53 protein-coding genes and 1 tRNA gene (2 of these 54 cut by a window edge) are annotated in these 57,671 nt (G+C 39.1%); 28 read left to right on the forward strand and 26 right to left on the reverse strand.

All coding sequences use genetic code 11. The annotated features are described in order from the left end of the window. Positions 1-1,435: the 5' portion of an NADH-quinone oxidoreductase subunit M gene (locus tag VB715_RS17525; protein WP_323302568.1), read on the reverse strand. 44 nt of this gene lie to the left of the window's left edge; the window shows 1,435 of its 1,479 coding nt (coding positions 1-1,435); it begins with the start codon at positions 1,433-1,435; its stop codon lies beyond the left edge, outside the window. Between the two features lie 282 nt (positions 1,436-1,717). Between VB715_RS17525 and VB715_RS17530 the strand changes: the two genes are divergently transcribed. The 7 genes from VB715_RS17530 (at position 1,718) to VB715_RS17560 (ending at position 10,365) form a co-directional block, all read left to right on the forward strand. Further along, positions 1,718-2,176, forward strand: a complete 459-nt coding sequence (locus VB715_RS17530) for a hypothetical protein (protein ID WP_323302512.1) — start codon at positions 1,718-1,720, stop codon at positions 2,174-2,176. A gap of 99 nt (positions 2,177-2,275) precedes the next feature. Continuing rightward, entirely contained in the window at positions 2,276-2,683 is a 408-nt protein-coding gene (locus VB715_RS17535; protein ID WP_323302513.1) for a hypothetical protein, read from the forward strand. Between the two features lie 45 nt (positions 2,684-2,728). After that, complete coding sequence (locus VB715_RS17540) at positions 2,729-3,136, forward strand: hypothetical protein (protein ID WP_323302514.1); 408 nt, start codon at positions 2,729-2,731, stop codon at positions 3,134-3,136. 145 nt (positions 3,137-3,281) lie between these two features. Then, positions 3,282-4,682: a hypothetical protein gene (locus VB715_RS17545; RefSeq protein ID WP_323302515.1), complete on the forward strand. Its 1,401-nt coding sequence runs from the start codon at positions 3,282-3,284 to the stop codon at positions 4,680-4,682. Between the two features lie 43 nt (positions 4,683-4,725). Continuing rightward, positions 4,726-5,745, forward strand: a complete 1,020-nt coding sequence (locus tag VB715_RS17550; protein WP_323302516.1) for a DUF1822 family protein — start codon at positions 4,726-4,728, stop codon at positions 5,743-5,745. Next, complete coding sequence (locus tag VB715_RS17555; protein WP_323302517.1) at positions 5,708-8,983, forward strand: CHAT domain-containing protein; 3,276 nt, start codon at positions 5,708-5,710, stop codon at positions 8,981-8,983. Before VB715_RS17550 ends, VB715_RS17555 begins: the two co-directional genes overlap by 38 nt. An 11-nt stretch (positions 8,984-8,994) precedes the next feature. After that, entirely contained in the window at positions 8,995-10,365 is a 1,371-nt protein-coding gene (locus VB715_RS17560; RefSeq protein ID WP_323302518.1) for a hypothetical protein, read from the forward strand. A gap of 43 nt (positions 10,366-10,408) precedes the next feature. On the opposite strand, the gene VB715_RS17565 is transcribed toward VB715_RS17560, so the two are convergent. From VB715_RS17565 to VB715_RS17575, 3 genes are all read right to left on the reverse strand, one after another. Continuing rightward, positions 10,409-11,887 (reverse strand): M48 family metallopeptidase, encoded by a 1,479-nt coding sequence (locus tag VB715_RS17565; RefSeq protein ID WP_323302519.1) that lies wholly within the window; start codon positions 11,885-11,887, stop codon positions 10,409-10,411. 42 nt (positions 11,888-11,929) lie between these two features. Further along, on the reverse strand, positions 11,930-12,568 hold the full coding sequence (locus VB715_RS17570) for a hypothetical protein (protein WP_323302520.1): 639 nt from the start codon (positions 12,566-12,568) through the stop codon (positions 11,930-11,932). A 77-nt stretch (positions 12,569-12,645) separates the two neighbouring features. Next, positions 12,646-13,722 (reverse strand): serine/threonine-protein kinase, encoded by a 1,077-nt coding sequence (locus tag VB715_RS17575; protein ID WP_323302521.1) that lies wholly within the window; start codon positions 13,720-13,722, stop codon positions 12,646-12,648. Positions 13,723-14,054: 332 nt separating this feature from the next. On the opposite strand from VB715_RS17575, the gene VB715_RS17580 reads away from it, so the two are divergent. The 7 genes from VB715_RS17580 (at position 14,055) to VB715_RS17610 (ending at position 18,899) form a co-directional block, all read left to right on the forward strand. Beyond that, positions 14,055-14,342 carry an HU family DNA-binding protein gene (locus VB715_RS17580; protein ID WP_323291200.1) on the forward strand — a complete coding sequence of 96 codons (288 nt, stop codon included), beginning with the start codon at positions 14,055-14,057 and terminating at the stop codon, positions 14,340-14,342. Positions 14,343-14,583: 241 nt separating this feature from the next. Further along, entirely contained in the window at positions 14,584-17,556 is a 2,973-nt protein-coding gene (pruA, locus tag VB715_RS17585; RefSeq protein ID WP_323302522.1) for an L-glutamate gamma-semialdehyde dehydrogenase, read from the forward strand. A 64-nt stretch (positions 17,557-17,620) separates the two neighbouring features. After that, complete coding sequence (locus VB715_RS17590) at positions 17,621-17,809, forward strand: type II toxin-antitoxin system HicA family toxin (protein WP_323302523.1); 189 nt, start codon at positions 17,621-17,623, stop codon at positions 17,807-17,809. Positions 17,810-17,819: 10 nt separating this feature from the next. Then, positions 17,820-18,116 (forward strand): type II toxin-antitoxin system HicB family antitoxin, encoded by a 297-nt coding sequence (locus VB715_RS17595; protein WP_323302524.1) that lies wholly within the window; start codon positions 17,820-17,822, stop codon positions 18,114-18,116. A 70-nt stretch (positions 18,117-18,186) separates the two neighbouring features. Further along, the gene (locus VB715_RS17600; RefSeq protein WP_323302525.1) at positions 18,187-18,429 is read left to right on the forward strand and encodes a hypothetical protein; all 243 of its coding nucleotides are present in this window, start codon (positions 18,187-18,189) and stop codon (positions 18,427-18,429) included. Then, positions 18,422-18,586 (forward strand): hypothetical protein, encoded by a 165-nt coding sequence (locus VB715_RS17605; RefSeq protein ID WP_323302526.1) that lies wholly within the window; start codon positions 18,422-18,424, stop codon positions 18,584-18,586. Before VB715_RS17600 ends, VB715_RS17605 begins: the two co-directional genes overlap by 8 nt. Positions 18,587-18,788: 202 nt before the next feature. Then, positions 18,789-18,899 (forward strand): NAD synthetase, encoded by a 111-nt coding sequence (locus VB715_RS17610; protein ID WP_323302527.1) that lies wholly within the window; start codon positions 18,789-18,791, stop codon positions 18,897-18,899. Between the two features lie 6 nt (positions 18,900-18,905). Here the strand turns inward: VB715_RS17610 and VB715_RS17615 are convergent, their stop codons facing one another. The 3 genes from VB715_RS17615 to VB715_RS17625 all read right to left on the reverse strand — a co-directional run bounded on the left by VB715_RS17615 (position 18,906) and on the right by VB715_RS17625 (position 21,118). Then, complete coding sequence (locus VB715_RS17615; RefSeq protein ID WP_323302528.1) at positions 18,906-19,277, reverse strand: hypothetical protein; 372 nt, start codon at positions 19,275-19,277, stop codon at positions 18,906-18,908. A gap of 21 nt (positions 19,278-19,298) precedes the next feature. After that, positions 19,299-19,865, reverse strand: coding sequence for a hypothetical protein (locus VB715_RS17620; protein WP_323302529.1), 567 nt, complete (start codon positions 19,863-19,865; stop codon positions 19,299-19,301). A 140-nt stretch (positions 19,866-20,005) separates the two neighbouring features. After that, positions 20,006-21,118, reverse strand: coding sequence for a Gfo/Idh/MocA family oxidoreductase (locus VB715_RS17625; RefSeq protein ID WP_323302530.1), 1,113 nt, complete (start codon positions 21,116-21,118; stop codon positions 20,006-20,008). A gap of 216 nt (positions 21,119-21,334) precedes the next feature. Between VB715_RS17625 and VB715_RS17630 the strand changes: the two genes are divergently transcribed. Next, on the forward strand, positions 21,335-23,281 hold the full coding sequence (locus tag VB715_RS17630; protein WP_323302531.1) for a PEP-CTERM sorting domain-containing protein: 1,947 nt from the start codon (positions 21,335-21,337) through the stop codon (positions 23,279-23,281). Positions 23,282-23,587: 306 nt separating this feature from the next. Here the strand turns inward: VB715_RS17630 and VB715_RS17635 are convergent, their stop codons facing one another. The 3 genes from VB715_RS17635 to VB715_RS17645 are packed head-to-tail and all read right to left on the reverse strand — an operon-like array spanning position 23,588 to position 26,310. Continuing rightward, positions 23,588-24,787, reverse strand: a complete 1,200-nt coding sequence (locus VB715_RS17635) for a GNAT family N-acetyltransferase (RefSeq protein ID WP_323302532.1) — start codon at positions 24,785-24,787, stop codon at positions 23,588-23,590. A gap of 27 nt (positions 24,788-24,814) precedes the next feature. Then, the gene (locus VB715_RS17640; protein ID WP_323302569.1) at positions 24,815-25,513 is read right to left on the reverse strand and encodes a RibD family protein; all 699 of its coding nucleotides are present in this window, start codon (positions 25,511-25,513) and stop codon (positions 24,815-24,817) included. A gap of 5 nt (positions 25,514-25,518) precedes the next feature. Then, complete coding sequence (locus VB715_RS17645) at positions 25,519-26,310, reverse strand: HAD family hydrolase (RefSeq protein WP_323302533.1); 792 nt, start codon at positions 26,308-26,310, stop codon at positions 25,519-25,521. Positions 26,311-26,424: 114 nt separating this feature from the next. Here VB715_RS17645 and VB715_RS17650 point away from each other — a divergent pair, with 114 nt between their 5' ends. After that, positions 26,425-29,031 carry a hybrid sensor histidine kinase/response regulator gene (locus VB715_RS17650; protein WP_323302534.1) on the forward strand — a complete coding sequence of 869 codons (2,607 nt, stop codon included), beginning with the start codon at positions 26,425-26,427 and terminating at the stop codon, positions 29,029-29,031. Between the two features lie 23 nt (positions 29,032-29,054). Here the strand turns inward: VB715_RS17650 and glmU are convergent, their stop codons facing one another. The 3 genes from glmU to VB715_RS17665 all read right to left on the reverse strand — a co-directional run bounded on the left by glmU (position 29,055) and on the right by VB715_RS17665 (position 32,819). Then, positions 29,055-30,413 (reverse strand): bifunctional UDP-N-acetylglucosamine diphosphorylase/glucosamine-1-phosphate N-acetyltransferase GlmU, encoded by a 1,359-nt coding sequence (glmU, locus tag VB715_RS17655; protein WP_323302535.1) that lies wholly within the window; start codon positions 30,411-30,413, stop codon positions 29,055-29,057. A gap of 279 nt (positions 30,414-30,692) precedes the next feature. Next, positions 30,693-32,183 (reverse strand): C-3',4' desaturase CrtD, encoded by a 1,491-nt coding sequence (crtD, locus tag VB715_RS17660; protein WP_323302536.1) that lies wholly within the window; start codon positions 32,181-32,183, stop codon positions 30,693-30,695. A 39-nt stretch (positions 32,184-32,222) separates the two neighbouring features. Beyond that, positions 32,223-32,819 (reverse strand): Uma2 family endonuclease, encoded by a 597-nt coding sequence (locus VB715_RS17665; RefSeq protein ID WP_323302537.1) that lies wholly within the window; start codon positions 32,817-32,819, stop codon positions 32,223-32,225. 170 nt (positions 32,820-32,989) lie between these two features. On the opposite strand from VB715_RS17665, the gene VB715_RS17670 reads away from it, so the two are divergent. Next, positions 32,990-34,603, forward strand: coding sequence for a 2-isopropylmalate synthase (locus VB715_RS17670; protein WP_323302538.1), 1,614 nt, complete (start codon positions 32,990-32,992; stop codon positions 34,601-34,603). Between the two features lie 139 nt (positions 34,604-34,742). On the opposite strand, the gene VB715_RS17675 is transcribed toward VB715_RS17670, so the two are convergent. After that, positions 34,743-34,824 (reverse strand) — tRNA-Leu (locus tag VB715_RS17675). Positions 34,825-35,045: 221 nt separating this feature from the next. Here VB715_RS17675 and VB715_RS17680 point away from each other — a divergent pair. Beyond that, complete coding sequence (locus tag VB715_RS17680) at positions 35,046-36,242, forward strand: HhoA/HhoB/HtrA family serine endopeptidase (protein WP_416336953.1); 1,197 nt, start codon at positions 35,046-35,048, stop codon at positions 36,240-36,242. Here the strand turns inward: VB715_RS17680 and VB715_RS17685 are convergent, their stop codons facing one another. After that, positions 36,243-36,929: a M15 family metallopeptidase gene (locus tag VB715_RS17685; protein WP_323302539.1), complete on the reverse strand. Its 687-nt coding sequence runs from the start codon at positions 36,927-36,929 to the stop codon at positions 36,243-36,245. It lies immediately after the preceding gene. Positions 36,930-37,155: 226 nt separating this feature from the next. On the opposite strand from VB715_RS17685, the gene VB715_RS17690 reads away from it, so the two are divergent. Then, a complete protein-coding gene (locus tag VB715_RS17690) occupies positions 37,156-38,145 on the forward strand; it encodes a hypothetical protein (RefSeq protein WP_323302540.1) in 990 nt (329 codons plus the stop codon). Between the two features lie 75 nt (positions 38,146-38,220). On the opposite strand, the gene VB715_RS17695 is transcribed toward VB715_RS17690, so the two are convergent. The 3 genes from VB715_RS17695 to VB715_RS17705 all read right to left on the reverse strand — a co-directional run bounded on the left by VB715_RS17695 (position 38,221) and on the right by VB715_RS17705 (position 39,574). After that, positions 38,221-38,607 (reverse strand): alr0857 family protein, encoded by a 387-nt coding sequence (locus VB715_RS17695; protein WP_323302541.1) that lies wholly within the window; start codon positions 38,605-38,607, stop codon positions 38,221-38,223. 18 nt (positions 38,608-38,625) lie between these two features. After that, the gene (locus VB715_RS17700; protein WP_323302542.1) at positions 38,626-39,141 is read right to left on the reverse strand and encodes an HNH endonuclease; all 516 of its coding nucleotides are present in this window, start codon (positions 39,139-39,141) and stop codon (positions 38,626-38,628) included. Positions 39,142-39,250: 109 nt separating this feature from the next. Then, on the reverse strand, positions 39,251-39,574 hold the full coding sequence (locus VB715_RS17705; RefSeq protein ID WP_323302543.1) for a hypothetical protein: 324 nt from the start codon (positions 39,572-39,574) through the stop codon (positions 39,251-39,253). Positions 39,575-39,658: 84 nt separating this feature from the next. Here VB715_RS17705 and VB715_RS17710 point away from each other — a divergent pair, with 84 nt between their 5' ends. Next, the gene (locus tag VB715_RS17710; RefSeq protein ID WP_323302544.1) at positions 39,659-40,000 is read left to right on the forward strand and encodes a hypothetical protein; all 342 of its coding nucleotides are present in this window, start codon (positions 39,659-39,661) and stop codon (positions 39,998-40,000) included. A 40-nt stretch (positions 40,001-40,040) separates the two neighbouring features. Here VB715_RS17710 and VB715_RS17715 read toward each other — a convergent pair whose 3' ends face one another. Together VB715_RS17715 and VB715_RS17720 are read right to left on the reverse strand one after the other, a co-directional pair. Continuing rightward, positions 40,041-41,318, reverse strand: a complete 1,278-nt coding sequence (locus tag VB715_RS17715) for a VWA domain-containing protein (RefSeq protein ID WP_323302545.1) — start codon at positions 41,316-41,318, stop codon at positions 40,041-40,043. Between the two features lie 550 nt (positions 41,319-41,868). Then, positions 41,869-42,855 (reverse strand): permease, encoded by a 987-nt coding sequence (locus tag VB715_RS17720; protein ID WP_323302546.1) that lies wholly within the window; start codon positions 42,853-42,855, stop codon positions 41,869-41,871. Between the two features lie 218 nt (positions 42,856-43,073). Here VB715_RS17720 and VB715_RS17725 point away from each other — a divergent pair, with 218 nt between their 5' ends. Both VB715_RS17725 and VB715_RS17730 read left to right on the forward strand, forming a co-directional pair. Continuing rightward, on the forward strand, positions 43,074-44,339 hold the full coding sequence (locus VB715_RS17725; RefSeq protein WP_323302547.1) for an efflux RND transporter periplasmic adaptor subunit: 1,266 nt from the start codon (positions 43,074-43,076) through the stop codon (positions 44,337-44,339). A 67-nt stretch (positions 44,340-44,406) separates the two neighbouring features. Beyond that, entirely contained in the window at positions 44,407-44,631 is a 225-nt protein-coding gene (locus VB715_RS17730; RefSeq protein ID WP_416336954.1) for a type II toxin-antitoxin system HicB family antitoxin, read from the forward strand. Positions 44,632-44,923: 292 nt separating this feature from the next. Here VB715_RS17730 and VB715_RS17735 read toward each other — a convergent pair whose 3' ends face one another. Next, positions 44,924-45,703, reverse strand: a complete 780-nt coding sequence (locus VB715_RS17735) for a pentapeptide repeat-containing protein (RefSeq protein WP_323302548.1) — start codon at positions 45,701-45,703, stop codon at positions 44,924-44,926. Positions 45,704-45,784: 81 nt separating this feature from the next. Continuing rightward, the gene (locus VB715_RS17740; RefSeq protein ID WP_323302549.1) at positions 45,785-45,985 is read right to left on the reverse strand and encodes a hypothetical protein; all 201 of its coding nucleotides are present in this window, start codon (positions 45,983-45,985) and stop codon (positions 45,785-45,787) included. Between the two features lie 454 nt (positions 45,986-46,439). On the opposite strand from VB715_RS17740, the gene VB715_RS17745 reads away from it, so the two are divergent. Continuing rightward, positions 46,440-49,706 carry an efflux RND transporter permease subunit gene (locus VB715_RS17745; protein ID WP_323302550.1) on the forward strand — a complete coding sequence of 1,089 codons (3,267 nt, stop codon included), beginning with the start codon at positions 46,440-46,442 and terminating at the stop codon, positions 49,704-49,706. On the opposite strand, the gene VB715_RS17750 is transcribed toward VB715_RS17745, so the two are convergent. Next, a complete protein-coding gene (locus VB715_RS17750) occupies positions 49,703-50,152 on the reverse strand; it encodes a hypothetical protein (RefSeq protein WP_323302551.1) in 450 nt (149 codons plus the stop codon). The genes VB715_RS17745 and VB715_RS17750 overlap by 4 nt on opposite strands. 148 nt (positions 50,153-50,300) lie before the next feature. Between VB715_RS17750 and VB715_RS17755 the strand changes: the two genes are divergently transcribed. Further along, complete coding sequence (locus VB715_RS17755; protein WP_323302552.1) at positions 50,301-50,852, forward strand: hypothetical protein; 552 nt, start codon at positions 50,301-50,303, stop codon at positions 50,850-50,852. Positions 50,853-50,948: 96 nt separating this feature from the next. Next, entirely contained in the window at positions 50,949-52,049 is a 1,101-nt protein-coding gene (gene tgt / locus VB715_RS17760; RefSeq protein WP_323302553.1) for a tRNA guanosine(34) transglycosylase Tgt, read from the forward strand. 6 nt (positions 52,050-52,055) lie between these two features. Here the strand turns inward: tgt and rppA are convergent, their stop codons facing one another. Continuing rightward, positions 52,056-52,727, reverse strand: a complete 672-nt coding sequence (gene rppA / locus VB715_RS17765; protein WP_323302554.1) for a two-component system response regulator RppA — start codon at positions 52,725-52,727, stop codon at positions 52,056-52,058. Between the two features lie 302 nt (positions 52,728-53,029). Between rppA and VB715_RS17770 the strand changes: the two genes are divergently transcribed. Then, the gene (locus VB715_RS17770) at positions 53,030-55,552 is read left to right on the forward strand and encodes a glycogen/starch/alpha-glucan phosphorylase (RefSeq protein WP_323302555.1); all 2,523 of its coding nucleotides are present in this window, start codon (positions 53,030-53,032) and stop codon (positions 55,550-55,552) included. A 54-nt stretch (positions 55,553-55,606) separates the two neighbouring features. On the opposite strand, the gene VB715_RS17775 is transcribed toward VB715_RS17770, so the two are convergent. After that, a complete protein-coding gene (locus VB715_RS17775; protein WP_323302556.1) occupies positions 55,607-56,707 on the reverse strand; it encodes a metallophosphoesterase family protein in 1,101 nt (366 codons plus the stop codon). Positions 56,708-56,822: 115 nt separating this feature from the next. Between VB715_RS17775 and def the strand changes: the two genes are divergently transcribed. Next, positions 56,823-57,386 (forward strand): peptide deformylase, encoded by a 564-nt coding sequence (gene def / locus VB715_RS17780; RefSeq protein WP_323302557.1) that lies wholly within the window; start codon positions 56,823-56,825, stop codon positions 57,384-57,386. 32 nt (positions 57,387-57,418) lie between these two features. Further along, the gene (locus VB715_RS17785) at positions 57,419-57,616 is read left to right on the forward strand and encodes a hypothetical protein (protein ID WP_323302558.1); all 198 of its coding nucleotides are present in this window, start codon (positions 57,419-57,421) and stop codon (positions 57,614-57,616) included. Here the strand turns inward: VB715_RS17785 and VB715_RS17790 are convergent, their stop codons facing one another. Next, positions 57,617-57,671, reverse strand: the end of a protein-coding gene (locus VB715_RS17790) for a DUF2062 domain-containing protein (RefSeq protein ID WP_323302559.1). 518 nt of this gene lie beyond the right edge of the window; only the last 55 of its 573 coding nucleotides appear in the window; its start codon lies off the right edge, out of view; its stop codon occupies positions 57,617-57,619.

The raw sequence follows: 57,671 nt of genomic DNA on the forward strand, positions 1-57,671 counted from the left end.
CTACTTGGGGTTCATTCCACCGCACCATCCAACCTGGTTGGATACCTAATACCAGAATAAAAATGGCTAAGACAAAGGCCGGAAGACGCTCAGACCATAAGACGGGAGGAATTTTCGATAGTTCAGTAGTTAAGCGACCAAAAAAGACACGGTTGACCATTAATAAGAAATAAACTGCCGTTAAACCACTGCCAATTAAACAGAATAAAGTTTGTAGGGGAAAAATAGGAAAACTACCCCGAAAGACCAAAAACTCGGCAATAAATCCCACCATCCCTGGAATTCCTGCACTGGCCATCACCCCCATAATGGTTAAGGTGCCAATAATGGGTAAACCCCGTTGAGGATTTAACAAACCCCGTAAATAGTCCACATCACGGCTTCCTGTCTTCTTATAAACTATTCCCACCAACAGGAATAAAAGGGCCGAGATTAAACCATGACTGACCATTTGAAAGGTTGCGGCGGTGATACTTAAGCGAGTTGTGGCCGCCGCAGCTAATAAAATATAAGCCATGTGAGCAATGGAAGAATAGGCCACCACCTTTTTCATATCCTTCTGGACGATCGCACAGGAAGCCCCATATAAGGCACTAATCGCGGCTAAGGTGGCTAACCAGGGAGCCATATAAGTCCAGGCATCTAGAAACAACCCGACTCCAAACCGCAATAACCCATAAGTGCCTAACTTTAATAAGACCCCGGCTAATAAGACAGAAACTGGGGTAGAGGCTTCCACGTGAGCATCAGGCAACCAAGTATGGAAGGGGAAAATGGGGATTTTAATGGCTAAGCCAATCAACAGGGGAGCGAGTAAAATTAATTGAGTGGATAAGGGTAAGGTATGAGAACGTAAAGGCTCATAGTCAAAGGTTGATGCCCCTGAGAGCCAGACTAAGCCTAAAAATGAAATCAACACCAAAAATCCCGAAGCCGCCGTATAGAGCAGAAATTTCATCGCTGCATAACCCCGTTTTGGGCCGCCCCAGATCGCAATGAGGAAATAGAGGGGAATAATTTCTAACTCATAGAAGAGGAAAAATAACAATAAATCTTGCGCTAAAAATGCCCCGGCGACCCCACTGTTAAGAATTAAAATAAGGGCATAATAAAACCGCGATCGCTCAATGGTTTTACTACTGCTATAAATGGCAATTAAATTCAGCAAACTATTGAGACAAATCAAGGGAAAGGATAATCCATCCACCCCTAAATGGTAATTTAAGCCAATACCGTCAATCCAAGGTAAATACTCAGTAAACTGGATATGGGGATTGGTTGGATCAAATTGTAGCCCAAGGACAATGGTTAATACCAGAAGGATACAAGCAGTCAATATGGCCAAGGTGCGATAGACTCCTTGTTCTAGCTTGCCTGGTAAAAACGCGATCACAATAGCACCAACCAACGGTATCCAAATTAAGGCACTGAGCATCATTAATTTTGTTACTCCCAATCATTGAAAAATTTTGTGAATGAGACTTCTTGGGGAAATCAAGAACGGCGGACAGATAATAGGCTTAATTTTATACTGAAACGACCATTACCGTTACTTTGACCTCCTGCCTCCTTCAATGAGTAGGTGGGAAAGCTGGTTTTTCTTGACTCCTACCCTACAGCATCCATTTTTTTTCCCTGAAAACTGCATAAGGTTTTTTAGGCAGCAACTATAACGAAGCAACAAGTCAATCAAATCATCTTTACGAGGTACAAAATCATGTCTTTACTCAAAACATCCACTGCTGCTGCTGTTGTTTTACTCTCTTCTTTCATGACCTTTTCTACTCCAGTTAAAGCGGATAATACAGCCATTAATGGACAATATTCTGAACAAACTGGCGCGGCAGTTGGTATCGGCAACCAGGTTAATAATAGTATGCGTCAAAGTTCTTTTCAAGGACAAAATGGCTTCTTTGGTTCTGGCAATAATGCCGCTTCTTCTACCATGTTTGGTTCTCAAACTGGAGTCGCTGATGGGGTTGGCAACCGCGTTAATAATAGCCTCGGTCAATTCAATAATCAACGGCAAAGTACCAGCTTTGGTCAAGGCAATAATTTAGGAATTTCTCAGATGGGAAGTGGTCAAACTGGGGCAGCAATCGGCGGTTTTAATAATGTTGGCAATTCAGGCATTCAATCTAATTCTCAAAGTCAAGGTAATCGCTTCGGCTTTTAAAAAAGTATGGCAGAGGCTAAGTTTTTCACCATTACTCTGATTAAATTGTCTCTGCTTTTTTCTCCCTTGATTTATCAATAATGTCCTGAGAATGTCACCATGAAAGTCTATTCAGTTGTCTTACTTACCCTTTCTTCTTTACTGATTATGTCTCCTTTTACAACTCATAAAGCTCAAGCAAGTTGTGCGATGACAGATGTTTCTTTTCAAGTTGCAATTCGGGGTTCTAGAACCCCATCTCAACAGACAAATAATGTAGGAATGGGAACGATGGGAGATTGTTGGGGAAATGCTACAACTAACACTTCAACTCAAGTTTATACAGGAGCAGGAACAGTTCAACAAGGGCGTAATAGTTCCCATTTAGTGGGAGGAAGTCAACCGTTACCCTATGGAGTAACGGGGCCAGTAATTGGGACACAAATTAGCGTTCCTGTTGATATTTACAGCCCTGCTCACGATCCTAATTTTATCAATAATACATTAGGTACAGGCTTTCATCATTAATTTTCTCAAAAATACTCATGTTAGTCAAAAATTAGGAGGTGTTTTATGTTGATTTTTAGACCTTATTTATTGTCCCTTACTTTTCTCTTATCACTAACGGCTTATCAACCGGTTAGGGCTGATCAATATCAATCATGGGTAGGAGAATTTGATGCCAATAAACATTGTAATATTTCTGAGATCCACAATCAAAGACAAGGCGCAGGTTATGATAATCATGCAACAGTAAATGAAACCAACATTACCCATACTGAACATCATAGTAGTCAGGTGACAGGTTCTAATACTGGTTGGGAATCTAGCAATGTTGATTTAATTAGACAACAAGATTGTTCAGCCGTCATTCAATCAGAAGCTTATCGTTATGCAACCTATCAACAAACCCAAACAGCCCGTGAGATTAATGATACTCAACTTCGCCAAAGTTTCTTAGGTAATATGTTGGCTTGGTAAGGTGTAAAAAAACTAAAATAAGTATTTTTTACTTTCTAATTGCTGACTATCAATCAATGGGTTAAGGGTTGTTAACAAGTATCCTTTAACCCTTTTTTTGGATAAAATATACTAAAATAGAGGTAAAAATCTATTGCTCAAAGCTATGAATAATTTACCATCTTATTGGACCTTATGCTGCCTCAGCTTGAATCATCCCAGGGGTTATGAGTTTAAAAAATTAACAACCGCCCAAACTTGGCTAGAAAAACAGACTAATATTTCTGATACTTCCCAGGTAGTTATAGACATCTTAATGACCTTATTTCGTCAAAGACAAAAGAAAAATTTACGACAAAACGCCCTGGCAGGTTTATGTTTAAGGTGTTATGTTTCCTCTCCCATTCTTAAAGCTTGCAAAAGTCTTGCAAATCGCTTTAGTAGCCATCAATTATTTACCCATCAAGACTTATTGTCGTTTGTTTTAGATGATGATGGAGAGTCTTTAATTGTTCTAGATGAAACAGAGGAAAATCAAGTTATTCTTGATGAACAGAATCTAACTAAATCAAGACAATATCAATTATTTACTGTTGAGATTTTACAGAGTTATCAAAGTCAGAAAGCCAATCGATTGAGTTTGTCTAATTGGGCTTATAAAAAAACAGAACAAAATAGTGAGTTAGTCAAATTCCTAGAGGATTTTGGCTTTAAAAACTTGAGTGACTGGGCTTTATTAAATAGAATTAGACAGCATCAACTAGCAGACTTTTCTCCTAAAGATCAAGAAATTATTAAAGCTTTCCACAAAATCTATCGACGCGATCGCCGTCAACAAAAAGCCAAAAGTAAATGTCTTGATCCGTCAATTATTCAACTTCAAGAAATGGGAGAATTATTACCAAAACTAAAAAATCATGAGCCAGATATTTTAGTCAAAGAATTAAGAAGAATTGCCGCCCAACTTCGTACATATAATGTCTGGCAATCTAAGGAATCTTTAGAAATTTTTGATGCTGATGAAGGAGGAACAAGCACTAGAGAAATTGCTTATGAAGGGGTTGATGAAGTAGCGATCGAAGAAAACGAAATTCTGACTAAACTAAATCAAGAATTAGAAAAAATCTTTCATAAAAGTTTAGTACAAAGCCTTGAATATAGATTAAATAAACTCAAAAAAAGTAAGAATTATGCGCCTTATGCTGAGCAATTTCTACCCGTTTTAAATAGTTACTATCAAGAAGCAAAACCCATTAAAGAAATTGCAGAAGCAATGAATATTAGTTGGGACAAAGCTAGAAGAATTTTTAATCCAGGAGATTTACTCAAACAAATTCGGACAACAACCACAAATCAATTAGTTGAGTATCTCTTAAAATTGGCACAAGCTAAAGGGTTAACAACTAATCCTCCTGATGTTAATTATTTAATGACCTTAACAACCCAAATTGAAGCCTTTACTGATCACAAAATTTTTGAAGAAGCCGCTTCAGAAATTCGTGCCGGAAAGAACAGAAAGTTTGAGAGTTTTTATGCTAAAACCCTCAAAGAATATCTCACTAAATAGTGATTAATACAAGAGAAAAGTTTTTCTATTTTGGAGAAATACCATGACTAACTTAACCATTGAATCCAGTGTTTTTCGCTTACTCATACCAGAAGAAATTGGACTAGATACTGATGACTACGAATTAGCTAATCAGATGAGTAAAATCAAGGGTGATGAATCTCAACAATGGCAAGCTTATTTAAACGGATTGGGAATGTTAGCCTTAGAAAAATGGCTGATTGAACACTTTAAAAATGAGTCAATTAATCGACAAATAGAAAGTTTAGATAAAGTTGCTTACCTACAACTTAAGAACTTTAGATTTTGTCTTATTATTCAGGAAGAGTTTCTACAAGATAGCATATTTATTTCCCCAGATTTAATTCAGAATGCTGAAGCAACGGCTCATTTTTATGTAATACTAGAAGTCTTAGAAGAAGCAGAAAGTGTAATGATTAGAGGATTTCTGAGCTATGATAAACTGAGTCATTTAGTCAAGAAAAAGCATCAATATTTATCTTTATTTGACTTAGATACTGAACCAAATCATTTATTAGTCTCCTGTCAATATTTGTCAGCTTCAGCAATTCCTCTGCCTCAAAGTGCGATCAATCAAGTTAAAGAAGAAATTACCCAAACTATCATTAATCTTCGTCAAAGCTTAGATGAGTTTATTGAATTAGGTTGGCAGACTTTAGATACTTTATTAAGTCCTGACGTTGCATTATCATTTGCAACTCGTAGTATTTCTGAGGTCATAAAAGTCGGTAAATCAATTAGTTTTGATAGTTCATCAGGACAGCAAAGCGTTATTTTATTATTAACCGTTACACCTGCGGAAGATGATAAATCTCGCATTTATTTTCAGATAGTTTCAAGTAAAAATCAAGCTTATTTACCCCCAAATCTTCAATTAAAAGTTAGTTCTTCATCAGGTAAACTTTTACAGGAACCTGTTTTTTCAGGAGAACAAGATTCAGCAATTCAACTTAATCCCTTTAAGGGTAAATCAGGAAAATCATTTCAAATTGAGGTAAATTTTAATGACAGTTGTATCTACCAAGAAATCTTTCAACTCTAATGCTGATTCCGTCATTGTGATTAACTTTGGACTGGGGAATCTAGAGCAAGGATTTCCCTTTATTACCACACAATTATGGTCTATTGATTACCCTTTACCACAACAAATTACAGGTAATTTACCTGATAATAAAACCTTGGTTAATTGCTTTCAAGAATGGCGAGATGAATATCAAAATTTATTGAATATACTAGGTTCTTCTCGTTGGAGTAATAAAGATAATGATGAGGATGACTGGGAAGTCGAAGAATTACCAACCGCTGAAAAATTAGAGGGATATTCATCTGAAATTCAAACTCAATTAAATCAGTGGTTAATGACTGCTGGTTTTGCTATTATTGAACAAAAATTAAGATCTCAATTGGATCAAAATAGTTCAATTCGGTTAATATTAGAAACTGATGATGATATTTTACGCCGCTTACCTTGGCACCTTTGGACATTTTTAGAAGATCATCCTTTAACAGAAATTGCCTTAAGTCGTCCTAATTATTTACGTCATCCTATCAAAAAGATTCTTAAAACTCGTAAAAAAGTTAGAATTTTAGCGATTGTTGGCAATACAAATGGCATTGATGAAGCGCAAGAAAAACAATGGTTAAATAATTTATCTGATGCTGAAGTTAACTTTTTAATTAAACCCTCTCATAGCCAACTTAATCAATATTTATCTAATTTTCAAGGATGGGATATTCTCTTTTTTGCTGGCCATAGTCAGACAGAAGGAGAAACAGGAAGACTCTATATTAACGATCAAAAAGAGAAAAATCACAATAGTATCACTATTAAGCAGTTAAAAGAATCACTAAAAGAAGCATTAACTAATGGATTACAATTAGCCATTTTTAACTCCTGTGATGGGTTAGGATTAGGTAATGATTTAGCCAGTTTATACATTCCCCTAACTATTGTGATGCGGGAACCTGTACCGAATGGAGTTGCACAAGCTTTTTTTCATCAATTTCTGCAAGGATATACTCAGGAAAAATTGCCTTTTTATCTCGCATTTAAACGAGCCAGAAATAAATTACAAAGCATAGAAAATGACTATCCTGGTGCTTCTTGGTTGCCTATTATTTTCCAAAATCCTGCCTTTTTTCCACCAAGCTGGTTACAATTAGGGGGAATTCCTCCTTGTCCTTATCGGGGATTATTAGCATTTCAAGAAGCAGATGCAGAAGTTTTTTATGGACGAAAAACTATTATCAAAAACCTAGTTAATTTGGTCAAAAAAAATCCTTTAGTTCCCCTTGTTGCTGCGTCAGGAAGTGGTAAATCTTCTGTTATTTTTGCCGGATTAATTCCCCAGTTACGTCAAGATTCTCAACTAAATTGGCAAATTATTTGGTTACGGCCTAGTCAGAATCCTTTTGAGGGGTTAGGAAAAGCATTGGCCCCTTTAATTAATAATTCTGTAACCCGTATTCAAGAATTAGAATTAGAACTGAATTTAGCAAGTAATTATCTAAAAATAAAAGACTCTTTAGAAAGTATAATTAAACCATTAGGAAATTCTAGCAGATTACTTTTAGTAATTGATCAATTTGAAGAACTTTTTACCCTTTGTCAACCCTCCCAATGTCAAGGATTTTTAGATGATTTGGTTGAGGCAATTAAGAAAGTACCTGCATTTAGTGTGGTAATTACTTTAAGAGCCGATTTTTTAGATAAAGTATTAGAGTCAGGTTCTTTTGGAGAATTGTTACAACGCTATGAAACACAATATCTTCTCCCCATGCAACGGGATGAATTAGAAGCTGCAATTACTCAACCTGCTGCTTTAAATGGGGTTCAATTTGAAGCGGGATTAGTTGATAAATTAATTGATGAAGTTTGGGGAGAAGCAGGGTATTTACCCTTATTAGAATTTGCTTTAACCCAATTATGGAGTCAACAAGAAAAAGGATGGTTAACTCATCAAGCTTATCAAAATATTGGGGGAGTTACATCAGCATTAGCTAACTATGCAGAATCAGTTTATGTACAATTATCAGAGGAGGATAGAGAACATTTACAAAAAATTTTTATTCAGTTGGTAAATGTTGGAGACAATAATAAATATACCCGTCGTATTGCCACTAAAGAGCAAGTGAAATATTGGGATTTAGTAACTCAATTAGCTTCTCATCGTTTAGTAATTACAAACCGTCCTGACGAAACAGGAAAAGAAACCGTTGAAATGGTTCATGAAACCTTAATTTATAGTTGGCAAAGATTTTATCAATGGATTGAAGATAATCAAGATTTTTTGCATTGGAATTCTCGCTTAGCAATGACTTTATATCAATGGGAAAGTCATGAAAAAGCAAGCGGTTATTTACTAAAAGAGACACCTTTATTAGAAGCAAAAAACTGGTATAAACAGCGATTTGATGAATTAAGTGATATTCAAATTAAGTTTATTGAAAATAGTTTAAAATTAAGACGTAGAAACCAAATTAAGTTAGTTTCTCTTACCAGTATTGTAACCCTTAGTATTTTTAGCATTCTAGGATTAGCTTGGACACAATATCAACAAAAACAATTAGAACAATTAATTCGCTATGCCTCGTCCCAAGTGATTACCTCAGACAATATTAATAATGTTATGAATATTCTACCTAACTATTTAGATAAAGTCAATAAAAATCAAAATCAACAAGATTTTGAAAAGGTCATGGGAGATTATCGGCAAGTTTTAATGGTTGCAACTAATACCAATGAAGCAATTCAGGAAAACCCTGATAATTTTAAAATTTCAACCTCACAGAAACAACAATTAAAAGAGATTGCTAAACAAGCTGAATCATCTTTGGCAGAAATGATTTATAAGTACAGAATACCCAGACTTAAACAGCAATTAGAAAATCAAGAATTTGGCAGTAAAAAAGTTAGTAATAATCTTAATAATAATCCTAATGAGATAGAAATTGATGCCACAAAAACTCAATATACAGGAGCATTAGAAACCACTTATAATATAATTATGAATAGCATTGGAGTTAAAGCAGATCAAAACAATAATCAAATTCTAGATGAAGGGGAAGAAAATCTAATTCCTTGTGAAACCCTCAAAGAAATTGAAAAAATATGGCGTAAAGCGACTAATAATCATTGTGGTTGGTATGGTTCACAAGAGATATTTGAGCCAAACTGTCAAGAACTTTTGGGACATACTTTGCTCAGTATTTTAATGTATCCTCCTGATATTCCCCTGTTAGATAATCGTCTTAATTATTGTCAAATTAAACCAGAATAGGAAAACCTAAAATGAGCAAAAAACATCCGAAAATTACTAACTTTATCACTATTATCATCTTATCTATTGCTTCGATAACGATTCCCCTTAAAAGCCATGGTGAAATTCCTGATTCTGCAAAAGTCACTCAAATTGTGGGTGCAAATTCTATGGGAATTCGTCGCCGTCGGGGTGGCATTGGGCCAGTTTCTTTAGAGACTATTATCAAACTGTTTGATAAACTTGATATTCCTGGAGAAAGTGGCAATATTTTTGCTTTGCTTGAATTCTATAATAAGACTAATCAATCTATGGGATTAAAAATACAAGCAGGAATTAAAAATAATTTGAGAACTGCCTATTATTTTCCTTGTACTATTAACTTACAAGATAGCTTTGTTATTGAATGGACTAACCCAAAAACAAAGAGACAAGGATGTCAAAAGGGAATTAAAATTAGGCATAATAATGCGAAAGATAGTAGTAATAATATCCCTAAAATATTAGCCTCTCTCAATTATTTAGTTGCACAAGAAACCCCCAGTCAATGGCGATATTGTACAGTTATCAATAACTCAGGAAAGGGATGGTTAGGTATTAGTAATTATCGCAGTGATCCCTGTAATAAACCTTTAGAAGATTGTGGAAAAGCAGGACAAGAATCCTGTACAGAATTAACCTTTGATGATTGGGAAACATCAAGTCCAGAATTAATGGCTTCAATTTCCTGTGAAAATAATAAAACATTCATGGTAAAAGCAACAGGAGAAACTATTAAAGAAGAAGCAGAAATCCTATGGAAAGAAGCAGAAAATAGTGGGGCAATTTTTTGTGGATTACAAATTTTTAGTGGCGATGAAACTATTGTTGAACCTGCTCGTGAGCAAGAAACAAGCTTAGTACAAATTGGTAGTAAAGATTCCTGTTTTAACTATCAAGTAAGTCAAGGAGAAGTGAAGATAATAACTATTGCTAATCCTGACGGAATATCCTTACCCAAAGATAATCAATATCAATATTGTCAAGGGGATAAACCTGATACAAAATCCTCCTTTGATTCCTCAACAGAATCTCTTGATATACAAATTTTTCAAGCAAAAAGCCGAGGGTTTGAATTTTGTAATCAACTACAAGCAAGTGGGGGACAAGAGGGGGATTTAAGAACAATGCAATTAACCGCAACAGAAGGAATTCTTCGGATTAATTATCAAATGTATGGTGTCCCAGATCAATTACGAGTTATTTACGAAGATCGAGAATTAGTCAATACAGGATTTGTCGGAGGTAGTAATACTTTATCCATTCCTTTTAAGGGAAAATCTGCTCAAATTACAGTGGAAATTAAAGGGAATCAAGAACAATCATCAACTCAATGGGATTACACTGTATATTGTCCACAATAATGGCCCTGACGATGCCTTTTCGGTATTTTAATGATCTTTACAATTAACGAAGCATTTGCAATCTTTCTTTAATTTGCTGATGTCTTTTTACCCCTAAATAAGCATAACGATTATAACCATTATCAACGATCAATTTTTCTAAATATTGGACTCTTTCCGAAGGGGCCGGATGGGTAGAAAGATAGTTTGTCGGTTGGTTTTCTGATGTTTCTTTAATAATCATCATAAAATCTCGTAACCCATCGGCTGCGTAACCAGCAGAAGCTAATGCTCTTGTTCCTAACAAATCTGCTTGCCGTTCAGCATCTTGACTGTATTGAGCATTTAAGACAGGAGAAACCTGATCAAATAGAGGAACAACTTGATCTAAATTCTCTAATAAATTCCCTTGAACTAACTTTAAAAATCCATGAGAAAGGACAGCATGAGAAATTTCATGTCCTAATAATCCTGCTAATTCTGCCTCTGAATCTGCATTTAAAATTGCTCCCGTATTGACTACAACTTTACCCCCAGGTAGGGCAAAAGCATTGATACTACTATCTTGAACTACATAATATTCATACTTAAACTCTCGTCCCATATAGGGAGTCATTCTGCCCGCAATACCTTTAATATAATCAATGATTTCTGGGTCTTCCACTAAGGTTCCCCGTTGCTTTTGTTCATTAGTAAAAGAAGAAATTGCTTGGCTTCCAAACCCTGATTCACCTTGTACTAAAAGAGAAATCATTTTTAATCCAGATAATCCTTGGGTGGGATTATTATTTAAGATTGCGCTACCAATATTAATTAAGGTTCCAAAGGTTGTTTTTCCCACTAATTCCCCTTGAACATTATCTTCAAATTTATTCAAATATTCATCGGCGAGGCGGGCAAATTCTGGAGCTTCGGGATAGTCATCATAAACGATGGAAAATTGACGAGCCGCAATAGATGCTTCTAAAAATTTTTCCTCCTGATCAAGAACCTTGATTTTTGTCCGCAGTAAATCAGGATCATCAGGATATAATTCCGTTATTCTTTCAATAGCTTGACTAGCAGTTTTTGGTTGTCCTTCCTTAGCATTATTAGCACAAAAATTAGGATCATTGAGACAAAATTCAGTTAACTTAATATGAGCAGGAATAAATTGAGGATATAGCTGAGTGAGGGGAACTAAACTAAAATAAACTTTACTTTTTTGTTGGTTATTTTCCATTCCCTCCAGAGCATTTTTCCACAGTCCATCTCCTCCTCCTAATTCCTCAATATTATAAACAGGCTCAGGTATGATAGTAGGGGTTGCCGAGGCATTGGGAAAATCTACTTTACATTGACGATACAATTGCGTCGCCCCTTCTTGATTTCCCCCTTGATATAAATCATCCGCTTCTATAAGAATTTGAGAACAGTCTTTTTGTTGCTCCGTTTGTACAGTGGGATCAGCACTTTGGGCAGGGGCAAGATTAAGCAAGATACTTAAGCCAAGAAAAAGGGTTAATCCTAGGGCCATCCATGATAATTGTTGTCGAGGTTTCATTATTGATTTTTGTTAAGTATTAGGGATTGATAACTGTGGGCTTTATCTTGATACTAACTCAACGGAAGAATTTAGTTTCAAAATATGCACACTTCCAGCATTTATCTCCACAATTCTCACATCATTAGGACTTCCTAAACCGGAAATAAGTCCTAAAGCAGCCCCCCCAAACCCACCCCGTTGCATGGTAGAAAGATCCGCCCCGGCTGCCCCTAAAAGTGAGGTGGCTAAATTCCCCCCAACAGCACTATTTTGACGGGCCATTTGTTGACCACTCATATTGGTAATAGTACGACCAGGCAGTTTGGCACTTTGAGCAACAATCGGAATAATTTGCCCGTTGAGAATGATAGCATCAGCCACTAACATGGCTCCATCTTGAGTTGGTTTAATGGTGAGACTAACGGGAGTATTTGCCGGAATAATCACCTCTCCAGAGGGGAGTTTAATATCTTGTATTAGGGGTAAAATGATGGGGTAGGATTCACTTTGGCCCACATCAACAACCATAGGATTGGGAAATGATACCAACAACGCCGTTGATTGAGGTAACACCATCTCTGAATTAGCTTTGGTTTGATTCGTCATGGTTGCCACTTCCGGGTTAGCAACGGCAGGAAGACTTAAAGCAGCGATCGCAGAAAGGGTTAAGGCAACACGAGTTATGGTAGTCGTCAACATGGTTTTTATCTCCCCAAGGGTTTAACCTTTAACACTGATTAGATAGTGGCCATGTTTAAACACTTATGCAGTTGCCCCTAGTTGAGATCTCTCCCATCAGGGATAGTCGTTTCAATCAAGGGTTTTTGTCTCCGTTTGGCGATCGCCCGTTCCTCTAGTTCCCCAAAACCCTCAGCCACCGCTTCCCGTAAGGCCTCAGATAAAGCTTGAACCGAAGAAAAACGAGCATCAGGGGACTTTTGTAAACATTTCATGACCACAGCTTCCAAAGCAGGAGATAAATGGTCACAGTTAGGCTGCGATCGCAGAAGTTGGGGAGTACGATCACGATGAGCCCATAACCAAGATTCAACCGATACCTGATGGTGACGAAAATTAAAGCCAAAGGCATCATAACCCGTGAGCATTTCGTATAAAATTAAGCCCAAACTATAAATATCAGCCCTTTGATCGAGTTCTTTGGCCCCTTCTATTTGTTCAGGGGAAGCATAATGAGAGGTTCCTAAAAATCCCTGAGTATTAATGTAATCTTCTTGGCCTCTACGAATTTGAGCGATGCCAAAATCAATCACCTTGACCACAAATCCCGATTTACCGGGAACCAGAAAGATATTATCGGGTTTGAGATCTCGATGAATAATCTGAATAACCTCATTGTCTCCCGTTGCTTCATTAACCAAGAGAATCCCCTCATGGGCTAATTTTAACCCCGCACAAACTTGAGCCATAATCGAGTAGGTTTGTTGAGGAGAGAGACGGGGGGTTTGGGTTAATAATTGACCGAGGGTTTGTCCTGGCAAATATTCCATCACATAAAAAGGATAACCAGCCCTTGTTATCCCATAATCCCTCACTTTCACGATATTTTCACTTTCTAAAGCCGCACAAATCGTCCATTCCCACTCAAAGCGAAGTTTCATCGATTGATCATTGACAAAAGCGTCTCGCAGCAATTTGAGAGCAACCGTTTCACCCAAACGGGTATCAGTGGCGAGGAAAACTTGACCCATTCCCCCACCCCCTAAGCATTTTTCTAAGCGATAATCAAGCTGATCTCGTTCTGGTGCAACAGGGAGAAACATCTCATGATCCTCATGATGACAGGTTTTAGCTAAGGCGGAGGGATTAAATTTGGTGATAGGAGAAAGGATCATATCGTATCAGTCAGATATGAAGGATTTGATTATTATTAGAGAAAGACTGGGGAAGTTATGCACTTATCAGTGCAAAAACTAGGTATTTATGCTGGATATCATCAGCTTTCTTGCCGATTTTATAACAAAAAGTCAGTCCAATTAAAACAGATGAGGAATATCTCACATTACCTGACTAAAAAATAACGCGAGTTGGGTAAGGTCTAGACATAAGGGGAAGGCCAAGAAATCTGACCCTTAAAAAAAAAGCTAATTTTTATCTCTTTTTTAGTGATCTTAGGGTAAAACTTCCGGTATAATCAGCCTCAGTCAGAATTGTTGATTAACTAACAATGAATAAAGAAGATCTCGTCAACACCATCGCTGCTAAGACTCGTCTCACCAAAAAAGAAACCAGTCAGATCCTCGATGCCCTTACAGACACCATTATGGAAACCGTTGCATCAGGTGACAAAGTTGTTTTAGTCGGATTTGGTACATTTGAACCCAGAGACAGAAAGGAACGGAAAGGAATGAACCCCCAAACGGGCCAACCGATCACGATCCCTGCTACTACTGTTCCTGCATTTTCTGCGGGAAAAGTCTTCAAAGAAAAGGTTGTCGAATCTATCGAGATCTAGGTCAAGATTGTTGGCAACTCGTTTAAAGTTCCCCACCGTTTATACGGTGGGGTTTGTAATTTATAATAGTTGTACATAGAAGGCTATAGCATTACAGACTGCATTCAAGTAGGGGTCAACGGCCGTTGACCCCTACTTCGTATAGCGCGTCACTCTAAGGTAAGATCTAGTAAGAAAGCGCGATTAGATATTATTATGACAAATTGCGACACGCCTCACACTGATAGGAGAGTATTAAACCTTGGTAGCACAAATTGATTCAAAAACCTACGAAAATAAGACCCAGGAAATAGCTAAGGAATTAATCGCCCAAACCCGCGAAAAACGTTCTCTCTGGACAAAATTGGGAGATCAAATGCGGTGGGATGATAAACTCCTAGGCTTTGCCATGAGTAACCCTGGTTTACGGGTGCAACTATTTCATTTTATCGATACCTTACCCGCTTTACAAAGTAACGCCGAAATTGCCCATCATCTGCAACAATATTTAGGGGATGAATCGGTCGAGTTACCTAGTGCATTAAAAGCCATTCTTAACTTTACTGACTATCATTCCCTTCCTGCTAAAATTGCGGCCGAAACCATCAGCAAAGCCGTCGAAACCCTCGCTTTTAAATATATTGCGGGTGAAACCGTCCCCCAAGTCATCAAAACCGTTGAACGTCTCAGAAAAGAGAAAATGGGTTTTACCATTGACTTATTAGGGGAAGCAGTCATTACCGAAACCGAGGCCAAAGCTTATTTACAAAGCTATCTCGACTTAATGGAACAATTATCGGCTGAATCAAAGAAATGGTCAACCGTTTCCCAAATAGATGAAGCAGAGGGAGAAAAATTACCCCAGGTTCAAGTATCAGTTAAATTAACCGCATTTTACTCCCAATTTGACCCTATTGACCCCGAAGGCAGTAAAACCAAAGTTTGTGATCTGATTCGCATTTTACTACGTCGCGCTCAAGAATTAGGAGTTGCGATCCATTTTGACATGGAACAATATGTTTATAAAGATCTCACTTTAGCGATCTTAAAAGAACTTTTGTTAGAAGATGAGTTTCTCACCAGAACTGATATTGGGGTTACTTTACAAGCTTACTTGAAAGACTCTAAACAAGACTTAAAAGATTTAATTGCTTGGGCAAAAAAACGGGGTTATCCGATTACCATACGCTTAGTTAAAGGGGCATATTGGGATCAAGAAACGATCAAATCTCAACAAAATCATTGGCCCCAACCTGTTTATAACCAAAAATCAGCCACCGATGTCAATTATGAACAAATGACCCAGTTATTGCTGGAAAATCATGAGTATTTATATGCGGCTATCGGTTCCCATAACGTGCGATCGCAAGCAAGGGCCATTGCGATCGCCCAAACCCTTAATATACCCCCCCGTCGCTTCGAGATGCAGGTATTATACGGAATGGGGGATCAACTGGCGAAAGCATTGGTTAAAACGGGTTATCGGGTTCGGGTCTATGCGCCATACGGTAACTTATTACCTGGGATGGCCTATTTAATCCGTCGTTTATTGGAAAATACGGCTAATAGTTCCTTTTTGCGGCAAAATTTAGAAGAAAGACCCATCGAGCAATTAATCGCACCCCCTCAAGTTGCCATGGAAAATCTACAAATACCAGATAAAGATAAATTTGTCAATGCTCCTGACACAGATTATTCTCGGAAAGTATTACGGGAAAAAGCACAGCAGGCACTGGCAAAAGTTAAAGATTCTCTCGGTAAGACCTATTTACCCCTTATTAACGGGGAATATGTACAAACAGAGATTATTATCGACTCGGTGAACCCCTCCAAATCTTCGGAACTGGTGGGACAAATTGGCTTAATTTCTGTTGAACAAGCAGAACAGGCTTTAAATGCGGCTAAAGCAGCTTTCCCTGCTTGGAAAAAGACCCCTGCTAGTGAAAGAGCAAGAATAATCCGCAAAGCTGGCGATTTAATGGAAGAACGCCGTCATGAATTATCTGCTTGGATCTGTGTAGAAGTGGGTAAAATCTTACAACAAGCAGACGCAGAAGTATCCGAAGCAATTGATTTTTGCCGTTACTATGCCGATGAGATAGAACGGTTAGACAAGGGTTACAGCTATGATGTAGCAGGGGAAACCAACCGCTACAATTATCAGCCCAGAGGCATTGCTTTAGTGATCTCTCCTTGGAACTTCCCCTTTGCGATCGCCACAGGAATGACAGTGGCGGCGTTAGTCACCGGAAATTGTACCTTATTGAAACCGGCGGAAACTTCTACAGTGATAGCTGCCAAAATTGCCGAAATATTGGTAGATGCGGGTATTCCTAAAGGAGTCTTTCAACTTGTACCCGGAAAAGGTTCTCAAGTGGGGGCCTACATGGTGAACCATCCTGACGTACATTTGATCGCCTTTACGGGGTCGCGGGAAGTCGGATGTCGCATCTATGCGGAGGCTGCCATCTTACAACCAGGGCAAAAACATCTTAAACGGGTTATTGCAGAAATGGGTGGCAAAAATGCCATTATTGTTGATGAAAGTTCAGACCTCGATCAAGCGGTGGCAGGGGCTGTATTTTCATCTTTTGGCTACTCTGGTCAAAAATGTTCGGCTGCGTCCCGTATTATCGTTTTAGACCCCGTTTATGATGCCTTTTTAGAACGGTTTGTCGAAGCCACGCGATCGCTGAATATTGGGCCAACGGATGAACCTTCTACCCAAGTCGGCCCCGTCATTGATGCGACGGCCCAGAAACGCATACGAGAGTATATTGCGATCGCCAAACAAGAGTCAACCCTTGCCCTAGAGATGGAGTCCCCTGAGAATGGGTATTATGTCGGCCCCACCATTTTTGGGGATGTGTTGCCGACCCATACTATCGCCCAAGAGGAGATATTTGGGCCAGTGGTGGCAGTGATGCGGGTTAAAGACTTTGATGAGGCGTTAGCGGTGGCTAATGGCACAGACTACGCTTTGACTGGGGGGTTATATTCCCGTAGTCCCGAACATATTGAACGGGCCCAGAAAGAGTTTGAAGTGGGGAACCTGTATATTAACCGCACTATTACAGGGGCTATTGTTTCCCGTCAACCTTTTGGCGGTTTCAAGTTGTCGGGTGTGGGTTCCAAAGCAGGAGGCCCAGACTACCTATTACAGTTCTTAGAACCTCGTCATGTGACCGAAAATATTCAGCGTCAAGGGTTTGCACCCATAGAAGGGGCTGAGTAACCTGTAGGGTGGGCATTGCCCACCTTACCTAATCTTCCTTTTTAACATTTGAAAAACCATTCATATGAACAGTCGAGAAATTATTAAAAAACTCATAGCAGATGGATGGTATCAAGTTAGTACGACAGGAAGTCATCACCACTTTAAACACCCAGAAAAGAAAGGAAAGGTCACGGTTCCTCATCCTAAAAAAGATATTCCCCTTAAAACGTTAAGTAGTATTGAAAAACAAGCAGGAATAAAATTACGTTAAAGGAGTCAACATGATTACTTACATCGCAACGATTCACAAAGATAACGATAGTGATTATGGTGTACAATTCTATGACTTTCCTGGATGTATCAGTGTGGGAGAAACCATTGAAGAAGCAAAAGTAATGGCAACAGAAGCCTTAAATGGTCATATTAATTTAATTTTAGCTGATGGAGAGCAAATTCCCGAACCTAGCACCCTTGAAACTATTTTAAATGATGCTGATCACCAAGATGCAGTAGCTTTCATGACCATTGAAATATCAGACACAATCTTAGCTAAACTAGAACTATATGCCAAAATTTGAAAGACTTTGGTAGAGCCATAAGTTTTTGCGTTACAATCTAAATTAGGTATTTATTATTAAATAAAAAGTTATGAATTCAACTTCAGAAAATACCCCTTTATTAGAAAAAGCTCACAATTATCTTAATCAACTTTCTTCAAAAAAACTAAGATTAGGTGTTAATTTTTTAGCTTATTTACAAGAAAAAGAGGAAGAAGAAGCGACGCAAGAATTATTAAGTATTCCTGATTTTGAACAGGAGTTAAAAGAAGCTGAAGAACAAATAGCAATCGGTGAGGTCGTATCTTTTAACTCTATTCGCCGCGATGTATGATTTAATTTTAACTCGTAAAGCACAGCGATTTTATGAAGAAGCTGATAAATCTTTAACGTCTCGATTAAATCGTTGTTTTGATCAACTCTGTCAAAATCCTTACCAACACCCTAATATTAAAGCACTTAAGGGACGACTATCTGGACGTTTTCGTTAATTGTTCTGAAGTATCTTTTGAAGGAAAATGCCAAATTGTCTATCGACCAGAAAATAAGAAGCATTACGGTGGTGCGAAGGTTTGGATAGAAGTAGATGCGACCACTGAGATTGTGATGAATTCAGAGAAAATTGTTATTGTTTCTCAGTATCAGCTATAATTTTGTCACGGGATCACTTGGACAAGATAAATTTATAACATTATGGAAACTAACACCATACTCGATTGGATTTTAGGAAGTTTAGCTATTATCATCTTAATGGGTGGAATGATCATGTTATTAAGTGGTACTTTGGGAATGGGAGATAAGTAAACGCCATTAATTTTCTAACAGAATTTCCACCAAAAGCTTAACAGTTGCTTCGAGTTTTTCGATTCTATCTTCTAAGGAAACTGGAGGAGATAAGCCGTCAATGGCTTTTAAAAAATGTTTCCACCCCCACTTACATTTAATCCCATATGCTTGTTGATAAGCAGCATAAGCGCGGGGATAACTGCCATAACGTTTAATTAATTCTCCTTGAGTAAGTTTACTTTTAGGAAGGGCTGTTTTTGGGTTTTCTAAGTTGTGTAAAATTTCTTGTAAACGAGTTGACAAAGTGGCCGTAATTGCAAAGACTTTGGCTGAATTTTCGATATCTTCTTGCTGGGAATTCTCTAAATCTTCAATCAATTTTTTAAATTTTGACATATTTATTGCCTAAGCTTTGAATTATTTATCAAGTAAATCTTTGCCAATAGCAACGGGATCAATGGCCATTTGTGGCTTTTCAGGATCATAGGCAACTGTATTATCAATCTTGCCAAAGTCTTGAGGATCATCACTAAAAAATAATGATTGCATTAATGTCCAAATAATCGTGAATTTCCCGTACAGTGATTTGGTTTCTTTGGCTTTTATCGTCGCAATTTCCACTTCAGTCTCAATCTTTTTGAGTTCAGCAATAACCCTTGCTCTTTCAGCATAAATTCTGGCTTTTTCTTGGGTCAAGTTCAGCATTTCTTGATTAAGATTAGCCAATTCTGATTTGAGAGAATCAAGATTCAGGGAAAGATCATTGACTTCTGTTTGTAACTGGGAATTTTCATCAGAAAGATAAACAATTTCTCCCTTTAATTGTGTATTATCAAAACGATATCGCTCATTCCATCCTTGTAACGCACCCTGCGATCGCCTCAAAGATTTAATAATCTCAACAGATTCTTGTAAGTTAGGGTCATCAGGGTAGCTTCTAGCTAGTTTGTAGACATTTTTAATACGATCTTCATCAACAGCCATTTTTACTTAATTTGTTTCTTGATATTCTCTATAATAGAAACGGTTTAAGCGAAATGGCTGTGAGTCAAATCACTAAAAAACGGTGTCACAAGTACATCATCATTTGTAGAGGAAATTCATGAATTTCCCTTACTTTGTACCTATCTTAAAAACCCATCTAAATCAGGGACATCTACCCAACAAGAATTATTACTAGATTGATGGGTTAAATCCATTAATAATTGAGAATAAACCCCCTCATATAAAGAAGGGGCTAAACTTTGATTGTTATCTATACTTTCTACCCAACGATCAACGACTCGAATAAAGGGGGCTAACCGTCCATCTGTAAACACTTGAGGAAAGGCCAAACCTTTAGGAATTTCTACCTCAGACAAGGCTTTTCCTGCGGGGGCAGCTTGTAAACGAAACCCATGAACATAGTCCTTTAAATTATCACTTCCTAAGACTAAAGTACCGCGATCGCCATACACTTCTACCCAATGACCACGACCATTATAAGCCACCGAACTAATGGATAATTGTACAGGGGTTCCGTCCATTAATTCCAACATAATCAAACAAGTATCATCAGCATCTACGGGTTTTAACCGATTATTTTCTAAGGGATCAGGGCGTTCTTTAATCGCACAATATAACTGAGCGCATAACCGTTTTACAGGGCCAAATAACCAGTAAATATAATCAAAAGCATGGGAACCTACCGCTCCTAATGCACCGCCTCCCTTATCTTTTTGTGCATACCAATTCCAAGGGCGATCAGGGTTAGCCCGACTGGCGACTAACCAATCAATTTTAATTAAGCGTGGTTTTCCCACATATCCCTGTTGTAAATATTCCGCAAACAGTTGCCAAGCAGGAACATAACGAAATTCAAAATCTGCTGTCGTTACTAAGTTTTTTTCCATGGCTAATTGATATAATTCCTTGACTTCTTGAGCAGACATTGCCATGGGTTTTTCTAATAAAAGGTGTTTCCCTGCACCTAAAATTTGTTTTCCCATTTCATAATGTAAAAAGGGAGGCGTTGCTAAACTCACAGCATCAAGATTTGGTATAGCCAGGAGTTTTTCTAAACTGTTAAAACCATAGGGAATATTATGGGAATCAGCGATCGCTTTAGCTTTCCCTAAGTCTCGATGATACACTGCTACTAATTCGGTACGGGGATGATGTTGAAATCCTGGAATATGTATAGCTTGCCCAAAACCAGTTCCGACAACGGCGACACGAATAGTAGAATTAATACTCATTATATTTTAATCATTGTAGTTACAAAAACCTAGTTAAATATACACAATAAAAGGGGGGAAAAACATTAAAAACTTCTTAATATTACCAAGTTTTTTCTTAGTGGTTAAGATAAATCAATATATAACAAAAACTAATACAAATAATGAACCCATTATTGAGAAATAAAACTATAATTGCTTCTAGATGTGTATTTTTATTTCTAGCCCAAAACTAGAATGAGAGTTATTTTTCTCAGACAGCAATCTGAGATTCTTGGGCAAATTTATGATAAGCAGGTTGATAGTTGCTACTTAATCGGCAAAAACGCCTTAAATTGCACTCTCTTTCAGGATCTCATGTTTTTCTTTTTACCTCTTTTAAATGATATGAAGAATATTGTTGTTTCTCTGCCTCTTTGTCTGGCAACCATGGCTGCCATTCTAGGAGTCAGCAGTCAAGCTCAAGCAGGTTCTCTCACCACAGAGGCGACTAACAGTGGTACATACCTCAGGACTGGCAGCACTACCTTTACCAAAGTCACTGGTACTAATGGCAGTGGTTATCTCACGGGAAGAGTCGTGGCTAACCAAGAAAATCGAAGTTACTTTGTCTTCACCATTGACCCTGATATGTCCAAGGCCAATCGTACTATTTTGAGTGCTGTTTTAACCTTAGCCAACCCGAACCCTCAAGGTGCGGATTTAAGTACAGGGAGAACTCTTAGTATTACTAATGTAACTACGGCAATTAACACCCTGACTACTGGGGGAACAAATACAGTAAACCAAGGGGTTTTTAATGATCTTGGTGTCACTGGTACAGGGAATCAGGTTTATGGAACGACAACTGTTGCAAGTACACCAGTCGTGAGCTCAGTTGCAGTCAACCTCAACCAAAATAATATCCTCACGACTATCAAAAATAGAGCAGGAGCGCAATTGGCATTCGGGAGCGCAATTACACTTAACGGTACAGCAGTTAATCAGTCTATTTTTTCGGGGACTACTGCCTCAAACAGTAGGCAGTTAACCATCAACTTTGCTGATGCCTTTCTCGGAACTAATGGAAATCAACAGTTTGGGAATATTCTGATTGGTCAATCAAATAATAAAACCGTAACCCTTACTAATACTGGAGAAGTGGGTAGTACCTTGACTGGTGCTATCGGGCCATCAAGCGACCCTACAATTCTATCCTCTTTATCTCCTGGGCAAACTGTTAACTTTTCTTTGGCATCTGGTGCGTCTCAGGATCGTACTTTTATTTATACCCCAACGGTACGAGGGTCTAATCAAACTACCATTGGAGTTCTGAGTAATGACATCGATACCAACATATTGTTCACAGGCAGAGGAGTTGCCCCCGAAAATGAGATTCTCCAATCTAATACCAATGTTGGTGATGTTAGAATTGGCACTAGCAAAACGGCTACAGTGCAAGTGCAAAATATTGGAGATGGTAACACTTCAGGACAAGCCGAGGTGATTAGTAATCTCAACGGTACATCATCCTTAGGAGGTAGTAGTGTTAATTTCCAAGCAACCTCTGGTTCGGCGGGCAATTTTAGTCTTACCGATAATCAGACCAGAAATTTTGATATCGTTTATACTCCAACAACTCACGGAACAGAAAGTGAACTCCTAACTTTGGCATTTACTAATGGTAGTGACGATGGAACTAATCAATCACAAACTAAAAACTTCAGCATAACAGGGACTGGAGTAGGACCAGCTTTCCAAAGTGGGTCGCCACCTAATTCAACCCTAGACTTTGGCCAGGTTGATATTAGCAAGACGAAGATGTTAGATTTAGTTGTCAGTAATGTTACTCAAGACGAAAGTTCTGTGGAAAGCTTAACGGGTTTAACGATACTCAATGCTTTCTTTGAAGGTCCTGATGCTGATTTATTTTCACTGCTCAATTTTATGCCAGGTGTGGTTATTGCTAAAGGCAACAGCCTTCCATTACAAGTGCTGTTTAATGCCCAGAGTAATGGCTCGAAAAACGCTATCTTACGCATCGTAACCGATCAAGGAGTGGCTTTTCAACAGGTGGGAGACAGTTTCACTTATAATCTGACAGCAACAGCAGTTCCTGAACCCAGTTCTCTATTAGGAATGGGTATTTTTGTGACAACAGGAATGTTGTTGAAACGCAAACGTCACCCCTTCAATAAAGGTTAGAATTGCTATTAATCTGCCTCGCTAGGGGTCTAACGACTGTTGACCCCTGAATTTAGGTAATTTATTTTTTCGATTCCTTAGACACAACCTTTTACGGATACAGTATAAGTTCTCCCTAAAGAAACGGGTTCTCCCACAAAGACATTAACTTGAAAAGGAATGGTGTCCTTTCTCGGACTTCCGGTTATTTCTAGTGTTTGTCCTAATGACTTAAAGCCTTCTCATAATGATTCATTTTCATGGTCATTTCAGAATTAAATGATTTAGCTGTTTTAAAAATTCAGACTATTATACCATAAAATTAGTTTATTCTAGATTTTCTTGAAGTTTAATTTCTCGTTTACTAAAGGGTAAATCTTGATTGATGGCATCAATTTCTTCTTGTTCCATTTCATTGACTTCCCCAATATAATATTTTAAAATTTGACTCATTTTTTGGTTATAAAATCGGTGTAAACTATAGTTAGGGGTAGCAGGAAAACCCCGTCTTTTTTTATGTTGTCCCCCTGCTCCTGGATCAAACATTTTAATTCCTTCTTTGATACCCCATTCTATGGGTTGATAATAACAGGCTTCAAAATGAAGACAACTATAATCTTCAAAACATCCCCAATAACGTCCATATAAATTATCTCCTTTACGGATACAAAAAGATAATCCTACTGGTCGTTTTTCATCATCTTCTGAATAGGCAGCAACTAAAACAACTCGATGGGAAAAATTGGGATAAAGTTCCTCAAAAAACTTACGGGTTAAATATTTACTGCCCCAATAAAATTTATCACAGGTACTACTATAAAATCGATAAATCAAGGGAAATAAATGATGAGGAATTTCGTTATCCGTCATTACTTTTACGGTTAAATTTGCTTGCTCTACTGCCTTTCTTTCCCGTTTAATATTACGTCTTTGATTTGCATTAAATACCTTTAAATACTCTTCAAAATTGTTGAATTCTTGATTTGACCAAACATAACTATGATGTAACCAACTACTAAAACCATAACGCTCAATCATTGGTTTCCAGTCAGGATCAACAAATAAAAAATTGCAACCGGATAGTTGATTTTTATCGCAAAAATGATCGATTGCTGCTACCATAATCTGAGTAATTTCTTCTTCATTTTCTCCTGGTGCCATTAAAAAACGATAACCTGTTGCTGGAGTAAAGGGTGTCATTCCTAACAATTTAGGATAATAGGAAATACCCAAACGATGGGATAAGTCAGCCCATTGATGATCAAAGACAAATTCCCCATAACTATGACTTTTAATATACAATGGAGCAGCAGCAATCAATTGGCGATCGCGCCATACTGTTAAATGACAAGGTTGCCATCCGGTGCGTGGAGTGGCACTACCAGAGGTTTCTATATTATTCAACCATTCCCACTCTAAAAAGGGCGTTTTTAAGGGAATAGCAAGTTCATCCCAAACAGCTTTGGGAATTTCCGCAATTTTTTGTATCCAAGCAATAGAGTATTGGGGTTTAATTTGTTCAACCATAGGGAAAACTTTTCGAGGCCACTTTCTTTATAGGATAATGAATTTTTGTGGAGATGTCAGCCGATAATGTAAAAAAATTTCTTGTTCTATTTTTTCCACACTCAATAATTGTAACCGTTTTGCTTGCTCAGAAAGAAACCCCATTCCCTCGACAGGAGTTAGGGCATTTTTTCCTCCTAAAATTAAGGGACATATTGTTAACCATAATTCATCAATTAAATTTTCTGCTAAACAAGCGGCTACAAGTTCCCCACCTCCCAAAATTGCCAGATGATTTAACCCCAATTTTTTTAAGGTTGTAAAAGCTTCAGATAAGTTAATTTTGGCTGTCTGATCACTCGAAAATATTAACAGTTTTTCAAAGTCTGATTGTTGATTTTTTGCCCCTTTTTGGGTTGTGATTAACCAACGGGGAACAGGTTGAGAAAAAAAGCGTAAATTAGGCTCAATTCTACCAGAAGCTGAGATAACAATGTGAACAGGTTGACTCGGTTTATTTTGTTGTTTTCTACTTGCTAATAAATCAGGATTTTTAATGGTTAAAGTTGTACCATAAGCATTCAAAGTTCCTCCTCCAAATAATACCCCATCGACTAAAGCAATTTGTTTTTCTAAATGATTTTTATCAGTTTGAGAGCCAAACCTTGCAGCATTACGTTGAAAATCTGCAATTTTCCCATCCGCAGTCATGGCTAAAATAACCGTTGTTTTAGGTCGATTTAACATCATTATTAAGACCGCCAAGTTGAGAAATCTTGGTTAAACTGACTTAAAGAAAGTAAATACAGATTAGATTCTGGTTGAGTCAACTTGTGGCTTTTTTCCGTATTATATCCCCAATCTGCTAAAAATAAACTAACTTCTGTTAAATCGGCTTGACTTTGTACCCCTTGTAAGGTTTTTAATAAATCTTCAACAAACCATAAATTGGCTGAATCTTCATTATGATCTTTGAGAATTTGCCGCAAAGTTTCAAATTTAGGTTGTTTAACTTCTTTACCGAAAATATGGTTTTCAGGGAAGTTTAACCCCTGTTTTTTTAATAGTTGTTTAACAAACCTTCCTTCTTTGGTAGTAACAATATATAATTGAGTCGAAGAACTTAAAATTTCCTCTAATCTTTCTAAGATACCTGAATAGAAATGATGTAAACTTAACCAGCCCTCTAAATCAGTTTGAATCCAATGATCTCTGACCCCATCTAATTGAGCCATGACCTGTTTTTTATCTAGATTTTCTTGTCCAACAATAGTCGAACAAATTTGCGGCCAATTCTCCTCAAGCTCCGTCATATTATAAGCCAAAACTAATGCCCTTAATAAGATAGGCATTTCCCATCCCGTCTCAATCACAGGACGTAATTGATAAAAAGAATCCGCCCATAGATCGAGATTGATTTGAGACTCATTCTTCCAGATTTGTTGATAGGTTCGCTGAGTCGTTTGGAAATATTCCCACAACCCATTACAGATCACCCCATCAAAATCAAGAGCCAAAATTTTCGGGAGAGAAGATATTGCCATCAGTTAACGTCAACTTTTTTTAAAAAACTTAATCATCATCATGACATAAGATACAAAAAGTGGGAACAATAAAGAGGAGTCAGCAAGACTTCTTGAACATTTGGGAGGTAATAGGTGAAAGATAATTTAGATCTGAGTAATTTTTCCATGCTGGATCTCTTCAGCTTGGAAGTAGAAATCCAAGGGGAAGTTCTCAACGATCACCTTCTCACCTTAGAAACTCAACTTCAAGACGGGCCAGAAGGGACTGCTTCCCTGTCCCTATTAGAAGCATTGATGCGAGCATCCCACTCCATTAAAGGGGCAGCGCGGATCGTCCAAATTGATCCGGCCGTAAAAATTGCCCATGTCATGGAAGACTGTTTTATGGCGGCCATGGAGCGTACCATTACCCTAACCCCAGAACATATCGATCGCCTCTTACAAGGAGTAGACTTTTTACAGTCCATTGGTCAAGCCGACCAAGATAATTTTAGCCAATGGTTAACGGGCCATCAACAAAAAGCAGAAGAAATTGCCACTGCGATCGCCACCTTAATGAGTCAACCCAAGAGCGATCGCCTGGAAACCCCCACTACTGTCATTGCTCCTCCCGTCGTTGAACAACCGCCCCAACCTCCCCCTGAAGTAGTCCCTGAGCCAGAAATTGCCACCCAACCGACTGCTCCCCTCTTAGACTTGTCAGAGGATGAAACAGAGGAAACTTTCTCAGAATTTGCCCTTTCTTTAGATGAGGTTTTCCCAGAAGATGATGAACCTTCCCTTCTTTTCAGCAGTGATCCCACTTCTCCTAATGTTAACTTTGAATCCTTCTTAGACAGTCCTGTTGAAGCTAATGAGCAAGTGATCGCCTGGGTGGATGAGGAACAAGACAACATGAAGGAGTTTCCTGCCCTCAGTGCCAATAAATTAGCCACAGAGAAAGACGAGGTAATGCCTTCTACATCTTTGATGACTGCGGGTAATGGTTCTTCTAAAGATCGCTTTGTACGGGTGACAACGGACAACTTAAATCGCCTGATGGGATTGGCCGGAGAATCTTTAGTTGAAGCGACAGCCTTAGTTCCCTTATCCGAGTCTTTTTTCCATCTGAAAAAAAGTCAATTGGAACTATCAAAATTACTCGAACAATTACAAATTCGTTTAGCCAAAGTTTCTTTAAACAAAGAAACAGAAGCCTCTCTCATCGATCTGGTTCACAAAGAACGGGAATGTCGGGCCATTCTTAATGATCGACTGAATGCTTTAGAACAGTTTAGTTATCGCTCCTTTAATTTATCAGATCGCCTTTATCGAGAAGTTATTGCTACCCATATGCGTCCTTTTGAAGAAGGGGTTAGTAGTTTCCCTCGCATGGTTCGGGATTTAGCTCGACAACTCAATAAGCGCGTTAAATTAGAAGTTTTGGGCAAATTAACTATGGTAGATCGGGATATTTTACGGAAATTAGAAGCCCCATTAACCCAAATTTTACGCAATGCCATTGATCATGGCATTGAATTTCCCCAAGAGCGAATTGCTAAAGGAAAACCCCCCGAAGGAACGATTCACTTAGAAGCGGCTCATCGTTTTGGAATGTTGTCAATTACTATCTCGGATGATGGCAAAGGAATTGCTTTAGATAAACTACGAGAATCTATTGTAGACAAAGGTTTAGTCACCGCAGATATGGCCCGTCAATTAAATGAAACAGAGTTGATGGAATTTATCTTTTTACCAAATTTTTCAACCGCTAATAAAGTGACGGAAATTTCTGGTCGGGGTGTGGGTTTAAATATTGCCAAAACTATGGTTCAAGAAGTGGGAGGAAATTTACAAGCAGTTTCTAAACCAGGTCAGGGTATGAGTTTTCATTTCCAACTTCCCTTGACTTTATCAGTTATTCGCACATTATTAGTAGAAATTGCCGGAGAACCCTATGCTTTTCCCCTCTCTCGTATTGACCAAATTTTGACCCTGAAATTTAATGAAATTCACTCAGTAGAAAATCGACAATACTTTACCCTCAATGAGCAAAATATTGGTTTAGTCCGCGCTGAACAAGTTTTAGAAATATCCTCTAATACACCACCCGTTGAACCTTTATGCGTCATTGTTGTTAGCGATCAAATGAATCGTTATGGTTTAGTTATTGATCGATTTTTAGGGGAAAAAAGTTTAGTTGTACGACCCTTAGATCCCCGCTTAGGTAAAGTTCAAGATATTACAGGAGCCGCTTTATTAGAAGATGGTTCACCGATTTTAATTGTGGATGTTTTAGACTTAGTTCGCTCTCTTGATAAAATGTTAGCTAATATTCAAATTAGTCATGTAAAAACCCAAGAAGAAAACAATTGGCGACAGGCACAAAAACATATTTTAGTGGTTGATGATTCGATTACAGTTCGGGAAATGGAAAGAAAATTACTGGAAAATAAAGGTTATAAAGTTGATGTAGCAGTAGATGGAATGGAAGGATGGAATGCTGTCAGAGTTGGTAATTATGATTTAGTAATTAGTGATATTGATATGCCACGAATGAATGGTATCAAATTAGTTCATAACATCAAAAGTAATACTCATTTAAAATCAACTCCCGTGATTATTGTTTCCTATAAAGATCGAGAAGAAGATCGCTTACAAGGATTAGAAGCAGGAGCGGATTATTACTTGACAAAAAGCAGTTTTCATGATGATACATTGATTAATGCGGTCATTGATTTGATCGGACAAGAAAAATAATGATCTTGTTCAAGTTACTGCTTTTATTTTTGTTGTATTTTGTTTTTCCAATCTTCAATAATGCGTTGACGTTGCCGAGCAATCACTAAAGCTTGATTAGGCACATCATTAGTGACAACTGAACCCGCCGCCACTGTTACCTCTTCTCCTAAGGTTACGGGGGCAACAAACACACTATTCGCCCCTGTTTTGGTACGATTACCAATAATCGTCGGATGTTTATTCACCCCATCATAATTGGCCGTAATAGTTCCGGCCCCCACATTCACCTGTTCTCCTAATATAGCATCACCCAAATAGGATAAATGAGCCACATTGCTTTTTTGTCCAACTTCTGACTTCTTAATTTCCACAAAATTACCAATGCGACAAGCTTCCTTAATTTTGGCCTCTCCCCGCAGATGGGTATAGGGGCCAATACGACATCCTGAAGCGACTTCCGAGTCAGTAATCACAGAATAAAGTACCGTTACATTCTGGCCAATCTGACTATTTTCGATCAGACTCCCTGGCCCAATGCGACTACCGGCCCCAATTACACTATTACCCCGTAAATGGGTTTGGGGTTCAATGATCACATCTACCTCTAATTTAACCGTGTCATCAATGGTGATACTATCAGGGTCGATCATGGTGACTCCTGCGGCCATCCAACGATTTTTGATGCGGTCTTGCATGATATCATTCGCAGCAGAGAGTTGTTGGCGATCGTTAATACCATTAATTTCTAAATAATCTTCCACATCAACGGCCATCACAGGGTTGAGATACTGTACGACATCGGTTAAATAGTATTCTTTTTGATCGTTATTGGGGGAAAGTTTCGGCAAAACTTGGGCTAGTTGTGGCCAGTTAAAGCAATAAATACCGCCATTGACCCGATGATTCTTCTTTTGGGCCGCGTTACAGTCCCGATCTTCCACAATTTGGGTCACAAGATTGTTATTATCACAAAAGACCCTTCCATAGCCTTTGGGATTGGGTAAATGGGCTGTTAATAGGGTAGCTGCATTTTGGTTGGTTTTATGGATGTGGAGAAGATTTTGTAAGGTTTCCGGTCGTAAGAGGGGAGCATCTCCATTTAAGACGAATAAATCACCATCAAAGTCCTGTAAATGGGGTAATAATTGTTGAATAGCGTGGCCAGTTCCTAATTGTTCTCTTTGTTCGACAAATTCCAAGGATGGGATACTTTGTAAGCACTGTTTAACCTGTTCCCCTTCGTAACCAATGATAACTAATTGTCGTGAGGGGTTAATTAAGTGACAGCTATCCAATACCCTTTGTACTAGCGATCGCCCCCCTAAAGTATGTAACACTTTAGGTAAGTTAGATTTCATCCTTGTGCCGCGTCCTGCCGCTAAAATTGCTACCGCTACCATTTTCCTACCCATCAACCATCTCGATTGGAGTATATCGTGTCTTGTTACCTTTTGGATAGAGGGGTTAAGGAAGTCAGAAGTTAGAAGTTAAGGCTCTACCGAACCTAGGATGTAAAACGATTAAAAATTACAGGCTTAAACCCGATCGGGTTAAGCTATCGGAACTAAGCCTGGCTACCCAGGCTTAAAATTAGGCTGTGTAGACAGCCTTTGTGCTTATAGAATAAGGCTTTAGCCTGTATTCATTTATTATAGTTAAAACCTCAAACAACTTACTTATTACTTATGACTTAAAATCTGTCTCACTGCGGTTAATGCAGAATAACTCACCCCTGCTGTCCCTTCTCCTGGATGGGTTGAGTCTCCCACTAACCAAAGATTTTTAATGGGGGTACGAGTTGCTATTCCAAAGGGGCCAAAGGTAGAAACTCGTTGACCAACTCCCCCCACAATTCCCCGATTTCTAGCAGTATAATAGGCAAAGGTTCGGGGTGTGGCTGCTTCTTGATGAATAATGGTATCAGAATTAAGCTTGAAATAATTACTTAAACGACTGATGGCTTCTTCGGTATATTTTTGTTTTAATTGTTGATACTTTTCTGCTGTGGTTTGCCACCAAATTTGAGTATCCGTAAAACTAGAAGCAATGATAGTTGCTTTTCCTTCTGGGGCCCTACCATCTCCTGGTTTACTCACCGAAACAAACAAAGAATTATTCTCTCCAATGATGCCATTATAATCATATAAAAATTGTAAGTGAGGAGGACGATTTTCAGGAATTGCTTGACGATCAACCCCTAAATAAATTACAAATGCTCCTGATGCTTCTGGTAATTTTTCTACTCTTTTTTGATACAATTTCAACCAAGTATTTACAGGCACATCCAACATTTTAACTAAATTCTGCACAGGAACATTAGCCACAATATGATTAGCTGTTTCTGTTATGATTTGCCCTGTTTTTTGATTGCGAATGGTAATATTGTTATCATTAATTTTTTCGATTTTATGTCCCGTTAAGAGTCTTCCCCCATGTTTTTCTAACCCTTCTACCAGGCGATCGCTTAATACCTGCATACTGCCTTGCAAATGATATAATCCTTGGGGTTCCTGGGAGACTCCTAATGCTGTTGCTGCATATAATAAAGCGGTTTCATCTGCATTGACTTGGGAATAGAGTTTTAATTGTAAATCCAAGAAGGTTTTGAGGCGTTTATCTTCATATAATCCATATAATTTTAAGGCATCTCCTACGGTCATTAAGGTAAAAGGAACGGTTATTAATGTATCTAACCTCATGGCTTTTATTAACTGCCAAATATCCCAAATATTACGGGGTGGTAAAACGGGATCTCGGCCTTGAAATTTCCAACTAGCTTGAAATAATTTTGATAATAATTGCCAAAAAGGTTCACTTCCTGGGAACTGTTTTTGTCTTTCTATTTGCCATCTTTTCGGATCTCGCCAAACATTAATTGGTGTAGTTTCTTTGGGTAAAAAAACAGCACAAGCAGGGTCACAAAAGGTCGTTTCAGGTAATTCTATCCCTAATTCTTCAAAAATACGTTGATGAATGCCGCCAGGCTCTAATCCTGCCAATTGAGTCGCTCCTACATCAAAGGTAAACCCCCGACGTTTAAAGGTAGAAGCACATCCTCCAGGAACATAAGCCTGTTCATATACAGTTACATCATAACCGCAACGGGCTAATAATGCACCTGCCGTTAAACCTCCAATTCCTGCTCCAATCACAATAATTTTATTATTCATATTTTTTAGTCAATTCTTGATAAATTCTTATTTATTAAATCATCTATTTGTTTCTTCTGTTTCCTCAAATTGAACTCCTTCATATAATTCTTTTATTTCAATGGAAAATTCGAGAGATTGTAATTGTAACATGGCTGTTTCTTGTTCATATTCTCGTAATAACCAATTACCTTCTGGGGTTTTCGTATATTGCATAATATAACAGCGATCTTGTGCTAATAAAATATATTCTTGCAGTTGAGGAATGGAACGATAAAAGCGAAACTTATCCCCTTGGTCATAATTTTGAGTTGATTTTGATAAAACTTCTACAATTAAACTAGGATTTGTCACTGTTGTTTTACTGTTTCCTTCATAAATGGGTTCACCATCAATTACCATTACATCAGGATAAGTATATTGACGAAAATTAGAAATCCAGAGACGTACATCGCCAATATAAACATCATATTTTTGACCCTTGAAGGCAAATTTCAGGTAAGCGTAAAAGTTACCAGCAATTTTATTATGATTTGTGGTTCCACCCGTCATCGGAATAATTTCTCCATCTCGATATTCATTTTTATAGTCTGCTGTTGCTTCGAGTTCCAAATATTCCTCTGAGGTGTAATACTTGGGTTTAATTTGAGTCACCATTGAACACCTCTTACTGATAATTTAAGTGAACTATTACCCATTGCCTAGCGGCTGAAAAAATAACAATTAGAAAAATTTTAGATCGGTTTTCTTAAAAATTCTAATAAGATAGAGTATAATTGATAACAAGAAATCCAATCCATGATTAAATCGCGTTGAGTCGTTACCCTATGAGCAGTCAACCTGATCACATTATCATCTTTGATACTACTTTACGAGATGGGGAACAGTCCCCAGGCGCAAGTCTCACGGTTGAAGAAAAACTCACAATTGCTCGCGCTCTCGCACGACTTGGCGTTGATATCATAGAAGCAGGTTTTCCCTACGCTAGTCCTGGAGATTTTGAAGCTGTCCAGAAAATTGCGAAACTTGTGGGAACGGAAACTGGCCCGAAAATTTGTGGCTTGGCCAGAGCAAGTAAGAATGATATCAAAGCAGCAGGAGAAGCTCTCAAACCTGCCGTAAAAGCTCGCATTCATACCTTCATTGCCACCTCAGATATTCACCTACAACATAAACTGAAAAAGACTCGTCAGGAAGTCTTAGACATTGTGCCAGAAATGGTAGCCTATGCTAAAACTTTTGTAGATGATGTAGAATTTTCCCCAGAAGATGCGGGACGCAGTGATCCAGAATTTTTGTATCAAGTCCTAGAAACGGCGATCGCGGCCGGAGCAACGACCGTTAATATTCCTGATACAGTAGGTTATACGACTCCCAGCGAGTTTGGGGCCTTAATTAAAGGCATCAAAGATAATGTTCCCAACATTGACCAAGCCATCATTTCCGTACATGGCCACGATGACTTGGGGTTAGCGGTGGCCAACTTCCTGGAAGCGGTGAAAAATGGGGCCAGACAGCTAGAATGTACCATCAATGGCATTGGGGAACGGGCGGGCAATGCTGCCTTAGAAGAGTTAGTCATGGCTCTCCATGTTCGTCGTCAATACTTTAACCCATTTTTGGGACGGCCGGCTGATTCTACTGAATCCTTAACCAATATCAACACCAAGGAAATCTATAAAACCTCCCGTTTGGTATCTAACCTCACAGGGATGATTGTACAACCGAATAAGGCAATTGTGGGGGCAAATGCCTTTGCTCATGAGTCTGGTATTCATCAAGATGGCGTTCTCAAAAATAAGTTAACCTACGAAATTATGGATGCGGAGTCCATTGGGTTAACCAATAATCAAATTGTCTTAGGTAAATTATCGGGACGCAATGCCTTTCGGACTCGCTTAAAAGAGTTAGGGTTTGAGTTATCAGACACGGACTTAAATAATGCGTTCTTGCGGTTCAAGGAAGTGGCTGACAAGAAGAAAGAAATTACAGATTGGGACTTAGAAGCTATTGTTAATGATGAGATTCAACAAGCTCCCGAATTGTTTCGCCTGGAGTTAGTACAGGTTTCCTCTGGTGATCATTCCTGTCCCACGGCCACTGTTACCCTAAGAACCCCGGAAGGGAAAGAGTTAACGGATGCTGCGATTGGGACGGGGCCTGTTGATGCAGTTTATAAGGCGATCAATCGGGTCGTGAATGTTCCCAATGAGTTGATCGAGTTTTCGGTGAAGTCAGTAACAGCAGGGATAGATGCAATGGGAGAGGTGACAATTCGCTTGCGTCATGAAGGACGTATTTATTCCGGTTATGCAGCCAATACGGACATTATAACGGCTTCTGCCCGTGCTTACATTAGCGCGTTAAATCGTCTTTATGGAGCGATTCAAGAACAATCTAAGGTAGACCCTTCTGAGGTGGTTTTAACCTCTCAGTCGTAAAGATAGGATGACTTAGAGCCTTGACGAATCCCCTGGTCTAAAGATCAGAGGGATTCCTAGCCAAACCTCACCGTTACCTAGTGGCACTGAGCGTTGTCGAGGTGTTCCCAGTTGCCTCTCCCAAAGAAGGTCGAGTCAATGCGGATGGCGAGACTTGAACTCGCATGGCGTAAGCCACACGCCCCTCAAGCGTGCGTGTCTACCGATTCCACCACATCCGCGTTTAAGCATTTACCAATATAGCATAAGACCAACAGACAACACAAGTAAGAAAGAGAAAATTAATGGTGAAAAATACAACCAGTGTAAAAATCCAAGCTAAAATCAAGATCATAGTAAGCCCAAAAATCTTAAGAGAAGACGGATAGGTTAGCTGCTTCTCCAGAAACTTTGTCATAATCGGGGATAGGGAACCCTGTCATCATCAAACAAAAAAAATATTATGCGTATTAAACAATTAGGTGTTTATGTAGGATTATTATTATTAGGCGGTACTGTGGGCATCTGGGGCAGTCGTTACTTAGTCCAATCTCCTCAAAGCCAAGAAAACTCAAGTCCTACCGTCATTCCCGCATCTTTAAAACCCTTCTCTTTTGCCTCCGGATCTTCTCAACAAGATAACTTAAATTTTATTGCTCAAGCTGCCCAAAAAGTGGGGCCTGCCGTTGTCCGAATTGATGCCACACGACAAGTCCCTGATGAGATGGGAGAATCCCTGGAAAATCCCTTTTTCCGCCGTTTTTTTGGCAATGAAATGCCCCTCCCCAAAGAACACCTAGAACGGGGAACGGGGTCAGGTTTTATTGTTAGTTCTGATGGACAATTATTAACCAATGCCCATGTGGTAGATGGAACAAAAGAAGTTAAAGTAACCCTCAAAGATGGCCAAGTCTATCGGGGTCAAGTATTGGGGACTGACCCCATGACGGATGTGGCCGTGGTGAAAATTAATGCCACCAATTTACCCACCGTTGAGATTGGCAATGGGGAACAATTGCAACCCGGAGAATGGGCGATCGCCATTGGCAACCCATTAGGACTAGATAATACAGTGACAGTGGGCATTATCAGTGCCTTGGGCCGTTCCAGTTCAGAAGTAGGGGTTCCTGACAAACGGGTGAGATTTATTCAAACTGATGCGGCCATTAATCCTGGCAATTCTGGGGGCCCCTTACTCAATGCCCAAGGAGAGGTAATCGGTATTAATACAGCCATTCGCGCTGATGCCCAAGGATTAGGGTTTGCCATTCCCATTGAAACGGCCCAACGGGTGGCAGATCAATTATTACTCAAAGGCAAAGCAGATCATCCCTATCTGGGTATCCACATGGTTACGTTAAACCCCGAACTACAAAAAGAACTTAATCAGGATCAACAACTGGGCTTTAAGGTAACACAAACCCAAGGAGTCTTAGTGGTGCGTGTGATCAATGATTCTCCTGCTCAAAAATCTGGACTAAAACCAGGGGATATTATTCTTAAAGTCGGGGGTAAACCTGTGGAAAAAGCCGTTGAAGTTCAAGAACAGGTAGAAGCGAGTACCATTGGAGACAGGTTAATGGTCGAAATTATTCGCAATAATCAACCAAAAACGTTGACAGTTCTACCTGGGACATTTCCCACAAATCAAGCAGAATAATCAAACTTTACCATAACGGGCGATCGCGGTTTGAGTTTGCCAGGCCCACATTTGATCTCCTAGAGAAAAATGCCACCATTCCCCAAGATGACGGCAAAAGCCAGCTTTACTCATGATTTGATTTAATAATTCCCGTCGTTGATGGTAGGTTATTTCAATCGGGTTGGTACTATGGGCATAATAATTAGGTTGCGATCGCGCTGATAATTCATCAATGTCTCCTCCCATCCCTAAAGGATGTCCTGTTTCATCGACTAAGGTAATATCAACCGCTGCCCCTGTACTATGAGGGGGAGGAGTAGCGGGATTTTCATTAGGAATTGCCCAAATTTGATACACTTGTTCCCAGAGTATTTCTTGCTGCTGTGGTGAGAGGTGTTCCCGTTGTAACCCTTGGGTTTGTATCAGAGACGCAAAGGTATAATCCACCATAAACTGTTGTACCATAACTGGACGATAGGCATCAAAAATCTGTATTTTCCAGTCTGGATGTTGTTGTTGTAAGTAATTTTGCCCTTGTAATAGAGCCTCTAAAACAGTTTTCCGTAAATAATAGGGAGATTTCCCCCCATAATTAGCTCCCAATTTTTGATAGGGATGGGGTGTTTCTACGGCAAATTGTTCTAAAGCAATGGGAACTAGGGGTTCACCAGATTCTTGAATAGGAATTGTTTGATAAGGTTTCATTAATAGATAAGTAATCAGACAAAATTAGGGTAGAGACAGGGGTTAGACGATAGGGATTTAAGGAAAAAATAGCACATCTGCATCCGATAATCTACTGAATTTAAAATAAAGAGTTAACAAAAATTTTCTAAAGATTTCTCAAAAATCCGTAGCTTTACCATTCCTTTATATAGATTAACTGCTTATACTGAAAAGAATTAGAGACATGAAAAATGGAATAAATTCGATGGCTGTTGACATAATATCCGCTGGAAAAATCCAAGAAAATACTAGGGAAAAAACTCATTTATTTTCCCCTTATTTTCTCAAAAACAAGGTTGATAGTTTCTTAAAAAAAGAACTCATTAATCCTGAGATTATCTTAAAACATAATCATGCCTTTGAAAAAACCAGAACCCTAAAAATTCTGGCTCAAGCCCTAGATCACCAAAGATTTAGGGAGCAAGATTTTATCTGGTTAATACAAATCAGAAACAAATTTACTCAAGGATTAGGAGAATATCAAGGGCTTAATGCTTATCTTCGGTTGTTTCGTGTCGCTATTGAAGCTAAAAATAGCTTTCTTTCTATTGAACAAATTGAGCTACTTTATCGCAGTTCTAAACAACAAAATTTTTATCATTTAGTCTTTCAATTACTTGAACGAGATGTTAGCAAGGAAAGCTTTTACCAATTAATTCATCAAGAATTGACTGAATCTTTACCAAAAATCAAAACAGAAAAAGGCAAAAAAGCCTTAGAATGCTACGTTCAGTCCCTCGATAGCTTGACTTATAAAGATGATCTGGGCTTAAAATTGCTCTATCTTTTTAAAAAATATCAACTAACGAACTACTCAATTTTGCAAAAAGTTTCTAATATCGTTGATTATCTAAAAAATCGAGATATTAAAAACACAGCAACTTTAGTTAAGTTAGTCAAGAAAGAAGGAGAAGTCTTTGATCAACTAGGGAAAATTCTGGAAATTCCCCCTGAAAAAAACAGCCCATTAACTTATGCCACTATGTTGCAATATATTGTTTTACAGGCTAAGTATGGTAAAGTTTATAGTCAGTTTGAAAAATTAATGGAGGTATTAGGGGAGTGGAATAAATCCTATAAAACCGTTGAATCCATTCGTCGTCAATATTCTTGGACTGACTATCAACAACCGAAAGATTTTAAACAGAAATTAGAAACCTTGGACTTACACAAAAAGTATCGTCATTACTGTTAGCTGCACTAGGTTTTAGAGATAGGGGTTGGGGGTTTAAAATACCCTATCACCTATCCCCTAACCCCCATTCCCTTATTATTCAAGAACTGAGGTTGATAATTGAGTTTCTTGCCAGAGTTTGTGAAGCAAGAATTCAGCGCGATCGCTTAAACGGCAGACAAAGATTCCCTCCTCACTGGCCACATCAGATCCTAACCAGGTTCCTTGTAAAACCACCTCTACCGACTCATCATCACAAGTAGTCACTTCTAGCACTTCCCCCATTTCTGCCGCCGCTGCGGCTAATAATTCATCAAGATAGGGTAGATCAACCGGAATTAAAAAGGCGGCCTGACTCGGTTCCACACAAAGACTACTGCCTGAGCGCAAGGCTAACATGACACGGGTTGTCACCCACCCTTCTAAAGACTGGTTAAGGTAATCGAGAGAAAATCCGTTTTCGGTATAAATCAGTTTTAACATTTTCGTTGATATCTCCTTTCAAGGCGCGGTAGTCGGGTGAGAGTGCCAAAATTGTTCAGCAAAGGCAATCGCAGGATGAATGGGGGCTTTAGGCACAGTTTTTAAGACCATTCCTGCCCCTTGAGGGGTGCGATCGCCTTTTCGTCCATTACAAGTTTCACAAGCTGTTACCACATTGTCCCAGGTGTGTTTGCCTCCTTTAGAACGGGGAATTACGTGATCTAGGGTAAGATTGCGATGACTCCCACAATATTGACATTGATGTTTGTCTCGCCGTAAAATTTCCCGTCGGTTGACTGGGGGAACTTTCCAAATGCGATCGCCACCATTCACCATCAGACGAATTTGCGGGGTTACTTGTACCACAAGGGAGGGGGAACGAATTTCCCAGGAAGTTTGTTCAAATAAATCTAAGGGTTGGGCTTTCCCTGTGACAAGTAAGGTGATGGCCCGTTGCATTGTCACCCTTGTAATGGGCAGGTAATTTTGGGAAAAGACGACGATGGTTCGATTGAAAAGGTCTGAAGTTGGCATCACGGCGGACATCCTTCAACGTTGGAACTAAAACTTAGGTTTATCTACAACAAACCCCCACTTTCGAGAGATGAAAGCGGGGGTAGGAGAAACCTTGAGGGGTTGGGTTTTACCTGGGGACAGGGGCTACTTGCCTCCACCGCCCGCTAGTTAGGGTTAGGGATGAATTAATCTCTATGGGGTTGATATTACCTTTGGGGTAATCTCGTAAAGCTAAAAATAAGCAGGTAAAAGGGTTTTTCCAGAGAGTTTTTGCTAGTTTTTTCATCAACAAGGCGGTTGGGTTTCCCTGCCCTAGACTAAATATTGCGTCCTGATGAGGACTGGGGTTACTTCCTCTGCCTAAGCCTTCCTCAACCATAGCCAAAATCTGCCATTTATGGCAGCAACTTAGGGCTAATTGGTAGGGAACTGGGATAGGGAGCAGTAACATAAGAGTTTTCAACCGTGCTAAAACAATCTTTTTCATACTACACTTATATTACTGAAATGTCTACCTTTTTTGAGGAAAAAAATTATGAGAACCATTCCACGGACATCTACCACTGAAATGGAAGTCACTAGCATCCGCTTAGAGAGAACCCTAAAAGAGAGTCTTAAGGAGCTTTCTGGCAGTCAAGGTTATCAGGCCTTAATCAGAGATATCCTTTGGAATTATGTGCAACAAAAGTCAGGAGACTATCGACCATTGTTTTCACCGAGTGATATTCGGGCAACCTTTGAGGCCACGGCCAGGAAAGATGAAAGTTGTGTTTTGACGGGTAAGATAATTCAAGCCAATGAACCGATGTTTTTAGCATTAACCATCCATGGGGATTTAGTCCCCTTGAGTGTAGAAAGTTTGGATAAGGAACAATAAGTTATGGCAGGGGTTTAACAGGGTTAAACCCCTTTTCTTTTTAAAGTTCTGGGTCGGTTTGAATCACGGTTTTAGATACCATCCTCGTCTTTTTTCGTTCTGCTTCTGATAGTTCTTCCCCTGCTTGTAATCGTGTCGCATTCGATTGCAAAATCGTGGCCGCACTCTGATCTCCCAATTGTAGAGCCGTTTTTGCCGCCGTTTGTAACAAAGTCGCGGCCCCTTTGCGATCGCCTTGATCTAATTTAGCTTCTGCTAATTGAGTTTGACGATATTTAGCTAGGGTTAAAATGGATTTTTGGACACTATTATCTACCTGGGGTTGATAAGCTGGTTGTACTTCGACGGTTAAAGGAATTCTTTCTGATAGTAACCCAACTTGTGATAATGATGGGTCGTCATAACGCACTTGGACTGTCCCAATAACGTGACTTCCTGGAGATAATTGGCTTAAATAGAGGTTAACTAATACTACCCGTGAGGTATCTTTCATTAAGTCCCCTAACCGTACAATGTAGCTATTGCCTTCTGATTCTGCCTTTAATTCGACGGTTTCGGGTTCGACTTGAGCAACGGGTTTTAATTCTGCTAAACGAACTTGTGGGATAAATTCTAAGATTAAATAGGCATTGGTTAACCCAACAGACTGAAGACGAGTAAACAGACGACTAAATTCTGTTAACGCTTGTTCGGGTTGCTCAATATAACAGAGGGTTCCCCCTGCGGAGTCGGCAATTTTTTCTAAGATGTCTTGATTCCAATTATTACCGAAGCCTAAAGTATTAACGGTAATATTATATTCTGCGGCTACGTGAGCAAGTTTTAAACAACGTTCATTGTCTCCATGTTCATTTTCTCCATCTGTGAGTAAAAAGATTTGAGAAACACGATTTTCTTTACCAGTGGCTACTTCTTTAATCCCTAATTTCATCCCTTCATCAATGGCTGTTCCCCCAGCAGTTTCCAGTTTTTCAATCAGTCTTTTGACTCGCTCAATATCATCAACCATTTGATTAGGAACAATTACTTTAGCCCGATGATCAAAGGCGATCACAGAAATGCGATCGCTTGGCCCTAACCCTTCTACTAAGCGCAGGGCGGCTTCTTTCACTATTTTCATGGGTTTTCCTGTCATGGAACCACTGTGGTCTAAAATTAACCCTAAGTTGAGGGGTAGGGTGCGATGCTTTCCCACTCGCGGAGCGAGACCGCTAGTTTCTTCTTGGGATGACAGGGAAATGGCAATTTGTCGTTGAGTATTGCCTTGGTTGGCATCGATGTGACTATCATTTAAGGCGGTTTGTAAGTTAACTTTCATGCTGTTTTTTACCCCTTCCCTAAAATCCTATAATATAAGCAGGTAGCTAGAAACAAACCAAGGTTTATTTTTGGAACTTTATTCCTGTTAAAACCTAATAATAACTAATGGCTAAAGCTATTACTACCAACTTTTATATTGTACACTTAATTATTTTTGACAACAATAACAGCAACCAAATCGTTAGTCCCTCAGTGACTTCCTCTCTTAGTTGATATTCCCTAGAGTTACACCGAATTCATGATTCAGTTGCCTTGCTCCCTTGAATTCACTTGAGGAAATATAAGCCTCTATCTTGGTTGCTGTTATTGCGAGTTAACGAGACAGACGTGAACTGGTACAGGGTGTTCTCCTTTGAACTTGTGTTTTGACCTTGCAAGTTGATCTGCCAGGAAAGCTTTATTTAGCTTCAATTATTAATTTAGCATCTTTATCAAGGATTCTTGAGATTTGCAATTAAAGTTTACATTTAAGGGATCACGGCAATCGGGTGAATTTTCTCAACATTAATGTAGGGTTCAGGATTATTGGTGGAAACTCAGACATTAACTTAACTGAAATAAAAATTGAGAACAAAAGCGAAAACCAGGATCAATTGTGTTGTGAGAATGATTAAATAAATAGCTGCTTTCCCGCGAATTGTAGCGAATAATAAAGCCAAACTAGAAACATTAAATAAAGAATTAAATAACAAGAAAACAAGACTGGAACCCGATAAAAGAGTGGTGGTTAAAGGGCTGACAAAAGAAGCAGCCCACAGGGAATTAAGAGAAATCACAAGACTTAAAAGCCCCATAACCAGAATTTGAGTTAAGGGAGTTTGGCCCCACCCTAAAAGTTGAGCTTGAGGCAACAAAACTTGAAAGGCAGTAGAAATGGCGGCTCCAATCATTAGAATACTACCCAATTCGATAAATTCTCGAATCAAGTTATCGACAAAGACATAAAGTTGTTGTTGTAAGGTACGAGAAGCCCCCGACATTTCCTTATTTTCATAAATTAAGTTACCGGCCCGATGTAGGGGTTGAAAGCCCTCTAGGGGTCGTAAAATCGTGCCTGAGCGAACTAAAGTGGAGCGAGTCTCAAGAATAGCGGTTTCTCCCTCTAAAGCAACGGGTTTATCTGAATAGGTACTGAAAACAAACCCTATCATAATCCCAATCAGCCAAGCCCCCAAAATTCTCAAAAAAATCAATCTGGGCTGGCCCCCAAGCACTTGCCAACTACTCAAAATAACAAAGGGATTAATGGTAGGGGACGCAATTAAAAAGCTGATACAGACAGGAATTGATACCCCCTGTAACAATAACCGCCGAGTCACGGGAATATTGCCATACTGCCCCACCGGAAGCAATAGCCCTAAGCTACTGCCGATAATTACCCCCAGAATGCGGCTACGGGGAAGTTTTGCTACTAATTCATGTTCATCCACAAAGACTAATAAACCACTGGAGATAATAATGCCCAACAAGAGAAACGGCAAAGACTCAAGGATGTGACTCACAAATAAGGTATAAATGTAACTAAGTTGGGGCATGATGTTATATTTCAATCGGTCTAAGGAACAAGTGGATTGCTCAAAGACAGTTTACAGGAAAAATGGGGTTGTCAATTTAGTTTTAGGTATGCTAGTACCAGCATGGGAAAACATCCCGATGAGTTAACTCAGATCACACATTATGGTTTAAGCGACTAAGTACAAAGATTTGTTAAGCTATTTCTAGGCAGATAAAAACGACACAGAGATAAGCATTCATGGTCATTAAAAAGGCTGTTGGGACTGGATTAATCTTAACCAGTGTTTTAATGTTTGCTTCCGTTGGATGCAAGTTTATTTCCCAAACAGAAGCCCAAGAAGAGCAACAAGTCCCGAAAAAGCCAGAAATTCCCGCCGTCGATGTGGCGATCGCCCCTAGGGATAATCTCAAAGACACAGTGGAATATATTGGCACGACTCAACCTGTACGGGAAATAGCCTTACGTTCCCAGGTTGAGGGACAATTATTAAGTTTAGGGGTGGATGTAGGCGATCGCGTGACTAAGGGGCAAATGTTGGCACAGCTTGATGATGGTTTATTACAAGCAACCGTCGGACAAGCACAAGCAGAAGCTGCGGCCCAACAGTCAGAAGTTATTCGGGCTGAGGGGGAAGTCAATACGGCTCAGGCTGAGGTAGAATCAGCTAAGGTGGCTTTAGAACAGGCGAAATTGGATGCTGATCGCTTACAGCAATTGTATGAACAAGGGGCGATCGCAAAACGGGAGGTAGAGTTAGCCCGCACTCAATACCGCACCGCCCAGCAAACCTTGCTCTCGGCACAATCTCAGGTCAAGGTACGTCAATCTGGGGTAGAAGCGGCGAAAGGGCGGGTTATTGCCCAAGAATCTTTAATTAAGCAGGAACAGGAAAGATTATCTTATGCTCGTCTTGCGTCTCCTATTACGGGATATGTATTGCAACGGGTGATAGAAACAGGAAATTTAGTACAACCAGGCAGCGAAATTCTCCGTTTAGGGGATTTTAGTGAGGTTAAAGTGGTTGTTCCGGTATCAGAGTTAGATTTAGCCAATATTAAGGTAGGACAGTCCGTTACGGTGCGCTTAGATGCCTTTCCCCGTGACAGTTTAGGGGGACGGGTAAGCAATATTTCCCCTGCGGCCGATTCCAGAGCGCGACAGGTTCCCATTGAGGTCATTTTACCGAATCCTAGTCAAAAAATCGGCAGTGGATTACTCGCTAGGGTGAATTTTGGTCAAGGGGTGAGTCAATCTGTGGTTATTCCTGAAACAGCGTTAAAAGCTTCTAAGGAGAAACCTGTGGGGGGACGGGGGACAATTTTTGTGGTAATAGGGGATAAGGAGAAAGGGACGGTTAGAGCGAGAATGGTGAGGCTAGGAGAAAACAGAGACGGGAATGTAGAGGTTTTGGCTGGTTTACGTCCAGGAGAACGATTTGTGTCTCGTAGTAATCGTCCTTTGCAGGATAATGATTTAGTGCGGTTGAGTGTATTGTCTGAGTAGGGGTTAAAGACGGAAATCTTTTTTGAATAACTTTAATTATTCAAAGATTGAAAAAACTGGAGAATTTATGATGAATATTCCTGAGCGCATGGTTATAGAATGGTCTGCTGAAGATAATTGTTATTTAGTGCATTTACCAAATTTTCCTTTTCAACAGTTTCATCCCCATGGGGAGACTTACGAAGAAGCAGCAAAACATGGTCAAGAAGTAATAGAAAGTTCAATTGAATGGTATCAAGCAGAAGGTAAAACTCTGCCAATTCCGAAGATAGTTATTAATGTAGCAGCTTGACAGTCTTTTATTTACTATTTAAGAGTTTTCATCTATTGATAATCCCCAACTTCTACAAGTTGGGGAGTTTCAATAATAGGCTCTACCGAATCTAGGATGTAAAACGATTAAAAATTACAGGCTTAAACCCTTAAGGGTTAAGCTATAGGAACTAAGCCTGGCTACCCAGGCTTAAAATTAGGCTGTGTAGACAGCCTTTGTGCTTATAGAATAAGGCTTTAGCCTATATTTATTTATTAATTTTACATGGCAAGTTCGGTAGAACCCAATAATATAAGGAATTCTGGCAAAATCAGGTTAAAGTCGAGTCAATTAGATTGGCAAAATTACCAATAATTTTTGAACAAGTGTTGATGAAATTTTGCGTCCACTCTTGGGAATAACGTAATTGCAATGCGCTAACTGGTTGCTCTAAATTTCCCAAAAAAGTAATTTGTTGCTTATTTTCTACAGAAAATTGCTTTAACCATTGAGGATTTGGACAGGATATTTCCCAATATTTAGTTGCTAGGTTTGGCCCCAAATATTGACAACCTAACTCATATACATAAACCAAGCTAGGTAGTAATTCTTGAACTGTCATGTCCTTGGCTTTGAACATTTTAGCATCAAGAGGGTTAAAATCTGAGGGAAACTTAGTGCATTCGTTGTAGAAAGCTCCTGTTAAATTGGTTCTTGTCAATTCAATTCCGACTAAGCAAGCATCACGAAGATCAACTTCTTGAAGACTAGCCCAATTTAGACAAGCTCCGGTTAAATAAGCTCCCCTCAGATCTGAATTATCTAAGATAGCTTCTGCTAAATTAGCTTGATTAAGATGGCTACGTTTTAGGTTGGCTTTTCTCAATTTAGCTTGCTCAAAATTCACTCTATTTAAGTGACAACCTTCTAGGTTAGCTTCATCTAAAATAGCTCTTTTTAAAGAAGATCCAGTTAAATAGGCTCCCTGTAAATTAGCAGCTTTGAGGTTAGCTCCTTGTAGATCTAAATTTTTTAAGTCAGCACCCTTTAAATCAGATCCAGCTAAATTAGATCTTGTTAGAGAGGCAGAATTAATGAGATTAACAGTCATTTCCTTGAGCGTCCTTGTCTGTGAATAAATATTACTTATCTGCTAGTAAAAATAATATTTTCAGCAGCTTTTCTCTGCTCTTTAATTGAGCATTTTGATCAGTTGACATTGATCAATAGCTTGCTCAAGTAGCTCAGTAATTTCTTGAGTTTCTGATCTCTTGATTCTGCATTTAATTTGTTCAAGATTATTCATCAACTCGGTAAGGGTTGATACTCTTTCTTGTCTTTGACTAGCTAACATGGCAGACAAAGAAACAAGCGACGGACCAAAAGGTGTCATACAAAATTCCTCGAAAATGATAGTTAGTAGAACAACAGTTTTACAAGATATCAGTGTAAGGAAATGTCAAACATTAGCTTACTTGGTATCCTAAACAAATCAGGGATAGAAAAGGTTTATTACTTCTAGATCCGTATGTTAAGTATTGTAACAGCAAAGATGAGAATTTGTCTATTCAATGATGGGTTAAGAAAATTTGACGAAATTGTAACCTCCTTGTACCCGTAGCTTGATTATTTGTCAATAAGTATGAATACTCAGCAAAAATCAAACAAAAAGCTCAAAAATTAGTCACTTTTTCCGTAGGCAGATGCACTTCCGTTAATATGTTAAGCTTGTAAAGATTCTGTAATTTATAAATTTTTGACTACCTAATCTAGTTTGATTTTTCCATAATTTCTTGGATTTACCAACTATTTATGGAAGAAAAGACTGATTTATTTCGATTTTGCTTATGAACCCCAAAATTAACCCTTCTCGTCTTGGTATTAGTGGCCTCGCTATCCGTCAACATATCGGAACTTTAATGCTAACCTTAGCAGTGATGGTAATAGGGATTTTTTTCGTTACCACTATCCAAGTAGACTTACTTCCTTCTATTACTTATCCCCGTATTGGAGTACGTTTAGAAACCCCAGGAATTGCCCCGGAAATTGCCATTGATGAAGTTACTAGACCCCTTGAACAAGCATTATCCGCAACAGAAGGAGTCGAACAAATTTATTCACAAACCCGTGAAGGTAATGTTAGTTTAGACTTGTTTTTTAAGGTGGGAGGAAATATAGATCAAGCGTTAAATGATGCCACTGCTGCGTTAAATCGTGCGAGAAATAATTTACCCGATAATTTAGAATCTCCCCGTTTATTTAAGTTTGATCCTTCTCAATTACCTGTTTATGAATTTGCCTTAACTGCATCTTCAAGAGAAGCTGTAGATTTGAGAGTATTTGCTGATGAAGAATTGGCCAGAGAATTAACTGTTATTCCTGGGGTTGCTTCTGTTGATGTTTCCGGTGGGGTAGAAGAAGAAGTTAGGGTTAATATTGATTTGAACCGTTTACAAGCTTTAGGTGTGGGTTTAAGGGATGTTTTAGATGAATTAGGAGAAACCAATCAAGATGTAGCTGGAGGCCGTTTATTAGGGGAAAATGGGGAACCTTTAACCCGTGCAGTCGGACGTTTTAAAGAGGCAGAAGAACTTCGTAATTTGTCTTTTGCGGTGACTGGAAATACAACAGAAATTGGGCCATCTCGACGGGTTTATTTACGAGATTTTGCTGAGATCATAGACGGGACAGAAGAACAAAGAATTTTTGTCTCTTTAAATGGTCAACCTGCCGTTAAAATTAGTGTGCAAAAACAGCCGGATGCTAACACGATTCAAGTTGTGGATGCAGTTAAAGCAAAAATTAAAATTTTGCAAACTCAAGAAGTTATTCCTGATGATTTTAGTATTATTACGACATTAGATGAATCTATTTTTATTCAAAATGCTATTAATAATGTGATTAATTCTGGTTTAGTAGGAACGGGACTCGCGGCCTTTGCTGTCTTATTATTTCTAGGATCAATTCGTCAAACCTTTATTATTGTTTTTTCCATTCCGTTAGCGACTCTTTCGGCTGTAATTTTGATGAAATTATTTGGCTTATCTCTCAATGTTTTTAGTTTGGGAGGGTTAGCATTAGGAGTCGGAATTGTGGTAGATAACTCTATTGTGATGTTAGAAACTATTGCTGAAGGAGTCGGTGTTACCCCAGGAAAAAATAGCAAAAGTCGCTTAAGTTCCCGTCAATTAATTAATCGCTCAATTCGTAGTAGTCAGAGTGTTGAATCAGCTTTAATTGCTTCTACTAGCACAAATTTAGTAGCAGTTTTGCCCTTTTTGATGATTGGTGGTTTTATTTCTTTACTGTTTAATGAATTAATTTTAACCATTAGTTTTGCTGTCGCTGCTTCTATATTAGTCGCTTTAACGATTGTTCCTATGTTAACCTCAAGATTATTAGGGATTCGTTGGTCAAGTGGTTTAAATAAATTCTGGCCATTATCTTGGTTTAATCAAGGATTTAATGCAGTTACTAAAGGTTATCAATGGTTACTCTCAAAACTCATTAAAGTACGATGGTTAGTGATCATTATTTCCTTTGTTGTTTTAGGTGGTAATAGTCTTAATTTAGCACAACAAATTCCCCAAGAAATTTTACCTCGTATTAATACTGGACAAGCAAGATTGATTACTCAATTTCCTCCCAATACTCCCCTAGAAACCAATCGAAAAATAATGGATATTGTTGATAAGATTGTGCTTGAACAACCAGAAACTCAATCAACTTTTACTACGTCAGGCGGCTTTTTATTTGGTTCTAATACCAGTGAAAATGTCTTAAGAGGGTCAAGTAATATTATTCTAAAACCAGGTACTGATGTCGAAGCTTACAGTGAAAGAGTTAGCCAAGAATTTGATAAATTAAATTTAGTAGGAATTCGCTTAAGATTAAGTCCAGATGCAGTGCGAGGGTTGATTTTAAATAACTCACCTGTGAGACGAGCAGATATTGATTTAATCCTACAAGGTAACGATCAAAATGCCTTAGAAGAAGCAGGAGAAACTGTTTTAAAAGTATTAGAAGAAAATGTCACGTTAGCTCAATTTCGTCCTGATGCTGATCCCCGTCAACCTGAGATTCAAATTCGCCCTGATCTTGAGCGTTTAGGGGCTTTTGGTTTAAATATGACCGATATTAAGGATTCTCTTGAAACTGCTATTCAAGGAACCGTCCCGACGCGCTTACAGAGGGAAAACCGCTTAGTAGATATTCGGGTACAATTGGATCAAGATCTCATCCGTCGTCCCTCTCAATTAAGCCAAATTCCCTTATTTACTCAGGAAAATCGTCTTGTTCGTCTAGGAGATGTGGCAAAGCTCGAAGAAGGAAAAGCCCCTGCGGAAATTCAACGAATTAATCAGCGTCAGGTCTTTATTTTAGCGGGAAATTTAACTGAGGGGGCAAGTTTAGGGGCAGCACTCGCAGAAGTTAAGCAAGTTTTAGATACAATAGAGTTACCTGAAGGGGTAAGAATTCTCCCTAGTAATGCTCAACAAAGTAATGAACAATTACAATCTTCTTTAGGGATTTTAGGCGGTTTAGCAGCCTTTTTAGTCTTCGTTGTTATGGCAGTTCAATATAATTCTTTGGTTGATCCTTTAGTTATTATGTTAACCCTTCCCTTGGCTTTGTGTGGGGGAATTTTAGGGTTATATTTTACCCAAACTGCTATTGGTGCAACCGTCATTGTTGGGGCAGTTTTATTAATCGGAATTGTGGTTAATAATGCTATTGTTATGATAGAATTGGCCAATCAAATTAGGCTTGAAAAACGTTGCGATCGCCCTACAGCAATTATTCAAGCAGCACCCCAAAGGTTACGCCCCATTTTAATGACAACCATTACCACTGTATTAGGAATGTTACCCTTAGCAATGGGAGGAGGGCAAGGGGGAGAATTCTTACAACCCCTAGGAATTGTTGTCTTTTCTGGGTTATCTTTAGCAACATTATTAACCCTATTTATTATTCCTTGTTTCTATGTATTGCTTCATGATTTATTCAGATTAGGAAAACGGAAAAAGTCAATAAAAAAGCCTTCTTTACTGTTACCAGAAGAAGCAATTGATTCGATTACCTACAAAAAAATTACCACGAAAAATAAACCTTAAGGAGTCGTAATATCCTGATCCCAAAAATCAACTTTAGCCATACGACAAATCATGTTATATTCATCAGCAAATTGATGTATCCATTGGCCCATAAGTCTATTTTCGTCGGTTCCTTGAAGCCAGGTAATAGTTAGAAGACTAATAATCCCATCATCAGTTGGTTCACAAGTAAATTTTAAGGTTCCTGTTGGAGTATCAGACAAACCTTGTTGACAATTCCAATCTTTTTTCTCAATAATATCTTTCCAAATCTTGTCATTTTTGGCCTCAACTAAAATACCATCTTCTTGATAATTACAAGTCCAACTAAGCATTTGTCCTGGATCATTAGGTAGATCATCTAAATTATTAGGGTTACTTTCTGCCCTTAATTGAGCCGATAAATTCAAGGAAGTAAAGAGCAAACTAACAACACCGAGACTCAAACCGGAAACATTAACTTTCATAACTTGTCTATCACTCCTTAATACACGATTTAAGATAATACTCTAGTTAGGGACAGTCATTTGATCAAACCATAAAGTTTTCCTAAAAATCCAGTTTAAAAAAAACGACTAAGTTTAAACTGAATCTAGTTAAGTTTTAACAAAAATTATGAAAACCTGGCAAAATATTCTGGTTTTTCTGCAAATTCCCTCCCTGTCCATCCTGTCAACCCCCTATTTAGCCATCCCTGTTAACGCTCAAGGCTCGAATATTGCCTGTTTTGAGTATGTCCAAGGTTTGGGAGCAAATCAATCAACAGCCCAGTCAATCTGTGAAAGCTATCCCCAATATGCGGGTTATTGCGCCGATAAAGTCAGGAGTATTGGGGGAAACTGGCAAACAGCCGAATCTTTATGTAAATATGGTACTCGTTTCTCTGGACAATGTTTTTTGAGTTTGAGAGCCCAGGGAGCAACTTGGGATGACTCTAAGTCTATGTGCCAAACCGCCACAGCCACCACGGGTATATGTGTGCGTGATGCAATAACACAAGAAGGGTTTTCCTGGCCAGGTGCATTAAAAGAATGTGGTCGTCCTAATGTAGCTGATGCTCTACAAAATTGTATCAATGGATTGGCTTATGATGTACATGGGAACTCGACAGGAATATCCGCAGAGGCAGCTTTACAAGAATGTAATTCTGGGAGAAGGACACCTTAAATGGGGGAAAATTTGGGCAAGACTTCTCTTGTTTGTGACAGCCTAGAAGGCTGTGTTACCATTTACATCTCAAGTGTAAATACCAGATAAATTATTGTGGGCTTTTCTTTTCATTCCCAAAAACAATGTTGTCATACCCACGCTAGGGCCGGTGTTTGGTCAACTCCTCATGGCCTGGTAGAAACCCCAAAATTTATGCCTGTGGGAACCCTCGCAACGGTGAAAGGCCTAACTCCCGCCCAACTGCAAACTACGGGCGCACAAATGATTTTAGCCAATACCTATCATCTTCATCTCCAACCGGGGGAAAGTATTATCAAAGCGGCTGGGGGACTTCATGGGTTTATGGGATGGCAGGGCCCCATTTTAACCGATTCTGGGGGCTTTCAAGTGTTTAGCTTGAGTGAATTGCGACAAATTCGAGAACTGGGGGTCACGTTTCGTTCTCCTAGAGATGGCCGTATGATTGAATTAACTCCCGAACGTTCGGTACAGATTCAAAATGACCTGGGGGCCGATGTGATTATGGCTTTTGATGAATGTCCCCCAGGTAATGCTGACTATGCTACGGTGGCCGCTGCTACTGATCGCACCTATCGTTGGTTGGAACGTTGTATTAATGCCCATCAAAGACCCCAGGAGCAAGCTTTATTTGGTATTGTGCAAGGGGGGATTTATCCTGAGTTACGTTGTCAGGCTGTGTCAGGGTTGATCGAATTTGACTTACCTGGTTATGCGATTGGAGGGGTTAGTGTGGGGGAAGAACCGGCCAAAGTACGGGAAATTGTCACCTTAACGGCCCCTTTGCTTCCTGCTGCTAAACCTCGCTATTTGATGGGGGTGGGAACTTATAAGGAAATGGTGATGGCGATCGCTGCTGGGGTCGATTTATTTGATTGTGTGATTCCTACTCGTTTTGGCCGTCACGGGACTGCTTTAGTGGCCGGAGAGCGTTGGAACCTCAAAAATGCTCAATTTCGAGAGGATTTGACTCCCCTTGACCCCGACTGTCCTTGTTATACTTGTCAAACCTTTAGTCGTGCCTATCTCAATCATTTAGTGCGATCGCAGGAAATGCTCGGTTATATCTTGTTATCTTTGCACAATATTACGGAATTGGTGCGGTTTACCCAACGCATTCGAGCAGCAATTTTAGGCGATCGCTTTACCACGGAATTTGCTCAATGGTTTGATTAACAAATATCAATCCCCAAACCGATAACCTTTACCATAAACCGTATAAATTAAGGGGCCTTCTTCTTCTATTTTGCGTCGCAATAGACGAATTAAGGCCGCTAAAACATTACTATTAGGTTGTTCTTGTTCTGTCCATAAATGCTGATAAATTTGTTCATGGGTTAAAAGTTGGCCAGGATGTTGCATAAAATAAGTTAATAGTTTAACTTCCTTATCAGAAAGGTTCATCATTCTGCCCTGGCGATAAGCGACTTGATTATCCCGATCTAATTCTAAATCTGCTACCTTTAACTTACTGGTTGTCGTCGCTTCAAAAGCAGGGGAACGCCGCAACAAAGCGCGAACCCTCGCCATTAATTCCCGTAATTCAAAGGGTTTAATTAAATAATCATCGGCCCCGGCATCTAGTCCAATTACTCGATCATCTAGGGTATCTTTTGCTGTTAGGAAAAGCACTGGGGTGGTGTTTCCCTGCGATCGCAAGCCTTGACAGATGGCAATACCTGGTTTTTGGGGTAACATCCAGTCTAATATTAACAGATCGTAGGTATTTTGCAAAGCTAATTCATAGCCTTTTTGACCATTATCTGCCACATCAACTTCATAGCCTTCACGGGATAAAATATGATAGAGGGGTTCAGTTAATTCCGCTTCGTCATCTACTAAAAGAATTTTCATTAATGATTAAATCCCTACAATATTTATGATAATTTGTAGGGACATAATACCATTATGTCCTGTGGATTATACTCTTTGGTTATTGCATTAAATAAACCTAAAGAAATCAGGAAGATGCAACATATATCTTTTACAATCGACCGTGAACGATATCGGTATAGAGATTGAGAAAAGTACATTTGTCAAAGAAGCATAACCAAAGCAATCTAATCTCACCACATAATTGTATATGCTGGCCTTTGATTGCTTAGCTAAATCTATATTCTTCAGATAAGTTTGCATAGCCTATTCAGGATTAATTTATGGACAGTACCTTAACCTCTCAATTCAATAACCCGAACATTAAAGTCGAAGATGATCGCACAGGGATGAGCAAAGAAACCCTAAAGCGGGCATTTCTCGACCATCTTTTCTACATTCAAGGCATTGATCGTTCAGAAGCCTCCCTTCATGACTATTATATTGCCCTTTCCTATACTGTCCGCGATCGTCTACTCCATCGTTTCTTAAAAACAGTAGACACCTATAAGAAAGAAAAAGTCAAACTTGTTTCTTATTTCTCGGCTGAATTTCTCATGGGTCGTCATCTAGGTAATAATTTAGTAAACCTGGGACTTTATGACAGAATCAAAGAAGTGGTCGAAGAGTTGGGACTTGACTTTGATGAGATTATCGAACAAGAACCAGATCCAGGGTTAGGGAACGGTGGTTTAGGGCGTTTGGCTGCTTGTTTCTTAGATTCTTTAGCCTCCTTAGCCATTCCTGCCATTGGTTATGGTATCCGCTACGAATTCGGCATTTTCCATCAAATGATCAAAGATGGTTGGCAGGTAGAAATTCCCGACAACTGGTTAAGGTTTGATAACCCTTGGGAATTAGCTCGTCCTGACGACGCGGTTGAGGTAAAATTAGGGGGTCATACAGAGACGATCCATGATGAACATGGGAATGTCAAAACCGTTTGGATTCCTGGTCGTACCATTCTGGCCGTTCCTTATGATACTCCTGTTCCTGGTTATAAAACCAACACAGTGAACCCCTTAAGACTGTGGAAAGCCGAAGCGAGTGAAGCCTTTAACTTTGAAGCCTTCAACGCAGGAAATTATGATCAGGCAGTGGCCGAAAAAATGGATGCAGAAACCATTTCCAAGGTTCTCTATCCCAATGATAATACCCCCGCAGGACGGCAACTGCGCCTAGCCCAACAATACTTTTTTGTCTCTGCATCTCTACAAGACTTAATTCGCATCCATTTACGGACTCATGATAGTTTAGACGACTTCAACGAGAAAATAGCTGTACAACTCAACGATACCCACCCAGCAGTAGCGGTGGCCGAGTTAATGCGGTTATTAGTCGATAAACACAATTATGATTGGGACAAAGCCTGGGATATTACGAAAAAGACCCTCGCCTATACCAATCATACCCTGATGCCAGAAGCCCTAGAACGTTGGTCTGTGGATCTATTTAGCAGTCTTCTGCCCCGACATTTAGAGATTATTTACGAAATTAACCATAGTTTTCTTGAAGATGTCAAAACTTGGTTCCCCAACGATGAAGATTTAGTCACGAATCTTTCTTTAATTGAAGGATGGGAAGACAAACGCATTCGGATGGCGAATTTAGCCTGTGTGGGTTCCCACGCTATTAATGGGGTTGCCGCCTTACATACGGAACTCTTGAAAAAAGACACCCTCAAACATTTTGCTAAACTTTGGCCTGAGAAATTTTACAACAAAACCAATGGAGTAACCCCTCGTCGTTGGATTTTATTAAGTAACCCTGCCTTATCAGCTTTAGTGACTGAAAAAATTGGGGATGGTTGGTTAAAAAATCTCGATGAAATGCGGAAAATTGAAGCTTTCATTGAAGATCCAGATTTCCGTTATCGTTGGCGAGAAATTAAACAAGAAAATAAGCGCAGTTTAGCTGCTTACATCCTCAAAAACCGCAACATTCAAGTTGATCCTAATTCTCTGTTTGATGTGCAAGTAAAGCGCATCCATGAATACAAACGGCAACATTTAGCTGTCTTACATATCATCAGCCTCTACAACCATATTAAGCGCAATCCTGATGTGGATGTTCTGCCCCGTACCTTTATTTTTGGTGGTAAAGCGGCCCCTGGTTATTTTATGGCCAAATTGATTATTAAATTAATCAATGCCGTCGGTGAAGTCGTTAATAAAGATCCTGATGTTCGGGGACGTTTAAAAGTCGTATTCTTGCCTAACTTTAACGTTTCTATGGGCCAAAGGATTTATCCGGCTGCCGATCTTTCTGAACAGGTTTCTACCGCAGGAAAAGAAGCCTCTGGAACCGGAAATATGAAATTTGCGATGAATGGGGCCATGACTATTGGTACCTTAGATGGGGCAAATATTGAGATTCGGGAAGAAGCGGGGCCGGAGAATTTCTTCCTCTTTGGTTTAACGGCTGAAGAAGTTTATACCATGAAGGCCAAAGGGTATAATCCTAGCGAATATTACAACCGCAATGGTGACTTACAAGGGGTCATTGATCGCATTGCTAATGGTTACTTTAGTTATGGAGATCAAAACCTGTTTAAGCCCATTGTTGATCATCTTTTGTATGATGATCCCTATATGTTGATGGCAGATTATCAATCCTATATCGACTGTCAAGAAGAGGTCAATAAGGCCTATCGAGATCAGGATAAATGGACAAGAATGTCCATTCTTAATTCCGCCAGAATGGGTAAGTTTTCTTCTGACCGAACCATTGGTGAATACTGTCGGGAAATTTGGAATGTTAACCCAGTGACCATCAATATTGAGGACTATAATCCTGCTAAGTTTTAATTAAAAAATAGCCGAAATAAAGGGTTAGAAAATATAAATTTCTAGCCCTTCTATTTATTCCTTAACAAGATCTCGTCGCCAGACTTTACCAATAGATTTTGGTAAGGTTTGAATGTCAATCACTTGTCGGGTTTTCATGTCATAAGTAGTGTAAATCGTCTCTGCTTTTTCTAAAGAAATATCGACCACAGTTAAACTTTTTTGTGGGGGTAAATTACTATTTAAAAGTTTACGGGGCCCTGCGCCTAACGCCCCAGTATGAAGTAATTCTAATTGACCTTTTTTCCCTGGATAATAAGCATGATGATGACCACTTACATAGGTATGAACATCATATTTTTCTAATAAGGTTTGTAATTTTTCTCCTTCATACATAAAGTTTCCCCCATCATCTCTCCCTACTGCCACAGGATACAAAGGAAGATGACCAATGGCTAAGCGTAATTTCGCTTGTTTCGCATCTAAACTGCTTAAACTTTGTTCAACCCAAGTTAACTGTTCAGGGGAAATAATATGAGTAGAAGCATCCCAAACCAGATAAAAAATATTTTGTTGTTTAAACGTATAATAAAAAGGAAAATTCCCCCGATCAATAAAGTTTAAACCTGGATTATGATTAGGATCATTCCAATAAACGGAAGCCAGATCTCGTTCTGATTTAAACGTCAATTTTCCTTGACTAATTGACCCTGAACCATCATGATTACCAATGGTAAACCCCAAGGGAATTTTGGCCTGACGTAAGGGTGCAGCAATATGGTCATCAAAGGCTGACCACATGGCTTGAATTTGAGCCTGGGTAAGCGATCGCTTTTGTCCGGCAATCATATCGCCTCCACATAAGACTAAATCCGGTTGCCACCCCGGAATTAAGGCGATCGCCTGGTCAACTTCCGGTTCATAAGTCGTTGATCCATACTGACTATTAAGATCGCTAATGACAACAATTCTTACCTCTCCCTTAAGGGGGGCAAATAGTCCATCAGGGGCCACCGCAACGGGTTGAGAAACTGGGGGTGTTTGATCGGGTATTGCCGATTCAGGTTGAGGGGTAAAATTCTGATTACGACTGAAAACTTGATGGGTAATGGTGGCCATTCCCACCCCCAAAAATCCCCCCGTAATCATTAAAAATTGACGACGCTTATAAGCCATATTTTTATTAAAAAATCAATTAACCACTTATTGTAAGTCTGCCAGATTCATATTAAAGTCTTATGGTATAGGTTAAAATAGAATCAAATAAAATCGTTAATCGTCTCAACTTCCTATGACGGGTGTAATCACAGTAGAAAAGCAAAAATTAGAAAATCCTCCCCTAGAAATTCATTATCTGGGCGATCGCGCTTTGCGGCAACCTGCAAAACGTATTGCCAAAATAGATGACTCAGTGCGGCAATTAGCCAAAGAAATGCTTCAAACCATGTATAGTTCTAGTGGTATTGGTTTAGCTGCCCCCCAGGTGGCGATTAATAAACAATTAATTGTCATTGACTGTGAACCCGATAATCCGGCCAACCCGCCCTTAATTTTAATTAACCCGACGATTACTCGTGCTTCTCAAGACCTTTGTGTGGTAGAAGAAGGATGTCTGAGTATTCCTGGGGTTTATTTAGATGTAACCCGGCCCAAAACCATTGAAGTTACCTTTAAAGATGAACAGGGTAAACCACGCAAAATAGAAGCGACGGATTTATTAGCGCGGGTAATTCAACATGAAATGGATCACCTCAAGGGTGTTATGTTTGTGGACCGAGTGGAAAATGATCTGGCCTTAACGGAAAAACTTCAAGAGAAGGGATTTTCCAGAGGGGCAGTCAAACCGATAAAATAAAGAAATTTGTGAGCAAATAAGGAGTAACATTTGTGACCCCCAAAAGTGGCGTATTATTATTAGGGTCTTGTATTACAGCGATCGCAGGTGTGGGTTCTGTGTTTGAATTGTCCTCAGGAACCCCCGAATTAGGCAATATGACTACGGGTATCATTTTAGCCTTGAGTATCCCCTTAACGGTCTTATTTTTCGTGGTGGCTGTCAAAGATACCAGGGCGAATATGAAATAACTAGGGGTTGCTTTTATATCTTCTGGCCCGGCGTAAGCGATGCCAACGGGATAAC

This window comes from Crocosphaera sp. UHCC 0190, from assembly GCF_034932065.1.
In the GTDB taxonomy this organism is placed as follows: domain Bacteria; phylum Cyanobacteriota; class Cyanobacteriia; order Cyanobacteriales; family Microcystaceae; genus UHCC-0190.

Bases quoted from the DNA above. Each gene is read 5' to 3' on its own strand.
- VB715_RS17610 (WP_323302527.1), top strand. From the start codon at position 18,789: ATGGAAACTAACACCATACTCGATTGGATTTTAGGAAGTTTAGCTATT.
- VB715_RS17555 (WP_323302517.1), top strand. From the start codon at position 5,708: ATGACAGTTGTATCTACCAAGAAATCTTTCAACTCTAATGCTGATTCC.
- VB715_RS17565 (WP_323302519.1), bottom strand. From the start codon at position 11,887: ATGAAACCTCGACAACAATTATCATGGATGGCCCTAGGATTAACCCTT.
- VB715_RS17770 (WP_323302555.1), top strand. From the start codon at position 53,030: ATGGACAGTACCTTAACCTCTCAATTCAATAACCCGAACATTAAAGTC.
- VB715_RS17670 (WP_323302538.1), top strand. From the start codon at position 32,990: ATGAGCAGTCAACCTGATCACATTATCATCTTTGATACTACTTTACGA.
- VB715_RS17695 (WP_323302541.1), bottom strand. From the start codon at position 38,607: ATGTTAAAACTGATTTATACCGAAAACGGATTTTCTCTCGATTACCTT.
- VB715_RS17580 (WP_323291200.1), top strand. From the start codon at position 14,055: ATGAATAAAGAAGATCTCGTCAACACCATCGCTGCTAAGACTCGTCTC.
- VB715_RS17680 (WP_416336953.1), top strand. From the start codon at position 35,046: ATGCGTATTAAACAATTAGGTGTTTATGTAGGATTATTATTATTAGGC.
- VB715_RS17535 (WP_323302513.1), top strand. From the start codon at position 2,276: ATGAAAGTCTATTCAGTTGTCTTACTTACCCTTTCTTCTTTACTGATT.
- VB715_RS17635 (WP_323302532.1), bottom strand. From the start codon at position 24,787: ATGGTTGAACAAATTAAACCCCAATACTCTATTGCTTGGATACAAAAA.
- VB715_RS17625 (WP_323302530.1), bottom strand. From the start codon at position 21,118: ATGAGTATTAATTCTACTATTCGTGTCGCCGTTGTCGGAACTGGTTTT.
- VB715_RS17775 (WP_323302556.1), bottom strand. From the start codon at position 56,707: ATGGCTTATAAGCGTCGTCAATTTTTAATGATTACGGGGGGATTTTTG.
- def (WP_323302557.1), top strand. From the start codon at position 56,823: ATGACGGGTGTAATCACAGTAGAAAAGCAAAAATTAGAAAATCCTCCC.
- VB715_RS17630 (WP_323302531.1), top strand. From the start codon at position 21,335: ATGAGAGTTATTTTTCTCAGACAGCAATCTGAGATTCTTGGGCAAATT.
- VB715_RS17575 (WP_323302521.1), bottom strand. From the start codon at position 13,722: ATGATCCTTTCTCCTATCACCAAATTTAATCCCTCCGCCTTAGCTAAA.
- VB715_RS17730 (WP_416336954.1), top strand. From the start codon at position 44,407: ATGATGAATATTCCTGAGCGCATGGTTATAGAATGGTCTGCTGAAGAT.
- VB715_RS17720 (WP_323302546.1), bottom strand. From the start codon at position 42,855: ATGCCCCAACTTAGTTACATTTATACCTTATTTGTGAGTCACATCCTT.
- VB715_RS17640 (WP_323302569.1), bottom strand. From the start codon at position 25,513: ATGTTAAATCGACCTAAAACAACGGTTATTTTAGCCATGACTGCGGAT.
- VB715_RS17710 (WP_323302544.1), top strand. From the start codon at position 39,659: ATGAGAACCATTCCACGGACATCTACCACTGAAATGGAAGTCACTAGC.
- VB715_RS17715 (WP_323302545.1), bottom strand. From the start codon at position 41,318: ATGAAAGTTAACTTACAAACCGCCTTAAATGATAGTCACATCGATGCC.
- glmU (WP_323302535.1), bottom strand. From the start codon at position 30,413: ATGGTAGCGGTAGCAATTTTAGCGGCAGGACGCGGCACAAGGATGAAA.
- VB715_RS17665 (WP_323302537.1), bottom strand. From the start codon at position 32,819: ATGGTGACTCAAATTAAACCCAAGTATTACACCTCAGAGGAATATTTG.
- VB715_RS17735 (WP_323302548.1), bottom strand. From the start codon at position 45,703: ATGACTGTTAATCTCATTAATTCTGCCTCTCTAACAAGATCTAATTTA.
- VB715_RS17595 (WP_323302524.1), top strand. From the start codon at position 17,820: ATGATTACTTACATCGCAACGATTCACAAAGATAACGATAGTGATTAT.
- VB715_RS17590 (WP_323302523.1), top strand. From the start codon at position 17,621: ATGAACAGTCGAGAAATTATTAAAAAACTCATAGCAGATGGATGGTAT.
- VB715_RS17570 (WP_323302520.1), bottom strand. From the start codon at position 12,568: ATGTTGACGACTACCATAACTCGTGTTGCCTTAACCCTTTCTGCGATC.
- VB715_RS17685 (WP_323302539.1), bottom strand. From the start codon at position 36,929: ATGAAACCTTATCAAACAATTCCTATTCAAGAATCTGGTGAACCCCTA.
- VB715_RS17705 (WP_323302543.1), bottom strand. From the start codon at position 39,574: ATGTTACTGCTCCCTATCCCAGTTCCCTACCAATTAGCCCTAAGTTGC.
- VB715_RS17740 (WP_323302549.1), bottom strand. From the start codon at position 45,985: ATGACACCTTTTGGTCCGTCGCTTGTTTCTTTGTCTGCCATGTTAGCT.
- VB715_RS17750 (WP_323302551.1), bottom strand. From the start codon at position 50,152: ATGAAAGTTAATGTTTCCGGTTTGAGTCTCGGTGTTGTTAGTTTGCTC.
- VB715_RS17615 (WP_323302528.1), bottom strand. From the start codon at position 19,277: ATGTCAAAATTTAAAAAATTGATTGAAGATTTAGAGAATTCCCAGCAA.
- rppA (WP_323302554.1), bottom strand. From the start codon at position 52,727: ATGAAAATTCTTTTAGTAGATGACGAAGCGGAATTAACTGAACCCCTC.
- VB715_RS17545 (WP_323302515.1), top strand. From the start codon at position 3,282: ATGAATAATTTACCATCTTATTGGACCTTATGCTGCCTCAGCTTGAAT.
- VB715_RS17550 (WP_323302516.1), top strand. From the start codon at position 4,726: ATGACTAACTTAACCATTGAATCCAGTGTTTTTCGCTTACTCATACCA.
- VB715_RS17540 (WP_323302514.1), top strand. From the start codon at position 2,729: ATGTTGATTTTTAGACCTTATTTATTGTCCCTTACTTTTCTCTTATCA.
- VB715_RS17725 (WP_323302547.1), top strand. From the start codon at position 43,074: ATGGTCATTAAAAAGGCTGTTGGGACTGGATTAATCTTAACCAGTGTT.
- VB715_RS17690 (WP_323302540.1), top strand. From the start codon at position 37,156: ATGGCTGTTGACATAATATCCGCTGGAAAAATCCAAGAAAATACTAGG.
- VB715_RS17645 (WP_323302533.1), bottom strand. From the start codon at position 26,310: ATGGCAATATCTTCTCTCCCGAAAATTTTGGCTCTTGATTTTGATGGG.
- VB715_RS17755 (WP_323302552.1), top strand. From the start codon at position 50,301: ATGAAAACCTGGCAAAATATTCTGGTTTTTCTGCAAATTCCCTCCCTG.
- crtD (WP_323302536.1), bottom strand. From the start codon at position 32,183: ATGAATAATAAAATTATTGTGATTGGAGCAGGAATTGGAGGTTTAACG.
- VB715_RS17620 (WP_323302529.1), bottom strand. From the start codon at position 19,865: ATGGCTGTTGATGAAGATCGTATTAAAAATGTCTACAAACTAGCTAGA.
- VB715_RS17600 (WP_323302525.1), top strand. From the start codon at position 18,187: ATGAATTCAACTTCAGAAAATACCCCTTTATTAGAAAAAGCTCACAAT.
- VB715_RS17605 (WP_323302526.1), top strand. From the start codon at position 18,422: ATGTATGATTTAATTTTAACTCGTAAAGCACAGCGATTTTATGAAGAA.
- VB715_RS17745 (WP_323302550.1), top strand. From the start codon at position 46,440: ATGAACCCCAAAATTAACCCTTCTCGTCTTGGTATTAGTGGCCTCGCT.
- VB715_RS17700 (WP_323302542.1), bottom strand. From the start codon at position 39,141: ATGCCAACTTCAGACCTTTTCAATCGAACCATCGTCGTCTTTTCCCAA.
- VB715_RS17560 (WP_323302518.1), top strand. From the start codon at position 8,995: ATGAGCAAAAAACATCCGAAAATTACTAACTTTATCACTATTATCATC.
- VB715_RS17530 (WP_323302512.1), top strand. From the start codon at position 1,718: ATGTCTTTACTCAAAACATCCACTGCTGCTGCTGTTGTTTTACTCTCT.